The following is a 57,671-nucleotide window of genomic DNA, read 5'->3' on the forward strand; positions in this document are numbered from 1 at the left end:
GCGCTGTGCACGTCTCGACGGGCTGGACTGGAGATGGGGGGGAGGAGAACGCTGCGAGCGTGTGCCCTAATTTCAAGAGCCGAGGTCAGCGGGAAGGGGTGTGCCTCGGAGAACGACCATCTCGATGCCATTCCCGTTCATCTGCACGTCGACGGGGATGTTCGTCTCCAGGCTGTTGCCGTTTCCATTCTGAACGACATTCGTGCGGAGGGACAGGCCTTCCGGATCGAGGTCCTGTGTGTCCATCAGGAAACGGTTCGCGTCCCCATTCTGGATCAGGTTCACGGTTTGGTTCCCCACGAGGCGGATGCCGGCCGCGTTTCTCGAGCCGAGCTGCGTGATGCTCGTTCGGCTTTTACTACCGCTGTGCACGGCCACGGCCAAGTTGTCGCTCCCCGAGCCGGTGGGGCTGACGTCCTGGGCCTTATCAAATACCTCGCCAGCAGACGCGCCCTCAGAGAAGCCGTCGCTGAATGACGGATCGCCGCCGCCCTGCGTGATCACCGTCTTGTTGCGGTCGCCAACCTGCGCGGCTGAGGCCCGGTTGTTCGTGCCGACCTGCTCGATGGTCGCGGCGTTCTGGTTTCCGTCCTGAACGATGACCGCGCTGTTTCCTGCAACGTCGGGGAGACGAGGCACCGAGACCCCGAGGCCCATCGTCAAGTTCTCCACCTCCGTTCGACTCACGCCGCCTTCGTCCTGGACCACGAAGATTTGGGACTGCGTGGCGCTCTCGACCTGTTCGGTCGTGGATTCGACCTGCTCGACCTGTGCCGGTTGGGCCTGCACTCCGACCGGGCCGAGGGCCCCTGCGCCGAGCAGGCAGACCGCCAGGCCGAGGAGGACCAGGAGGCTCGCCGACCGGCGAGTCGCCGAAGAAACGGACGGCAGAACGAAGCGCATGGAGAGTAGCAACCGTGTGGAGTAGCTGATTCTCGTCTCGAAGAACAGGTGTGACTGGTCTAACTGCTGTGGGGGGCGGACTCGAACCGCCGGCCTCCAGGCCGAAGGGCCCGGCGTTCTGCCGGTTGAACTACCCCACAGAACAGCACTGAGGACATAGGATCCCCGAATGCTGCGGTTGAAACCCACTTCGGCTCAGTAAGGCTTACTCAGCCTGCTGCGTTACATTAGCAGTGTTTCCGCTACCATCGACATCGATCTGCGTGAAGTTATTTGAAGAGGACGCAGGGTCGCCGGGGAATCGCGCACCTTGTGTGACATCGACGGTGTTAGTTCCGCCGTCAATATCGACGAACGCTCGATTATTGAATGCCGTGAAGTTCCCCTGGAGCGCGTCCACAGTATTTCCACTGCCGTCAATTTCGACGTCCAAGATTTGGGGATTAAGATCGAAGCCTGAAGTTGCAGACTTCTGAAAAAACTCCACGGTGTTGTCGCTTCCGCTAATGTCGAAGTCAGCCTTGGACTGCTGTTGTTCAGCAACAAGCTCAATTCGGTTTCTATCACCGACGATATCTGCGTACAGCTTTCCTCCCTGTTGGCTAGTCACTCCGCCATCAGGATTCCCGAGGAAGTTATCATCTCCCTCCATCCTGACGTCCAGAAAAGACTCGAATATCTTTTCGTTTCCTCCCTGGGCTACTCCCACGTAGTTACGATCGCCAATCTGATCAATTTCTGCTTCAGCTCGGAAGTCGAAAGCTCCGAAGGAGCCACCTTGGGTTGGGAGCCGGACAGTATTATTGTCCCCATCCTGCAGAACATCGGCGATGTTACCATCATCTCCCGACTGATCTACCAAGCCAAGATTACCGGATCCAAGCTGCTCAAACTGAGCGAAGTTATCGTCGCTCTGTTGATCAATTTGAGCAAAGTTATTGGCGTCGTCTGGATCTACATCACCCGGTGCCTGATCTATAAACGGTCCCTCCTGTTGCCCAAACGCCACCCCCGCCGTAAAGACGAAGGCGAGGGCAAACGTCGCGGTAATTCTGAGAAGTTGTCTCATGGGTGTAGGCGTGATTGCGTTCAAGAGAACGAAGTCGCGTGGTGAAGCACCGGGCACGGCGATGTGCCCGGCGCGAAACCCTGCAGCGCCCATGAGATACCGGTGCAGTGTCTTCACTCGCGTGAAGGCGCTACAGGGCGCTCGGAGGCCGGAGTCCGCTCATCCCGGCAATTTTGCTTTGAGACACTGCACCAAATGACTTCAGTTCACAATCAACGAAAGCGCTCCCATCCCCACGTCATACTGAGCACGGGACGGGGGTGCATTTGGGGATTGTGCGGCCCCGTCTTTCGGAAATATAGCCTCGTGCTGATAAAGAACACCCAGCACGGGCGTGGCCTTTCCAACGGATGATGAAGGCGGCGCATGCCGACTGTGCGGCCGCTTCGGTGGTGGAGAGAGGAAAAAGAGGAAGGAGTCTGGGGACATATTCCCCCAGACTGGTGGTTGAGGGGCTCTCCCTGAAGAGATGCGTGGAGGAGCAAGTCGGGAGTCAGTATATTACGAGATGGGCATTTTTGGGAGTGGCCGACGGAAGCAGACTGCTCCATACGCCAAAAGTGGAGTCCCAACTGTCCTCGGGCCCAGCGTTCGGAACGACGAGGTCGAAGTGCGGCCTTTTGCTGCTAGCGCCCTGCCGCACGAGAAAACGGCTGCGGTTGGGGCGGTCTGCGTGACGACGGCCAACACCCCCATGCGCGGCAGATCGGGCTGCCGGAGGGCCGTGCGGCGATTGGCCGGTACTCACACGGGGGAGCCTACAAGAATTGGTTCCCGAGGGGATCGGGCCGCGTGCACGACAGCCCCAATATCTCTCAAGACGCGTTACGCCGCGGACCGTCGATCGCCGTGGACCGTCGATCTATGTAGGTCGGACTGCGGCCTGCGGCGCGACTCTTGGGAGATCGGTGGACGGCCGACCATCGACCGCGAAGCAGAGCGTTGCGCGGCGGCCTGCCGACCCACCCGTCAGAAGTAGTACGTAATGCCGGCGCTGCCGCCCCAAAGGCTGTCGTTGAAGCTGCCCACGTCCTCGTTGTCCAGGGCGTCGTCCGCCGTGTAGCGCACGTCGAAGGCGGCGCTCAGCCCTAAGTCCGCGCTCACCATATACTCTACGCCGAAACTGCCCCCGCCGAGGATCGAGGCAGTGTCGGTGAGGCGGTAGGGCTCGGGAAACTGCGTCACCACCCCGCCGGTCGCCCGCAGGAACGGCGTAAACCGGGCGCGCGGCGCAAAGTAGTACGTAAGGTCCAGCTCCGACGCGAGCACCAGTTCTCCAAAGTCACCGGCCGCACTGACGCGGCCGACGGTGTTGGTGAGCCCCAAGGCCCAGCGCGGCGACAGCGGCTGCCGGAGGGCCAGGGTGCCGGACGGGTTGAACGAGGAGCCCTGCACGTCCCCTTGCAGAATGTTGCCACCGCCGCCCACTTCCAGGCCGAAGCCGGAGCGGTTATCCGGTTGCAGCAGGCGGTCGAAGTAGTCGCGCCGGGTGGCCCGCTCTCTGCCCTCCTCGTAGCGCTCGATCACGTTCCGCGCCGCCGCCGTGTCCGCTGGAGAGAAGAGGCCGTCGCGCATGCCCTCAATGGTCAGTTGGCGCACCGCGGCGTCGATGGCCTCCGTCACGGCGAGGGTCTTCGGCTCGTTGTACGAGATGCCGGCCTCCGCCTCCAGAAACAGGTTTGGCGCGACGAAGCGGGTGGCGTTTCCCTGCAATTGCTGCGAGATGATGGTTTTGGTGGTGTGGACGGTCTTCAGCACCTCGCCCGTCTGGGTGGACACGGCGCGCAGGTAAACCGTGACTTGATTCCGGCGGTACTCCCCGGAGCCTCCAATGGAGAAGAGCCGGAAGCCCCCCCCACCGGAGATCACGTTCGAGTCGAACCCGATGATGCCGCCCTCCAGCAGGATGCCGGCGAAGAGGAGGGGGGAGAGCGACTGGGCCTGGTTGCCCTCGTACTGCTGGCGGATGGAGCGGATGATGTCCCGCTCCTGGGTGAGGTTCGAGAGCCCTTTCCGCTCGATGGGCCGGAACCAGTCGGAGTCCGCGAGGGCGTCCATCAGGATGGCGGTCCCCCCCTGCGTGACGGCCCGGGAAAAGGTGGAGCCGCGCTCTTTGCGCTTGTACTGGCCCGTCTGGTCGCGAAACTGGTACACGGCGGTTACGACCGGACTGGCCGGCTGGGGGAGCGTCGTCATCGAGTCGTGGACGGTACTCTCGATGCCCGGGTGGGCATCCCGCGTCTCAAACGCGGGATCCATGGAGGCGCACCCTCCCAGGAGGAGGACCGTGCCGGCAAGAAACGCAACGAGCGTGACAGGGAAAAGTCGGCGGTGCATCGGTGAGCGGGTAAAGAGGGGCAAGGCGTACAGCAACTGTGGAAGCGGGTATTGCGCCGCGTGCGGAAGGCGATAGGGCCACAAAGGCACCTTTAGGCACGCGTGTCTACGTGGGGCAAATAACGGACCAGGACTCCCATTCCCAAGATGCAGGAGAGAGCGTTGGCCTGCACGCGAGGGAACCCGCCCCAGCCAACGCGGCATGCGCGCCGGGAGACACCCTCCCAAAAAGAGATTGGAATCGTTCAGGCAGGAGGATGCCTCCGTTGGTCGAGCGATCCGCTTTAGGGGTCAGAACCGGGGCACTTCTACGGTCGTGCTCTCGCCGGACTGCTTATTGAACACACGGATGTTGATGCCGCTCGGCCCGGGCGTCACGTCCACGGTGAACCGCTCGAAGTCAAACGACCCCTCCTGCGTGAGATCGATGTCCCCAAATCGGTTCTGGATAACTTCCCGGGACAGCTGATTCAGCACCTGGCGCTGCAGGCGCTGCTCAAAGTTCTGGAGCGGGTCGTCGCGAAAGCGGTCGAAGCCGCCGCCCCCTTCAAACGGGTTCTGGTTGTTAGCCGTGTTGAGGAGGTACTGCGTGTTGCCCGGGGAGCCGCCGAAGACCGGGTTGATCGGTTGATAGACGAATTCCTGTGCCTGAGCCGCAGAGGGCCCACCGAGGCAGAGGCCGAGCAGAACGGAGGCGAAGAGCATTCCCAGGAGGCGCGGGTAGAACGTCATGGGAGGCGAGGGGTCAATGCGCGGTGGATGCTAGAAGGGAAGAAGAGCACTTCGTCCGGAGGGTGAACGTCCCCCGAGAGTCAGTATACCTCTCGGGGCTCATAGAATTCCTGGAGGTAGTACCGCGTTCGGGCCGCAGCCTGCCGGGCTGCCTTTCGGATCCGTTGGTATTCCGGGCGAAGCTGGGCCTGGAAGAGAGTGGTCCCCTCCACGGAGACCTGAACCTTGGACCCAAACTGAGGGAGGGGCTGCTCGTCGATGCGGATCGTGAAGCTGGATACGTCCTCCGGCTCGGTCCAGTGGTCGTTGAACGCGTCCTGAAAGTCCCGACCAATTACCGAGTGGGTCCGGTCGATAATGAGGCCGGCGACCGAAATTCCCTTCTTCACCCCAGTCGACGTTGCCCCGGCCGACTTTGTCCCGGCCGATTTCGCTCCGGCCGATGCTGCCCCAGTCGGCGTACCACCCGAGGGTGAAACAGGTCGGTTCCGTGCCGCTTCCCGCGTGGAAGAACTTGCCGACGAGGGAGCCGACTCGGATGTAGGATCGTCTTCGTCTGTCACAAGCTCGGCTTCCGCGGCAGGGGCCGGTTCGCTGGCCTCAGCTGCAGCAATGGGAGCACCCGCCTCCTCCTCCGCCCGCACGACGAGCGTGTCAAGTTGTTTTTCGTAAACTACGACCACCGGATCGGCGTCCGCAACGTAGACTGTGTCGTCGTGCACCGGAACCGTGTTGTTGTGCGCCGGTGGTGCGACGTTCGGTGACGCGTTTATGGAGGCAGCTCCTCCGATCCACGAGAGAAGCAGGAGGCCGAGCACAAGTGCTGACGGTCGTTTCACCGGCACAGCAGGCGTATTACTGACGAATGCTTTGCTGTAGGTACCATATCGGTTTTCGACTTTCGGGTCCAAAGCAATTCGGAGAACACCCTTCCAGTTCCCGATCTTTGTCTTCACGGCCACGATTGGTAAAATAATACCGAGTATGGTAATCTAAAAGATCAGCTATCTAAACCAGTTTCGGTTGAGACGGGAAGCTGCTGGAACATACGCGCTGGGCTTGGCCGGGCTGCCACTACGCCCGTAACCACTGCGCCCGCAGCCGCTGCGCCTACAAGTTACCCGGTCAGCCAAGTTGCCCGCTAAGCGCCCAGTTGTCCCGGGACGGTCCCGAAAAGACGCCAAAAAGACGACTCCAAGGAGGCGACCCCAAGGAGACGACACAGATGAACCGACACCGATGAGCATGCTCTACGACGGCGCATACTGTGCAAAACGGCACAGCTCACTTCCAGCAGTTCTCACGGAGGGGCGGAAGACACGGCGCTTTGCCAAATGCCATCCTTGGATGGCATCTCGCACATCCTAATCTGCGTGCTTTATCACTGTGGAAGTGAAAATCGACAATTACGGTATTGAGTAGAGCGCGGTGAGCTGAGCTAGAGCAGGCTCAGAGATTGTTCTTTCGCATAGAACCACACGTTGACGTGACAGCGCGGGTCGCCTATGGGCCTAAGGCTGTGCAGAATAGGACGTATCGTGCGGAATAGGATGTGTCGCGAGGAATCCGGTCCAGGAAGGCAGAGGACCTGCTGCCGCTTGGCGCAAGATCGGGGAGTACGGATAGGCATCCACTTCGAGAGGGCAAGCAGTTCGTGTCCTGGGGACTACTTGCCCAGCATCTCCACGAGGTCGAGGGGATGATAGGGCGTGAGGGTCGTCGATACAAAATCCGACTCGTTTCGAGTTGCAATTGCAGAAGCGCTGGCTGATGTCCCAGCAGCAGCAAGGTAACTGTCTTCAAAGTCATCGGTCCCAGGATTCTGAAGCGCCGTTCGTAGGGGTGAGCGTCCCATGGGAGCGAATCGCATCACGTCTGCCAGAAGGTCGAAGAGTGGGCGCGGATCGGTGTCTTCCCGCTCATGGGCCACGTACCAGCAGGTCGCGATTGATGTGGGTGCGACGAGACCATCGATGGTGTCGCGCTCGGCCGCAGCAATCAGCCGGACAGCCGTGCCGTGATAGGAACGGGACACAACGGCGGCATCGATGAGCACATTCGTGTCAAGTAGGACTGTCATGTCAACCCGGTCAGGTATCGGAGGCGAGGAGCATTCGGGCTACTTGTGTTTCTCGTGCATCGCGTCGACCCAGGCCTCCGTATCCTCATCAAGGTCAAGGTCCGTCTTCGCCGGACCGAGAGCGTCGACCATCTGTCGAGTGCGAGGCGGGAGATCGTCAGGAACGGCATTTTTACCGGATGCCGATTCCGCTCTGGAGTCGCCTCCGCTTGGATCGTGGAGCAAGAGTCGGAAGTAGTCTTCTACGATCTTGGAGACGGAGGTCCCCCGCTCTTCAGCTAACTGCTTGGCACGTTCCTTCAAACCGTCGTCGAGACGAAGAGTAAGCTTTGACTTCATTACTAGTTCTACCGGTATACGTCAACAAGTGCGCTTTTGTGACGTGCACCAGTTGCTTCGTTCTCTGTTCCTTCATCTGGGGCCCGTTCGGTGCTGCCGGGGTTCTGATTTCGGGGACAGCTCCAGCCGATCGTACGGGAATGAGTAACCGCTGGACCGAAGCGAACGTCCGCAGCTTGGTTTGGACCTGACCCGTGTTGGTGGACGTTTCTTCACTTTCGAACCAACAGGTATTTACCATGCCAAGAACCCGTCCACCATACCCACAGAAGTTTAGGGATCAAATCGTGGAACTGGCGCGAAACGGACGAACGCCATCGGATCTGGCTGAGGAGTTTGAACCAACCGCGACAACGACCTCGGGCTGGCTGAACCAAGCCGATCGAGACGAGGGCAAAAGCGCCGAGGGCCTTTCCAGCGACGAACGGGAAGAGCTTCGCGAGCTCCGCAAGAAGTTGCGTGAGCCAAAGCAGGAGCGGGATATCCTGGCAAAAGCGACGGCCTAATCCCAAGAGGGAAAAAGGCGATGTACCGCCAAAATCTTCCGGTTCATATACTTCTGCCAGGCCGAATTTCCAATCAGCGCGATGTGTCGTGTCCTCGGTGTCAGCCGGAGTGGATACTACGCATGGCGAAAACGCCTGCCCTCGAAGCGAGACCAAAAAGACGCGATGTTGACCAAACGAATCAGACAGATCCATGAGAACTCGCGAGGAACGTACGGGTCGCCTCGTGTCCACGCCGCTTTGCAGGCCGAAGGCGTCCGCGTCGCGAAAAAGCGCGTCGCTCGGCTCATGAAAGAGGCCGGCCTGCGAGGCGTAAGCCGTCGAAAACGGCCCTCTACGACCGTTTCTGGCGACACAGGGCGCCCCGTTCCCGACCTCGTGGATCGAGACTTTACCGCTTCTGGTCCCGACGAGCTCTGGGTGGCAAATATCACCTACGTGCCGACCCAGGAAGGCTATCTGTACCTGGCCGTCGTGATCGACGCCTACAGCAGGAAAGTTGTCGGCTGGGAGATGGCCGACCACCTGCGGAGTGAACTGGTGCTGGAGGCTCTGAACATGGCTGCCCGGCAACGAGAACCTGAGGAGACGGTCCATCACTCCGACCAGGGCTCACAGTATACATCAATCGCCTTCGGAGAGCGGCGGGAGGCCGAAGGGGTGCGTCCCTCAATGGGTTCGCGAGGCGACTGCTACGACAATGCGATGTGCGAGTCCTTCTTCGCAACACTCGAATGTGAGCTGATCGAGCGGGACACGCTCGCCAGCCAGTCGGAGGCTCGCCTCTCGGTCTTCGAGTTCATTGAGGGCTCCTGCACCCCCGAGCGCCTGCATTCCGGGATCGGTTACCAGTCGCCGAATCGCTACGAAGAGGAGTACCATTCACGAGACCATTCTCAAACCGAGGAACCTCATTCACTTGTCGCGGCGTGAAAGCCGCGCACTGTCCACTTTATCGGGGGAGCTCCACATCGTCTGGGACTGTCCCTTCGAGAGCCAGTAGCCTTGGCAATCCACAAAACGCCAGTGCCACTTCGCCACAGTCGACCACAGATCACCCGCTCGACGCGCTAAGGCATCAAGCTGATCTGTCCTGCCTAATTTGAGTTTGCGAGCTAGCTACCGGACAGTTTTGCTTTCAAACGAATGAGGCTGTTGCATCACCGGAATCGAACCGGAAGGTTGAAGGTGACCATGCCTTTGGCCAACCGACCCGTTCCGATGAGCAACAGCCTCTCTCTTCAAGATAGGATCGAGACCTTGATTGGCCAAACGCTTCTGCCGTTGCGGAAAACTCGGCACCGAAACTTGGCCCGTCTGCTGACTGGGCTCTACCAAGCGGAGCACGTCCACCTCTCGGCGATGGCCGACGAGTTGCCCGGACTGGCACAACAGACCAGCAAGACGCGTCGAATGCGGCGTTTTTTGAACAACGAGGAGGTCGAGCCGGATCGATGGTACCGCCCAGTGGCTCAAAGGCTTCTTCGTGAGGCCTCCGAGAGCGGCCGGTTGCGTATTTTGGTCGACCGATTGGAACTGAGCGGCAAGCGGCGCCTGTTGGTCGGGGCGCTGGCATATCGCCGTCGGGCGCTGCCCCTCTGGTGGCGCGTAGAGCGGCAGACCGGTGCCACCAGAGCAGAGCTGCAGGCCAAGCTTCTTGGAAGAGTTGGCCGAGCTTGTGCCGCCGGAGGCCGAAGCGGTTCTGATTGGGGATGGAGAGTTCCATTCGGTTGATCTGCTGGAGAAGGCCAAACAAGAAGGCTGGGCCTACTGCGTGCGTTTGCATGCGGACACCTACGTGCGAACCGACGGAGAGCGGCCGTGGAGGGAGTGCCGGACGCTCGATCCGGCGGAAGGAGAGCGCCGATACGTCGAAGACGTTCGAATTGCGAAGAGCCGTGACTTCGGCCCAGTCAATCTGGTCTGCCATTGGGCCGAAGGAGAAGAGGAGCCGTGGCGGCTCGTGACGAACCTCTCGCCTCGCTTCTCGGTCGTGCGTCTCTACCAGAGGCGCATGTGGATCGAAGAACTGTTCGGGGATTGGCAGGAGGAACGGTTCCACTTGCATCAAACTCGTCTTTACGCACCGGAAACGCTCTCGCGATTGGTTCTGGGACTGAGTCTGGTCTACGTCTGGCTGGTAGCGGTGGCCAGCTACGTCGCCGGGGCGAGGCTGGCGCCCGCTCGTGGACCGGACTGGTCGTCGAGACCGGAGTTATCTGGCAATTGGGCTTCGGTGGATCAGAAGGTGTCTTCGGAACCGAGAGCCGCCTCAAATGCGATTGTTACCCTACTTCTGAAAACTGTCCGGTGGCTAGGTTTGCGAGTCAGATACATACGCTGGATTGATCTCTTCGGACCCGCGAGAAGAGTCCGTGTATGTCCCGGCTAAAGCGCGGGACCTTTACTGCGCTGCGGAGCGAGTGCTTTTAGAGTGCTCTTCTGTGGAGTCGGAGGTAGGCGCGTTCAAATCCCTGCAGATCACCCTCTGGCTGCAAACAGTCAGAAGGCCGTTTCCCACCTTCGCTCACCCGAACCGCCCGCATAGATTTCTCCGTAGGTCGGCTCTCCATGGATCCTCGAAGGCCAAGTGCCTCACTTTTGTATTCACGTCCCTACAACCTGGCCCCATTCAGGGCCTTTCCTCTCCCTGTGCTTGAGTCAAGTGCAGGCTTTTATCTTCGGAGGACCCTACCCCCTACCTCCCACCGTGATCCCAACACCGCAGCACCGGGCATTTCGGGTCGTCTCGTAAATTACTTGTGTCGGATTCACTGCCTATCTTCGCCAGTGCCAGCATATTTAAGCTGTTTCGAGGCTACTACATAGGCTCCGTCAACACTCCCTTCGAGGATTCCCTTCTGGTTCAGGCATTGGCAGATCTAGGTGCCTTTCCATCCTGAGGAGTGTATCCTGAGTTAGCAGGCTCATTGGTCTCCGCTGGACGTAGGTTCTGCCTCCCAAGATGTCCCTTGTACCTCGCAGATTGGCGGGGCTATCACGGCCAGGACGCTGAAGCATGATTCCGGCCCTGCGCCTCCAGCACGAGAGGAGGCCATCTGTTGGGCTCTGCAATCCAGGCCCTCCAGTGTCCGTGCGCACCTCCCTTGGGGTCCCGGCATGAGCAGATAAAACGCTGCTGTGTGATGACAGTGGCGCATTCCACCCTCACGGGACATATCTTCTCCAAGGGCTTCCATCTCTGAAGTGGCTTCAGTGCGGGGTGAGTTTTCCCGATGGGACCGAAGCAGTTGCTTTGGAATAACCTTGTCCAGCCATCGCCAAGAGGAGCGGCCCCAAGGCTTGCCACTGGCCCCGTCTCCCCCTTCCTGGACCGGATTCCTCACGACACGTCCTATTCCGCGCCGCCCCAAGCCCGTAGGGCGACCCGCGCTGTCATGTCAACGTGTGGTTCTGTGCGAAAGAACAGTCTCTGAGTCTGCTCTAGCTCAGCTCACCGTGCTCTACTCAATACTGTAGGCTCTCCGGAGTGAACCAAAAGCTCCCCCTTCCGTCGGAGTGGAGGCCGCTGTTCCTTGGGCCTGAGAGTGATAGCTCCCCCGTCTCCTTCTTCAGGCTCAACGCTTATTTTGAGAGCAGTCCCCGAATCAATACCGAGGTGATCTCGGACCTCTTTCGGAATGACAATTCGACCTTGACTTCTCCCCCGGCTAAAGCCGGGAGATTCTTCATGGGCTTCTCTGCCCTTATCCCACGGGTCTGCCCGCCTGCCCACAAGAGCCTTTCGGCTCTGTGCAGGTCTTACCAGCGGTCGCCGGGTTACACCGTTGCGGTTCAGAGCCTGTCGGCTCGGTTCGCATGTGCGGACGATACCGCACTCCGGTGGGCGAAGCCATCTCGCCAGCTACCTGGGTTGCCCCAGGATACCTCTCGTTCAGAATATTTCGTGCTCCTACCACGTCTCGATGTGCCTCAAATGAGCACTGCGGGCAGTTGAAGTCTCTGCCATTTGGCTTATGCCTGTGCTCGCAACTCGGACACGTCTGTGAGGTGTAGGCTTCCGAGGCCCGCTCAACGGTCATTCCGCAAAGGTGGGCCTTGTAGGTGAGCATGTGCTCGAACTTCGAGTGTGCCCACTGGTGTAGGCGTTGGTTCATTCGGTCTCCGTACTTGATCCGCTCTCGGATTCCCGTGAGATCACCGACTACAACTGTTCCTGTCCGTCTCTCGTGGAGGACATTTACCAGCCGCGTCGTGACCTTGTGCAGTAAATCCTCGATCTGATTGCGGACCTTCTGTAGTTGCCGGTCCTTGGCTCTGGTGAGCCGCTTCCAACGCCTGCTTCCTTTCTCTTTGTGGTCGATTTTCGACCGCAGGTTGCTCAACATTCGGTTGTGTTGCCTGCGGAGAGAGCGAAGCCGTCCGCCGTGGACACTGATGTTCTCTCCGTCTTCGACATAGACAGTCGCAAGGTGTCGTTCTCCGAGGTCTACGCCTGCCTTCTTAGAGCCCTTCGGCTCTTGATCTTCAGAGCCCTTCGGCTCTTGATCTTCTTCGACCTCGTACTGACACCGAAGCTCGTACTGATCGCCGTCCCATCCAATCTCGACTCGTTTCGGTTCCTGGCCTGAAGGTCAGTTAATCAACACCGGGTCGTTGCCACGTCCATTAGACAGACGAAGCACGCCGTCATCTCGAAGCCGGATCGCAGAGGACTTCCACTGGACCTTGAAATGCCGCTTCTGCTTGTAGGGTGGGCGGAGGCCCTCATAATTGCCGTTTTGTCGCTTCTTGCGCCAACTCTGGAGACTGTCGTAGAAACTGTCTGCCACTGCTTGAGCCGACTGGCTATGCAGCCCGTCGAAGCCCTTGCAGTACATCTTCTGGGCTTGCCCTTTCGAGAGCCAGTAGCCTTGGCGGTCTACAAAGCGCCAGTGCCACTTCGCCACAGTCGACCACAGTTTTCCTGCCCGCCGAGCAAGACGGTCGAGTTGGTCTGTTTTGCCCAATTTGAGCTTTCGGGTCAGATACATGTGAAATACAAAAACCCTCGCAGCACTCGGCAGGTGGAACTGGGCTCATAGTAGGCCCGGCTGCCGATTGCTCACGAGGGCAATCAACACAATAGCACTATGATTTCGGAGTTCCACATCCGCAGTCAAAGACATAGGCTCAAACCGGAAGTGTTTCCGGCTCAGCTCGTTCGCCGGACGAGAAGAGTCCCCGAACCGACAGGTTCATATGTCCCCAGGAGCGACAGCTCCATAAAGCGCGGGACCTTTACTGCGCTGCGGAGCGAGTGCTTTTAGAGTGCTCTTCTCGCGCTCTACTCAATACTGTAACGCGTGAGGCGGGGCGGAGGGTAGATTCTACGCACCCATGTGGAGGCCGCGTGCCTGTGGCGCGTTGGAACGGCTCTTGTGGCGTTAGGGAGAATGCAAATCCAAACTCCCTTCACGATTCCGGCCGTCACGCCATGTTTTCCGTCGGTCAGACCATCGTCCTCGGGCTTGCCGGCTTCATCTACGTCGTCGGCGCCGCCTTTCTGCTCGGGGGACGCGCCGTGTTGAACAGCCGGGAACAACGCCCCTCCGGCGGAGACGGCGGCCAGGTCGTGCGCCCCGGAACCATCAACGGAGCGCCCCACTTCGTTCCGGCCCTGAACATTCCTGTCTCGGGTAATGGCACCGCCAGTCCCAATGCCCGCTCCGCAACGGGAGGCACGGCCTCGAAGGAGGCCTTGTCCCCAGGCGGACGCATGCACCCGGCCCGCGGCCGGGCCCACTCGGGCACGGCAAGCGGCGCCCCGACCTCGCTTCGCGCCCCCCTCTGCCTGAACTGACAGGCCCACATCGCATACAAGAACGTTGAGATCAAAGCAGGCCAAGGCCGAAGCAGGAGACAAGTCTTGCAGAACAAAAGCCAGGGCCCCCGGCCGACCGTCCCTGGAGCCCCGTTCCGTTTCCTGTAGGTGAAACGTTCGGATCGTCGCATCGGGACTGCAATGCTCCAAAAGATCAGCGCCGGTAGGCCGTTTGATGACGAATAGGCGCGAAGACGTGTGCACACTGTGGAGTGCGGTTCGTGTTACAATTGTAAATTGGCAAACTGTAGAATGCTCGGTGCGGGGGCGCCGGGGCGCTCTCCTGCCTTGCTCGGGGCGACCGGGCATTATCGCGACCGGGCCTTGCCCGAACGCCGGAAAACAGCGTGCAGACGCTCGTCTCTCCAGAACGAATCCTCCTACCTTCGTAGATGGCTCACCTTCAGCGGCGCGATCCAGACCAGAACGGCCAGGGGGATATCGTCCGCTCATGGGAGGGGGGCACCAACGGTGCGGCTGGACCGTCCTCAGAAAGACAGGGCATCAAGGGGCAGATTGAGGAGCTGCTCGATCTGCTGCGGCGCCGGAAGTGGTTCATCGTTCTGGTGTGTCTCACGGCGGTGGCGGGGGCCGCGCTGTACACGTACACACAGGTGCCCGTCTACCGGACGAGCAGCCTCGTGCTCGTGGAGAAGGGGCAGCAGTCCGGTACCGAGTCCGCGATTGGTGCGCAGGCGCAGGGAAGCGGTTTGCTGCCGAGCAGCTCTTCGCTTCGGAACGAGCTGATGTTTCTCCGCAACTCTCAGGCCCTGCGAGAACGGGTGGCCGAGCGCCTTCTGGAGCAGGGCGAGGCGCGTCGTGTCTTGTCGTCGCAGGGGGTCTCGCCGTTTGGCAGGCTCATGGATCGGGCGTGGGCGTGGTCTGGCCAGGGGACCGGGGGCGCGGAGGGGGGCGCCTCCGAAGACGACCCGTCGCCTGCGGACCCCACGCAGCTGTCGCCCGCCTCCGTCGCCCCGGCCCTCGCCGGGCGCGTCCGGTTCAGCCGGGCCGGGGCGGAGACAAACGTGATTCAGATTGTCGCCCAGGACGAAACCCCGCCGGTGGCGCAGCGCCTCGCCAACCTGTTCACGGAGGCGTACATCGAGCTGACCCAGAAGTCGAGCCGCGAGCGGGTCAAGGCGTCCCGCACGTTCTTGGAGCAGCGGTCCCAAGAGCTCGAACGGGAGCTCGAGACGATTGAGCAGCGGATCCAGCGGTTCCAGCGCAGCGAGGACGCCGTGAGTCTCGACCAACGGCAGGGCTCCCTGACGGAACGCATCGCGAGCACCGAGTCGTCGCTGGAGCAGGCCCGCATCGAGCTGCGGATGGAGCAGTCCTCGTTAGAATCCCTCCGGGAGGAGCTGGAGTCCATCCAGCCGGGCCAACTGTCCGATCAGCTGGCCTCGACGGTCGACCAGGAGATTTCGTCGCTGCAGTCGGAGATCGCCAAGCTCGAGCTGTCGAAGCAACAGCTGGAGCTTCAGTCCGGGGCGCCGACCCCCGCCGACAGTGCCCAGGCTGCCCAGATTGACCGGCGGATTCAGAAGCTTCGGGCCCGCATCCAACGGCTTTCGGACCGGTACGTGGAGGAGCTGATGGGAGGGGGCCTGAGTCCCAAGCAGGGAGCGCAGCGGATCAACGAGCTCAAGCGCCGGATCGCGGAGAAGAAGATTCAGATCACGGGCCTGAACTCCCGGATCGACGTGCTCTCCGAACGGCTTTCGGAGTACGAGCAGGAGCTGAACGCAATTCCCGGCAAATCGATGACCCTGGCCCAGCTCCGCCGCGACCAGAAGTATGCGGAGCAGATGTACGGATTCGTGACCAAGCAGCTCCAGCAGGTTCGGGTGCGGGAGAAGTCCGAGCTGGGCTACGCCACGCAAATTTCGGAGGCGGACATGCCGGGCATCCCGGTCCGGCCCCAGCCCCAGCGCAACCTGATTCTGGGGCTGATGCTCGGCCTGCTCGGGGGCGGCGGGCTGGCCCTGCTCCGGGACAAGATGGACAACCGGCTGTACAAGCCCGACCAAATTCGCGACCTGGGCTACCACGGCATCGGGGTGATTCCGAACCTGACGCCACTCATCGAGGATCAGATGGGCGGGCAGGCGACGGTCGAGCGGGACGGGCACCAGCTGGAGACGGGCCTGATTGCGGCACTGAAGCCGTACTCCGCGGCCACAGAGGCGTACCGCAAGGTCTGGACGAACCTGCAGCTCGGCCGGCCCGACGGGGAAAGCGGGACCGTTTTGGTGACCAGTCCGGGGAGCGGGGACGGCAAGTCCCTGACGGCGGCAAACCTGGCGGCTATTATCGCCCAGGCGGGCCACGCGACGCTTCTGGTGGACGGGGACCTGCGCCGTCCCCGGCTGCACGAGATCTTCGACGTCTCGCGGGCGCCCGGGCTTACAGAGACGCTCCAGAATGATCTTGAGGAGCACGCAATGAAGCGGCCGCTGGACGAGAATTTATGCGTGCTTCCGGCGGGGACGAAGGTCGAGAGCCCCACGAAGGTGCTCGGGTCGGCCCGCTTCCGCGAGTTTCTGGGGGAGGCCCAGCAGTACTTCGACCACGTTATCGTGGACTCCTCGCCCGTGCTGGCGACGGCGGACGGGCCGATGCTCTCGGACCTGTGCGACACGACCCTCTGCGTGGCCCGGGCCGGCGCGACGACCGAAGACGAATTGCACGACACCCTTGAGGTGCTTGGAGAGGTGGGGGCGGACGTGGCCGGCGTGGTCTTTAACGGCTTTGATATCTCGATGGCATACGGATACAAGTACCGCTACCGCCACTACGGCCAGTATGGCCCCTACGACCAGTACCGTTCGCTTCCGGAAGACACGTCTGCGTAGCGACGGCGAGCGTCCGGCATTTCACCCCTCGGGGCCGAACACGTGTCAATGTCTCCTCCCTTGATCTCTTCTCTGCGATGACCTCCATGCGTGCCCGCTGTGCAACTGGACTCGCCCTGTGCCTGATGCTGGCCGTAGGGCCGGCGTGGGCCCAGCAAGAGACGGGGGGTATGCAATCCGGGGGCACGGCATACTATACGTTTGCGCGCCCGGGCCAGAACACCATCGAGGTGCTCGTGCTTGGGGGACAGTCTGGAATTTACGAGGTGGGGGAGAATATCAACATGGGTCAACTCGTCGCCCTGGCTGGTGGTGGAAGAGGCGGTGGCCGGACAAACGTGACAGTGCGACACTTCCGCCTTAAAGACGGAAAGCGGAGGAAAATCCTCGATCAAGACCTTGACGAATTTACCGAGCGTGCGCAGTACCCGTCGTTACAGGATGGAGATGTAATCCGGCTCGAAACTAGTCAGGGATGGGGCTGGCGCGAGGTGCTTCAGATTACGACCGCTGTCACCTCTCTGACCTTCACCGTCCTGCGCATCTTCGATATTGGGCGGTAGACGAGAGGACGGGAACCCGGAAGGCGGCGGCCCGCTGGATGGCTTTTTGAGCGACACTCCGGGACGCGGTGAGAGGGCCGCCGCGTGCCGGCACCGGTTTTATGCGCCCCTGAGTCACAGGGCTCTTTGCAGAGCCGTGTGACTGACGTAGCGAAGCTGTGTCTTTGCGTTCCGTAAGAAGGCAGGATCCGTCCCTTTAGAATAGCCGTGCGCTATGTCCCGTGACCTCTCGGCCAGCACATCACTCGCATAACGCCTCATCGAAATGCACCTGACGAATTCCGACGCCAAGATTTACGTGGCCGGCCACCGCGGCATGGTGGGGGCGGCGATTTGGGACGAGCTGGAGGCGGCCGGCTACCAGAACCTGGTGGGCCGTTCGTCGGCGGAGCTCGATCTGCGGGACCCGCAGGCGACCCGGGCGTTTTTCGAGGCAGAAGAGCCGGACTTCGTGGTGCTGGCGGCGGCGCGGGTCGGGGGCATTCTCGCCAACGACCGCTACCCGGCCGACTTCATCGGGGACAACCTCGCGATCGAACAGTCGGTCATCCGCGCGGCCCACGAGACCAGCGTCGAGCGGCTGATCTTCCTCGGGTCGACGTGCATCTACCCGAAACGCGCCGACCAGCCGATGCCCGAGGAGTCCCTTTTGACGGGCCCGCTGGAGCCGACGAACCAGTGGTACGCGGTCGCCAAGATCGCGGGGCACAAGCTCTGTGAGGCCTTCTGCAGGCAGCACGGGGACGACATGCTCACCCTGATGCCGACGAACCTGTACGGCCCCGGCGACGACTTTGACCTGGAGACGAGCCACGTCCTGCCGGCGCTGCTCCGGAAGGCCCACGAGGCGAAAGGGGCCCGGTCGGATGGCTCCGACGCTCCGGTGACCCTATGGGGCTCCGGCGAGCCGAGGCGGGAGTTCCTCTACGTGGAGGACCTGGCGGATGCGGTTCGGTTTGTGCTGGAGACCCCCGAGGAAGAGATCCGTGAGGTCGCCGCGGACGGAATGCTGAACGTGGGGGTGGGGGAGGACCTCTCGATCAACGAGCTCATGGCGCTGATCCAGGGGGTGGTCGGCCACGAGGGGGCCGTCGAACACGACCGCTCGAAGCCGGACGGGACGCCGCGGAAGCTGGTGGACACCAGCCGGATGGACGCCCTCGGCTGGACCGCCGACACGAGCCTGCGGGCGGGCATCGAGAAGACCTATAACTGGTATCGCGAGCACGAAGAAGAGCTTATTGCGGCGTAGAAGTTCATTGCGGCATGGCGCTTGTGCCGGCTTAGCGAATCCCGCACTCCATCATCCGCACTCCACTACATTTTCCTACACGCGGCCGACACGTCGAATGCCCCCTGACAACGAGATCACGAGCAAGATTCCGGAGGACCGGCCCGGCGCCCGCGGGGAGGTGCCCGTGGCGCTGATTACCGGCATCACCGGGCAGGACGGCTCCTACCTCGCGGAGCTGCTTCTAAAGAAGGGCTACGAGGTGCACGGGCTCAAGCGGCGGTCGAGCCAGTTCAACACCGGCCGGATCGATCACCTCTACGAAGATCCGCATAAGGAGGACGTCCGCCTGTTTTTGCACTACGGCGACCTGACTGACTCCTCGAACCTGATCCGGGTCGTGCAGGAGACCCGGCCGGATGAGATTTACAACCTGGCGGCCCAGAGCCACGTCCAGGTTTCCTTCGACAGCCCGGAATACACCGCCGACGTCGACGCCTTGGGCGCCCTGCGCCTACTGGAGGCGATCCGGATTCTGGACCTCGAAGACAAGACCCGGTTCTACCAGGCCTCCACCTCGGAGCTCTACGGCAAGGTCCAGGAGGTGCCCCAAACCGAGGAGACGCCTTTCTACCCGCGGAGCCCGTACGCCGCAGCGAAGCTCTACGCCTACTGGATCACGATCAACTACCGGGAGGCCTACGGCATCCATGCCTCGAACGGAATCCTGTTTAACCACGAGAGCCCGCGGCGGGGGGAAACGTTTGTCACGCGGAAGATCACGCGGGCGGCGGCCCGGATTGAGGCGGGCCTGCAGGAGCAAACCTACCTCGGTAACCTCGACGCCGAGCGGGACTGGGGGCACGCCCGGGACTACGTGGAGGGGATGTGGCGGATGCTTCAACAGGAGGGGCCGGGCGACTACGTCCTGGCGACCGGGCGGACGACGACGGTGCGCGCCTTCTGCGAGATGGCGTTCGAGGCGGCGGGCATCGAGCTCGCGTGGGAGGGGACCGGTGAAGACGAGGTCGGCTACGACGCGGAGACCGGGCAGCCGGTCGTGGAGGTCGACCCGCGGTACTACCGCCCGACGGAGGTGCACCAGCTCTTGGGCGAGGCGGAGAAGGCGCGGGAAGAGCTCGGCTGGGCGCCCTCGACGAGCCTCGAAGCGATGGCCGAGGAGATGGTCGAATCCGACCTGGAGACGGCGCGCGAGGAGATTACCGTTCAAAATCATCAGCAAACGCGTTGACGTGCAGCGTTCCAACCTTTGCTGGTCATGCAGATCGTAAGACATCCATGCGCATTACTGTTCGGATTTCTGACGATCTCGGCGAAGACGTGAAGCGTCGTGCCGACAACGTGAGAAGATACGTTGAGGAGGCCCTGATGGAAAAAATTCAGCGGGAAGAGCGGCGCCGGGCCCGCCAAGAGATCTTGGACATGGCCGGGGGAGAGTCGGTCGACCCTGCCTTGCATGATCGAAATCAGCAGACGCGAGAGAACGAAGACCGGCACGGAGACGCCCAGTTTGCCAGGCAGTAGCTTTGTGACCGGAAAGGATCGCCAGTCTCCGGAACGCGCCGATTCCCACAAGGGACGGTCCTTCGGGTCCCGCAACCACGTTCGGAATCAGTATCTTCCGCTTCGGTCGCAACGCGGGCTAGTGTCGTCTGCAACGTCGAGGAACCGCCCGTTCTCGGCTTGTTCGGCAGACAGCGAGGAAAACACGAGCCGAAAAAGAAAACTTACGTGCACACCGAGTAGCGAACGACGACACGACGCCAAATGCACACATGACCCACCCCGAGACGGGCGAGGCCCCGTCCATCCTGTTCATCAACCAGCACTACTGGCCGGACTGTGCGGCGACGGCCCTGATGCTGACGGACCTGGCCGAGTATTTGGCCGAGCAGGGGGTCAATGTGCATGTCCTCTGCAGCCGGGGGCACTACCTCTCCGGCGCGATGGAGGTGCCGGCGGAGGAAACCCACAACGGCGTCCACATCCACCGTGTGCGGGCCACGGCCCTTGGGCGCGAGACGACGCTCGGTCGGCTGACGGACTACGCCAGCTTCTTCGCCAATACTCTGCGCCGAGTGCTGACGGGCCCCGCCTACGACTACATCATCCCGCTCACCACGCCGCCCCTCCTGCCGCTCGTCGGGGCGATTGCACGGCGGGTGCGCGGACAGGCCTACGGCATCTGGTCGATGGACCTGCACCCGGACGCCGAGGTGGCCGCGGGCATGTTCGCGGAGGACGGCCTCCCGGCCCGCATGCTGCACGCCCTCAACAACGCCGGGTACCGGCACGCCGACTTCGTAGTGGACCTGGGGACCTACATGAAGCGCCGGCTCCGAGACAAGGGCGTGGCGGGCGACCGGCTCCACACCATCCCGGTGTGGAACCGCAAAGACGACGTGACCCCGCTCCCCCACGCCGACAACCCCCTGCGCACTGAGTTGGGGCTGGACGACACGTTTGTGGTGATGTACTCCGGCAACGCTGGGGTGGCCCACCGCTTCGAGGAGGTGCTGGCGACGATGAAGCGGCTCGACGGGCACCCGGACATCGAGTTCGTGTTCGTCGGGGAGGGGCCGAAGAAGGACCGCATCCAGGCGTTTGCCGACCGGCATGCCCTCTCGAATTTCCGCTACCTGCCCTACTTCCCCCGCGAAGACCTCGAGCACTCGCTCCCGATGGCGGACGTGCACCTGATGACGCTCCGGGAGGAGATGGCGGGCATCGCCGTGCCGGGGAAGCTCTACGGCATCATGGCCGCCGGGCGGCCCGCCCTGATGGTGGGGCCGGAGGCCTCCGAGCCGGGCGAGACGATTCAGATTTCAGGCGCCGGCCGTGTCGTGGATCCGTCGCAGACCGACACCCCCGCGCAGGCGCTCCATGACACCCTGCTGTCGCTGTACCGGGACGACGCACTGCGCACCGAGCTGGGCCGAAATGGCCGCGAGGCGTTTCTGGAGCACTTTGAACGGGAGGTGTGCTGCCGAAAGTGGGCGTCTCTTTTCGATCGTCGTCTGAACGGGGGTTCGGAGGTGGGCGCCTCCCCTCAGAAAGAAGCCGTGGTTGGATCGTGAGAACGGGGGTGGACCGCGGACGGCAGACGGCGGACCGCCGTCTTCGCTCGTTCAGAACCGGACGCCACCGTTCGAAAATTCCCGATCGAATCCGGCGATGACGCCGCTTCAGATCACTCCCTCTTGAACCAGGCAGCCAACCCACCGCTGCCCGCCGACTGCCGTCTTAACGACCGCCTACCATCGTCCGAATACGGTCCCCACAAGGTATTCGTGCGGCAACGTCATGGACGCAGGCCCGTACGCAACGAGAGCGCTCTGTTGCACAAGATGAGAGGAGTCCGATGGCTGAAATTGCAGATCGTATTGAGGTGCAGCCGGAGGTGCACCACGGAAAGCCGGTGATTGCCGGGACCCGCGTCCCCGTGCACATGGTCCTCGGTCTCCTTGGAAAGGGCGTAGCGATTGAGGACATTCTGACTGACTACTACGACCATCTCACGCGGGAGGACGTATTGGCATGCATCCGGTATGCAAGCTCGGTGATTGAGGACGAAGAAGTATATGCCAGGAGGGCGTAGATGGAAAGTGATCGAACCGTGCCCGAGGGGCCGTTCCTTGCGGACGAGTGCACCTTTACGCAAACGGTCCGGCGAATGGAGGAGGCCGGGTGCAACGTGACGCGGATCCAAGACCTTGGGCTGTCCGGCGCGTCGGATGCCAAGGTCCTTCAGAAAGCGAAAGCGCTCGGGGCCGTTTTGGTGACGACGGACAGAGGGTTTGGCGACATTCGGACGTACCCGCCCTCCTCCCACCATGGGATCATTCTCCTCAAAGTGATCCCCGATCCAGAGCAGGTGCGAGCCGTCCATCGCACACTGGAGACACTTTTGACCTCGGAAACCAGCTTTGAAGGCTCGCTCTTCGTCGTCGATGCACAGAAGTACCGCAAGCGGACGACGCCGTAGCCTCGTCCGCGGAGCTCACGAGACTCTCAGCAATCACCGCTGACCGCCGTCCCGCTTCCGCTCCATCAAACCAACGCAGAGCCCCGCGCCGCCCCGTGATCGGCCGTCCGATGCCCGCTTGTCAGCGCCCCGACAGGTTCCGATCGAGTTTGCAGACAATCTCCGATCCGGCGAACAACTCACGAGTCTGGCGACAACCAGACCGCTGTCCGCTGCGCTGGGAGTGCCAACGACCGAGTGCTCTTGGGGTGACCGCTGACGGCCGTCAAACTCCCGCGGTCGGCTGTCCGCCGTCCATAATGCATCTCGAAGGAGTCTGTAAAATCGGGCGGACGATCAGATGGTCTACAAATTCGAAGATTTAGAAGTGTGGACCCGCGCCCTGGACTACAGTGACCAGGTGCACGACATCGCCGAACAGCGTCCGAAGCATGAGCGCTACAACCTCGCCGACCAGATGACCCGCGCCGCCAACAGTATCGCACTAAACGTGGCAGTCTAAAACTACTTCCTCGCTTCGCTCAGGGCGCGGAGGGCTCAACGGAGCTTAGTGACGCTGAGCAGGACCGCTTCCTTCGAATCGCCGTCCGTTCTCTGCTTGAGACGGTCGCCTGTCTTCATCTCGTGAAGCGGCGAGAATATCTCGACAACGTGGACCTGCTCCGCAACGCCTATGAGGAAAGCGAGTCTCTCTTCGCCAAACTGCAGGCGTTTCGCGCCTCCCTGGACACCGACTCCTCCGTTCGAGAGCCGTCAGTCGAATATGACGACGAGGCTCCATTTTAGCCTCCATCTGCTGAATCCGGCGACAAACGGACCGCGGTCGGCGGACGGCGGTCGGCCGTCCTCCTTTCTGAAATCTGTCTCCAGACATCGACGCTGCCGCTAAATGAACACATTCAGCGACCTCCTCAAGTACCTGCGCATCTACCGCCGCTACCTCGGTCGGCGGATGTACTTCATCTTTGTCCTGACGCTGGGATCGGCGTTGGCGTCGGCCTTCGGCATTACACTGCTCCTGCCCCTGCTTCGCGCTTCGCAGTCGGGCGGTGAGGGGATGGAAGACATGAGTACCGCCGAGCAGTACCTGCAGGCCATGCTGGAGGCGATGGGCATCGCCGACTCAATGGTCGGCATTCTGGCGTTTATCGCGGTCGTATTCGTCGCGAAAGGAGTCCTCCAGTTTGCAAAAGGGGGCTATCAGGGCTACCTACGGGCCCAGCTCCTGCGGGAACTCAAGACGCAGCTTTTCGACGCGTACAGCGGGATGGACTACCGCCATTACATCCGCAAGAACACGGGGCACTTCATCAATGTCATCAACGGGCAGGTCAATCGGTTCTTTGCGTCGTTCAAGAGCTTTGTCGACTTCCTGACGCAAGTCGTGACGACGGCGAGCTACTTTGGTTCTGCGTTTGTCGTCTCGTGGACATTCGCGAGTATGGCACTGGGGGTCGGGCTCGTGCTCCTTTTCTGCTTCAAGTACCTGAATGCGTACGTGCGGCGGCTCTCGCGCCGGCAGTCCGACGAGATGAGCGAGCTCAACAAGCTCCTCGTGCAGGCCCTGCAGGGCCTCAAGTACATCGTCTCCACGAACCAGATTGCCCATCTGCGCAGCGGGGTCGTCGACAGCGTAGATCGGCTCACCGGGTACATCTTTCGGCAGAACGTGGCGCAGGCGTTCACACGGGCGGTCCGAGAACCGGCCTCGGTTCTCCTCATCGTGGGCCTCATCATTCTACAAGTGGCCGTCTTTAACGACCCGATCGCGCCCATCTTCGTGGCGCTCCTGCTCTTTCACCGCGGCATGCAGGCAATGATGTCGGTGCAAGGGGCGTGGCAAAGCACCATGAACAAGATTGGAGCCGTGGAGATGGTGGACGGCGAGTTCGATACGGTCCTGTCGCACCAGGAAGACCGGGACGGCCGCGTCCTCCGCGCCCTGTCGGAGGGCATCGACTTCGAAGGCGTGCACTTTGCCTACAACGAAGACGACGGCGACGTGCTACACGACGTGAACGTTACCGTGCCCGCGAATGAGACGGTGGCGCTCGTCGGAGAGTCCGGGGCGGGGAAGTCGACGCTCGTCGACATGATGACGCTGATGCTCTCGCCCCAGGCCGGCACGATTCGCGTCGACGGCATCCCCGACGACGAGGTGGACCTCGCCGCGTGGCGCGACCAGATTGGCTACGTCTCCCAAGAGACGGTCGTATTCGACGACACGGTGGCCAACAACATCAGCCTCTGGCAGGGGGACATTGAGGAAGACCCGGCCCTGCGGGAACGCGTCATCCACGCCGCCGAACGGGCCCACGCGCATCACTTCATTCAGGACTTGCCGAACGGATACCAGACGCAGGTCGGGGACCGCGGTGTACGCCTCTCCGGCGGGCAGCAGCAGCGCCTCTTCGTGGCGCGGGAGCTCTTCAAGGAGCCGAACCTGCTGCTGCTCGACGAGGCGACGAGTGACCTGGACACGGCCTCGGAGCAGCACATCCAGAACAGCGTCGACGCCCTGCAGGGGGAGGTGACGGTCGTGATCATCGCGCACCGGCTCTCGACGGTGAAAAACGCGGACCGCGTCTATGTGCTCGACGACGGACGGGTCATTGAGTCCGGCACCTACCACGAGCTGCGGCACCGGGAGGAGGGGGCCTTCCGCGAGATGGTGGAGATGCAGAGCTTGTAGCAGTACATGTCTAAGGCTCCACGTTGAATGAGAATAGGGCTAAGACAATCGACGGTCGTACACATCTTGATTACTCACAGTTTTTCGGCACATCATGAGAAGGCATTGTTCTCGCTGGTGGACAGGGGACGTGCCTGCACCCCACCACAGAAGCCTTGTCGAAGCAGCTGATGCCAGACCGCAGCAAACCAATAATCTAATACCAGTTCTTGTTATTAAAAATGTACTGCAAGTAGAGTCAAAAAAGTTAATGAAACGCTAATAAATTAGCAGGTAAAACTGTTTATTGTCCAAATAAAAAATCCAATCTACTTTTGGGTCAATATCGAAGTTGTTCATTATAATTGTAGAAGTATAACTTAAGAGTTAAAATTGTAAGCCAAAAACACAAAAAATTAAATATAAATACGTTTGGAAAAGTGTTTTGTTCCAAGCACGTATACGTACGGACGATTAAAAACATGCCACACTTGTCAACTCAATGTTTCTATTAGAAAAATTCGATACTACGAAAGTATGCGTATCTTTCGGTACCTAAAACGGTACATCAAACCACGTTTACCAGGACGACTCTTATTTACACACGTTCCCAAGACTGGAGGAACGTCTGTCGATCTTTCGATCCGGAGCGCGTATCGTATTCCCAAGCCGGAACCCGATTACGAGGCCGTACGAGCGGCATGTATTGATTTGATGTCAGACGGAAGTTTAGAAGCGACGGGTGAGTCGGCAAAGGTTCTCTGTCACTACGCCCTTCAGAAAGAATGGTCTTACATAGCCGGGCACTTTCCAACCCGTTCCGAAACTTTGGCGCTTGCAAAAAAAGGGATACACGCTCGCGACGATCGTTCGCGACCCGGTAGAGCGTTTCATTAGCAACTATATCTACCACTACATCCGACTGTGGGAGCTTGGATTAGAAGAACCGCCCCCCGTTGAAGACGTGACCGATCAATTCCGGAGGCGCTTCTACGACGACATTCAGAACGACGTGCGTTTTCAGGGGTCTGCGTATCAGAGGTTCTTTGGTGGCGCCTCCGCGAAGGACGTAATCAAACGAATGAGTCGCTACGACATTGTCGGCGTAACGCACAGTCTAACCGATATGGAAGAGGATTTTCGGGCTCACGGGTTCAAAGTTCGTATTGGTCATGCGAACAAAACCAGCAAGCTTGACACATTTTCCAGTCGGAGGCAGGCCCTAAACAATCTATTTGAAGACCCCAAGTTACTGTCGAAAATACGAGAACGTACACAGTTGGATAAACGCGTCTTCAATCATTTTGATAACTGATAATATTCCTCAAAGTACAGCGCAATAGTTGTTCCGATTACGACGAATAAAAACTGACACTGTTAAATACTGGTGCCTCTTTAGATGTCCCCTCCTCTAATCTCTATTGTAACACCAAGTTATAACCAGGCTGAATACCTTGAGGAAACAATTCGATCGGTGCAGGAACAGGATTATCCACACGTCGAGCACATCGTTATTGATGGCGACAGTGACGATGACAGCGCCGATATCCTGCGTGCCTACGACGACAATCTCGCGTATTGGGTGAGCGAGCCAGACCGGGGACAAAGCCATGCCATCAACAAGGGACTTGAGCAGGCCACAGGGGATATCCTTGCTTACCTGAACAGTGATGACTTCTATCTTCCGGGCACTTTTGAAGCCGTCGCCGAGCTGTACCGTGAGTCCCCAGAGGCAGGGCTGCTACACGGGCGTTGCCGATACGTTAATGAGCAGGGAGAAAAAGTTGGCTCGCAGTACGGTCAGTTCGAGAGCGTTGCCGATCTGCTTGATCTGTGGGAAGTGTGGTGGAGCGAGCAACAAGTGGTTCAGCCCGAGGTGTTCTGGACGCGGGATGTCTATGAGAGGGTTGGGGGCTTCCGAGAGGATCTGAACTACGTTATGGATTACGACTACTGGCTGCGTACGCTGCTGGAAGGATTTGACTTAGTGCGCGTCGATCGAGAGTTTACCGCCTTTCGATTTCAGCCCAACCAGAAGTCTGAAGAGAGCGAGGCGGTTGCAAGTGAGCTTCTCAACTGTGTCAGACCATACCTCTGGGGAAAAGCCTCTTTGCCTCTGCCAACGCGAATATATTTACAGGGACAGTGGTTGCATCACGCATGCTTCCTGCCGGCAGTGGAGCGCTCCTTGGAAAAAGGACAGTCAAAGCATCAGCGATGGAAGATGCTTCTGCGTCTGACTGCCCAGCATCCCCAAATCGTCTTTTCCCGGGGGGTTCGCCATAGACTGTACAGCATTCTGACCTCCATCACATCTAAATCCTGATGTTGGCAAGGTAATAATCCGACCTTTTCAATGACGACGATTTTCTTGCATATCCATAAGACGGGCGGGACCTCTCTGAGTCATGCGTTGCGGTGGGGGACACAGTTTGCAAGACGCCATTGGACGGAGCCCGGTGATTCCTGGGCAAAATCGTACCAAGACCTCTCAGAGAAAGAGCGCGAACAAGTTGACTTGCTGCAGGGGCATTTTCTCTACGGAATACATGAGCATTGTCCAGGTCCAGCTACGTATATCGCGATGGTGCGTCACCCAGTAGAGCGTATCATATCGTCTTATTACTATACAATCGACACATTTCCTGACACCTACATACAAGAGATGACCTTGGAAGCTTTTGCCGCTGGCGAGAGCATCCATCGGGAGTGTAATGCTCAGGCTCGCCGTATCGCGGGCGTCAGCAAAGACGAGGCTGAATCAGTAAGCAGTGAGGGACTATTTGATCGAGCCATTCACAATATTGAGGATCATTTTGCCTGTGTCGGGTTGCTGAAGCGTTTCGACGAAAGCCTCATGCTCATGCGTCATCTTCTCGAATGGTCTTTTTATCCGCTATACCTGCGCGAAAAGGAGACGACCGATCGACCCCGCGGAAACGATATTCCATCATCGACGCGGGAAGCCATCCGCAGATCCAACGAGGTCGACATGCGCTTATATGATTTTGTTGTGAGTCGCTTCGATGAGCAGATAAAGTCTCAGCCTCGTATCGAGCGTGACGTGAGCCGATTCCGCAAACTCAATTGTCTCTATCAAAAGATCGCACCTTGGTTTGTGGAGCAGTATCGCCGCCTTCGTTGACGTAACCAAATGTTACCCTCTCGATGGGAATTGGGGCGCTACTACTCAAACTCCGACAGACTTTCGAGCACGGCGTACGCGCAGCATACTATCGCGACATTGTGCGCCATCGGATCACCTCGACTGAGCCGATTCGAGATCTTACAGACACTACCTGCGAGATCCACGTGCTCACGTCGTCCGACGACTGGCTCAACCTGCTCTGGGCGCTCAAGAGTTTCTACTGGGCCTCGGGGCGCCAATACGCGCTCTGCATCCACGATGACGGCTCTCTGGAAGATGACCATAGAGCCACGCTGCAGGAGCATTTCCCGGACGCAAGTCTCATTGAGCGCGAAGCGGCCGACGCCCGAGTAATCCCTTCCCTTGACGAATACCCGAAGGCAAAAGCCTTTCGGCAAGAGAATCACTTGGCGCCGAAGCTATTCGACTTCCGTGCGTATCTGGAAAGTGACCGAATGCTCCTGCTCGACAGTGACGTACTGTTCTTCGACGAGCCGACCGAGCTGCTCCGGCGCATTGAGGATCCAACGTACCAGAAAAACAGCGTCAACCGGGATATGGATACGGCGTATACGGTGGACCCGGTGGACGTCCATGCACAGTTTGGATTTGAACCAGTGCCGCAGTTTAATTCCGGGCTCGGTCTCATCCACCGCGATTCGCTCCGGCTCGACTGGATCGAAGTGTTTCTTGAATTGCCGGACATCCGAAGCCACTTTTGGCGGATCGAGCAGACGCTTTTCGCGCTCTGTAGCTCGCGGTACGGTGTGGAGCTGCTGCCGGAGTCGTATGATGTTCACCTCGGAAAAGGCATTCGGGGTCCTGTACGGCACTACGTGGGGGCTGTGCGACATTTGATGTATGACGAAGGAATTCGTCGGCTAGTTGGTAGTAATATGCTGCAACGGTAAAATGGCCTCTCGCACATCTTTTGTACATGATCTTTCGTCCATGATAGGCATCGAGAAGTAGCATGCGTCGTATTCTCATGATGCCGGACTACCGGTCTGATAATCCCTACCAGCAACTGCTGGCAGATGGGCTGCTGGAGCAGGGCAAACAAGTTAAATTCCCAAAAGGGTACCGGCGCGTGCTTCCCGTTACCCGTGCATCTCTGGACCATGCGCCCATTGACGTGCTTCATCTGCACTGGCCCGGCCCGTACCTCAAAGGACAAACTTGGGCTGTGAAGGTCGTCTACGCGGTGAAATTGCTCGTGGATTTGTTCTGCGTCAGGCAACAGGGCATCCGCATCGTGTGGACCGTGCACAATAAGGTTTCCCACGATACCGATGTCCCCGAACTAGAACTGTGGGTCCGACGAGGCGTGGCCCGACTGGCCGATCGGTTAATCGTGCACGACGAGGCGACGCGCCGTGAGGTCGCCAAGACGTACCGCATTCCGGCCGCGAAGATACACGTGATCCCCCACGGGCACTATCGCGACGTGTACGGTGATTCCGTCCCGAAAGCGGAGGCGCGAGAGGCGTTGGACGTGCCCCAGATGGGCCGGGTTTTTCTCAATTTCGGCATGCTCCGCCCGTACAAGGGGATCGAAACCTTGCTTGACGTGTGGCCGGTCTACCAGCGCGATCATCCAGCAGACACGCTGCTCATCGCCGGTAAACCGGCCGATCTGGAATACGAGGAGGCCCTTCGGTCACAGGTCCAAGCCTGCCCAAATGCGATTCTCGAAGCCCGATTTATCCCCGACGAAGACGTCCATCTTTACTTCAGTGCTGCCGATGTAATGGTCCTCCCGTTTCGGCAGATTACTACATCCGGCAGCATGCTGCTGGCAATGTCCTACGGCACCCCCATTATCGCGCCGCGCATGGCCAGCCTTGAGAAAACGCTTCAACCTGCCACCGATCTGTTATACGAAGAGGAAAACTTGTTGTCAACGCTCCGTAGGAGCCAGCATGTAAACATTGAAGCACTGGCACAGAAGACAAAGGAGGCCTGCGATCGGCTGTCGTGGGATCGGATAAGTGGTCAGACGTGGGGTGTCTACGCGGAGGCCGCTCAGAAAGAACTGGTTTCAGCTTAAGGAAGCGATAGCAAGAGACGACCCGAAGGGAATGTTTCTCTATCCAGTGATTGAACCCCTCGTCAGCGCCCTCATCGCCTGTTAAAACGCCGAACAGTGAGGCAGGGTGCCGTCAAAAGCGCGTTTGCACAGATGTAACCGCGTACGAAGATGATCATGTAGGATGACGGTCGCGACCGTCGGTAGCCGATGAGTCGCCACACAGTAAAATATTTGGCAAGAAAAACCTACCTCAAAGCACGTATCCTATTGTGATGACTTAGCGAGGTCTATGTTGAATTTTATCGTCCCTCTCAAAAGCCCCGAGGTCTCTAGAGACTGGGAGGTTACGTCTCGGCTCTGCAATCGAACACTCTACTCAATTTGCCGGCAGACATGTCCGAGGTTTAGGGTAGTGCTGGTGTGCAATGAACGACCGGTCAACTGTTACCAGCACGAAAATCTGGAGGTTATCGAAGGCAGTTTTCCAGTACCTGACGAGGAATTGGGAAACATGGATGATAAGTTCAGGAAGCTGCGACGTGGTGCCCTACGACTTAAAGGTATCATGAGGAATGAAGAGTATTTCATGGCTGTCGATGCCGATGACCTTGTGCATCGGGGCTTAGCCAAAAAAGTAAACTCTGATGCATGCGAAAATGGATGGTACTTTCCGTATGGCTATATTTACCCAAACAATAGTTATTTTGTTTTCGTAAAAAATGAGTTTTATAAGTATTGCGGGACATCTTCAGTGGTAAAGTGCTATATTGAAGATATGCCTAATTCAGAGAAAGACTCAGGCTCGTTTTATCCTGGTGGTCACAGCAATATTGTAAAAAGGTATAACGACGCGGAAAGACCGCTCAAATCAATTGATTTTATTGGTGCGTGCTATACTGTAGACTCTGGCGAAAACCATTCTGGGGTATCCTGGAGAGGGTGGCATGGAAAAAAAAGATTCATAGAAAAAATGTTAAATATGAGGCCTATAATTTGGAATCAAATATCCCACAAGTTCGGGATGGGCTATTCTGAATAATAACTGTGCTGTTGATAGGGTGTGCTATCAAAAAATTACTAAAATACTTTCTTGTAGAAGCTCGATCGCTGAATCGAGGGGTCAGTGAATTTGAGTGCGGATCAGGTAACGAGGCAAAACATCAGTCGGGTCGTGGTTGCATGGACTACAGTCTCCGGCATCTCAAGAATGTGTAATCCCAAATCAGCCGGCTAATCCTTGGAACCAGCCAACTATCCGTTTAACTACCAATGGATTCAGAAGCAGACTGAAGCCTGGATCTTCCTCTTCCGCCTCTATAATCGAAGGAAGCGAATGGAAGCACCGTCCAACGAGTGACCCCAGAAGGCCCCTCACATGTTACCAGTAAAAGCCGCCCTCAAGCGAGTCACCCTTTCTACCAGACGTTTGGCGTTCGGCTTGCTGGGCACTTTGTTTATTTTCGTACTAACTGACACCTCCTGACTGAGAGATAAAATGACTGTAAAACAGCTACTAAAGAATATTCAAGGTGAAAAAGTATGGTACTGTCCAAATCCTGGCAATGCTGGTGATGCTTTGATTGCTGAAGGAACCTTTCAGATGCTTGAGAGATTAAACATCAAATATAACACAATACATAAAGATCAAAATGTCAACTTGAAAGGAGAAGTAGTTATTTATGGTGGTGGTGGATCATTCACTACGCGCTATGGTCACGTTAAGCAATTTATCGAAAAGCACAGAGGGCAAGCGAAAAGAATTATCGTTCTTCCTCAAAGCATACAGGGAAATAAAAACTTCATTTATAGCCTTGGAGGTAACGTCGATATATTTGCTCGTGAAAGGTATAGCTACGAGCATGCTAAAAAATCAAGCAAAAATGCAAATGTATACATCGACCAAGATATGGCACTTAACATAGATGTGCAAAAAGTGATCAGTAAAGCAAAATGTGGAATACTTTGTATGTCATTGGAGTCATTTGTAAAAAAAATGGTAGGATACAAAAAGGGATTTTATGTACCCTTCAAGAAAAATATGAGTTTTTGCTACAACTACATTTCAAATTCCATAATAGACAACGATGATGTGCTTAACTTCTACCGAAAAGATTCCGAGTCAATAATGGAAAAAGTGCCGGAAAATAACATAGATGTGTCTGATCTATTTACAACCGGAGTATTTAATAAACATACGGCTCTAGCCTCAAGTTATTTCTTTTTAAAATTTGTAAACAGGTATAGTGTTATAAATACTGATAGGCTGCACGGCGCTATAGGGTCTATGTTGTTGAAAAAAGAGGTAAACTTTTATCCAAATGATTACCATAAGAGTGTTGGTGTATATGAGTATTCTATTGAAGGTGAGTATGATAAAATAAGTTGGCACGGATAATTTACGAAGCTTAACTTTCAGGAATGACTGAGGTGAGTGTTAGTATCCTAATTCCCTGCTACAACGCCGAGCAGTGGATTGGCGAGGCTATCGAGAGCGCGCTGGCACAGACATACCCCCACACGGAGGTGATCGTGTGGGATGATGGGTCCACCGACGGGAGTGCTGATGTCATCGCCTCGTACGAGCCGAACATCACGTGGGGAAGCGGGCCCAACCGAGGCGGAGCAGCGGCGCGCAATGAACTGCTAGAGCGCGCCTCTGGATCGTGGATCCAGTATCTGGATGCCGATGATTATCTGGAGTCTGACAAGCTCACCCAGCAGGTAGAGGATCTACAGGTTTCTCCGCAAGATGTGGATGTGTTGTACGGGCCGGTCACGATGCAGTACGAGCAAGAAGAAGGAGTGCGAAAGGACGTGCTGCCGATTGAGTATCCAGACGATCCCTGGGCGTCGCTTGTGACGTGGGACCTTCCGCAAACGGGGGGGCCGCTCTGGCGAAAAGGGGCCATCATGGATGTTGGCGGATGGAAAGAGGATCAACCCGTATGTCAAGAGCACGAACTGTATCTGCGGCTGTTGATGGCTGACAAGAACTTTGTGTACGCCGATTCCGGAGGGGCCGTATACCGTCAGTGGAGCGAGGAGACGGTGTGTCGACGGGACCAACCCAAAACGTATCGGCACCGACTGGCCATCATGCGGCGGGCGGAGGAGTTTCTCATTGACCAGGACATGATGACCCCAGTGCGCCGCCGGGCGCTGAACCAGGCGTATTTGGAATGCAGCCGCATGGTCTGGCTTTTCGACCGGGACTGGGCCCGGTCAATAATTGCACATGTGGAAGCGATGAATGAAGGACAGTTTCAGCCCAGTGATCAGGTACCACGCTCGTATCGGTGGCTTTATCGGCTCTTTGGATTTAATACAGCTGAACGTGTGGCGGCCTGGAAACGAAAGTTGGTGTCGTAATGAGCAACGAGCAGCCTTTCTTTTCGGTTATGATTCCCGTATACAACCGGGCGGAGATGATCTCCGATACGCTGGAGTCCGTCTTCGATCAGGAATACGACGACTACGAGGTCATCGTCGTGGATGACGGCTCAACGGACGGTACCGTTGAGGTCGTGAAATCATACGGTGACCGGGTGACGCTCCTCCAGCAGGAAAACAGAGGCCCCGGGGCAGCTCGCAATACCGGTTTGGAGGAAGTGAAGGGCACGTATATAGCTTTTCTCGACAGCGATGATCGGTGGTTCCCCTGGACGCTGGCGGTGTACGACCAGGTAATTCATGCCCACGATCATCCTGCTTTCCTTGCGGGGAAACCATTTCTGTTTTCGGAGCCCGACGAATTAGGTTCAGTCTCGAGAGAAAGCGTTGGCACAGAGTCCTTTTCGGACTACTTTGCCAGTGGGGATGAGTGGCGATGGTGGGGCGTTTCCTCCTTCGTAGTTCGTGGTGATGAGCTGCGGAAAGTGGGAGGGTTCGCAAATCGGCCGATCAATGCTGAGGATGCCGATCTAGCCCTGCGATTGGGAGAGGCTCCGGGCTTTGTTGATGTGAGGACGCCGGCGACGTTTGCGTATCGCCAGCATCAGAACAATCTGATGTCTTCAGTGGCAAAGAATGCGAAGGGGGGACGACACCTCGTTGAGCAGGAGATGCGGGGAAATTATCCCGGCGGAGAACGCCGTGCCCTGGAGCGGTATCGAATACTTACACGACACATACGGCCCATAAGCCTCGCATGTCTTTGTGCCGGGAGGACAGACGAAGCTTGGGGCTTGTATCGGAATACGGCAGGCTGGAATTGGAAGCTGAACCGGTGGCGTTACCTGTTCGGGTTTCCGATGTACGCACTACGTGAACGTGTCCTATAACGGAGCCTCAAGAATATACGTGACACGATGGGCTGAGAAGGCACATACGGTCGTAAACGGGGTCTGTCGCAAGGCGCGAGCCTGGTGGCTGCGGCAGCGGGGTGTCGCCATGGGGCCGTCCTGTTGGATACAAGATGTGATGATCCCCCGCAACCCTGGAGGCATCCAGTTAGGTGCAGGGGTTATGCTCGATCGACAGGTCGTTCTTTTGGCCGTTGAGGGGAATCGAGAACGACCCTCAATTGTGATTCAGGACGACGCGTACGTCAATCGATTCACATTTATTGACGCGTCAGATCGCGTGGAGATTGGTCCGAAGACGATGATTGGGCCGAACTGTTATATTACCGACCACGATCATGGAACGGCGACCGGGGATCAGGTTGGGGATCAGCCCCTTGTGAATGAACAGGTTCATGTTGGGAAAGACGTATGGATCGGGGCGGGTGCCATCGTGCTGAAAGGGGTTGAGGTTGGCGATCACGCGATCGTGGCCGCGGGGGCTGTCGTTACGGAATCAGTTCCCTCGTATGGAGTAGTGGCTGGAGTTCCCGCAGAGATTATACGAATCCGAGAGTAGGATTTAGATGCCCGACCACACGGTCCCCGTCTCCGCCATCATTCCAACCTGGCGGCGTCTTGCTCCGCTTCGCAAGACGCTCGACGTGCTTCGTTCCTGTGAGCCGTCTCCGGCGGAGATCCTCGTGCACGTGGATGCTGGTGATGACGACACTGCTCCCTGGCTGCGAGAGAATGCGACGGAAGTGCAGGTGCTCGAGAGTGATGAGCGAAGAGGCCCCGGTGGGGGCCGCAACCGCCTCATGGCGGCCTCAAGCCAGCCCTACGTGGCGAGCCTCGACGACGACTCGTATCCGCTGGACGCCGACTACTTCGCCCGTGTCGTGGAGGCGTTTGACCGGCATCCTGAAGCGGGAATGATTGCCGCCGTGATCACACTCCGTGAGGAAGACCCTGAGCCCATTCGAAATGAGGCCGAAGAGGTGGCTCTCTTTACAGGATGCGGGTGTATCTATCGGAGAAAAGCCTGGAGGGAGGTGAACGGATACATTCCCCGAGCCGTGGCGTACGGACTAGAAGAGGTGGATCTGGCGTTGCAGATGTTGGATGAGGGATGGAAAATTTTTCGGGACCACCGTCTGCGAGTCCGTCATGACACCAACCTTACGCACCACGACAATCCAGAGCAGACTGCAAGCACGATCGTAAATACGGCGGTGCTTCCGTACATTCGGTATCCAAAACGTTATTGGTTTTGGGGAGCGGCGCAGTACCTGAACAAAATTCGCTGGTTCATTGCTGCGGGACGAACAGAAGGAATCGGGCGGGGGATCCGGAATACCATCTCGAAGCTTTGGGAGTATCGCGGGCTGCGAAGCCCAGTAGACCCCGATACGCTTCAGAAATTTCGAGAACTGCGGGGGTAGCCCCCGATAGAGTTGAATGAAATGGCTGAACATGCATCCTGGCTCGTTGCCCAGATTGGAGCCCGCGAGCACTACGCCATTGCACGCGGTCTGCATCGGCACGGGCACCTTCAAGGACTGATCACGGACGCCTGGGTGGAGCCCACTTCCCTCCTCCGGTCCCTTCCCGGGCGCCCGTTTCAGAAGTTGACCGAGCGGTATCATTCCGACCTCCGAGGGGCAGACGTACATCACTTCACCCGTTCACTGCTCGGCTTCGAGGCATGGGTTCGCCTGCGGGGAACGACGGGTTGGGACCGCGTCATGCGTCGAAACCAATGGTTTCAGCGTCGGGCGGTGCCTGCTGTCCGGCGCCTCGCTGCCGAGGCGGATGATTCCCCGGTCATCTATGCCTACAGCTACGCCGCCCGTGCCCTTTTTGAAGAGGGGCAGGATCGAAATGCTCAAGCCGTGCTGGGACAGATTAACGCGGGTCCGTATGAGGAGGACCTCGTGGCCGCGCAGCAGGAGCAGCATCCTGGCTTCGACGAGCAGTTCGTGCGGGCCCCGGCCCGCTACTGGGAACACTGGCGAGAGGAGTGCGAAATGGCCGACACCATTGTCGTTAATTCGGACTGGTCCCGCACGGCCCTCGACGAGGCCGGGATCGAGACGGACAAGGTCTCCGTCGTGCCGCTCATCTACGAGGCGGACCCGATTTCCGTCGACGAAGACGCTTATCCGAAGCAGTTTTCTGCGGAGCGCCCCCTGCGCGTTCTCTATCTCGGGACCCTCACGCTGCGGAAGGGCATTGCTCCCCTGTTGGAGGCGGCGTCCCTGGTGGAGGACCGTCCCGTCGAGTGGTGGATCGTCGGCGACGGGCCCGTCACGATTCCGGAGCCCTATCGATCGCACGAGCAGATTCGATGGGTGGGGCAGGTGCCACGGAGTGAGGTGGATGCGTACTACCGGGACGCCGATGTCTTCATTCTGCCCACGATTTCGGATGGGTTCGCCTTGACCCAGCTGGAGGCGCAGGCCCAGGGGCTTCCGGTGATTGCCTCACAGCGGTGCGGAGATGTCGTCCGGCACGGGCAAAACGGGTTACGCCTGGGCGCCGTGACGCCCGAAGAGATTGCGGACGCGGTGGTCCAGTGCCTCAATCACCCGGATCGGCTGCGAGACATGGCCGTACAGGCCACGAGCCGGGTGGCCGATTTTCGGGAGGAAGCCGTACTCCCGCAGCTCCTAAGTGTAGTTCAGGAGGGGTGACGTGTCGGCAAAGAGGAATGCCAGCCCCTCACGGGTCCACGTCCTCCTGAGGCCGACGGCCGTCGGCAGAAGGATCTCTTTGAATGACGCAGAAGCGAGCCTGAGAGGCATGCCGATTCTTTCCCTTTCCGCCTGATTCGAAGAAACTTTTGTCGTATAGAAAGGTCGAGAACTGGATTTTGAGATCACGGGGGTCCGCCAAAACTGAAGACTGACCACCTACCAACACGGAACGGGCAAATGCTATGAATAGAGCAGGTGGCAGCAGAACTCGGGCCCGGGCGCAGCGTCTCCAATCGGCGCCGAATACGCCGGACTGGGGCGCCACGGTCCTGTTCCTGGCAACGCTCTTTGTGACGGCCTTCTTCCTGGATGGCCGCTCCTCCTACGCGGTGGCGCATCGTGCCGCCATCGGGGTTGGGATCGGACTCGGTGGGCTGACGCTCCTCGAGATGCGCCACTCCTGGAGACATCTCTTTCGGGCCGACCTGATGGCGATGGCGGCCCTGTACTTCCTGACACTGTTCGAGTTTTGGTTTTCGCAGTCGGCGTTCGCAAATCAGATTACGGCCCCGCTCGTGCAGCAGGGGGCGGAGCTCGTGCTGTGGGGGTTCGGGGGACTGGCCCTGGGACGTCATTTCGTGCCCGGCCCCAGCCAGAAGGTCACGCGACTCATGCGGCAGCCCACCCCGCCCTCTTTGATCGTCGGGGTATTCTGGGTCTGCATGGGGATCGGATACCTGTACATGCTTCTGGCCGTGAACTTCAATCTTGTGGCCATGGTGGAGTATATGCTGGAGCCTCGGTTTGGTCGGCCCTGGGGACGAGGGCGGCTCGGAGGATGGTGGGCCCTGGTTCATGAACTCAGTTTGTTCAAGTATCTGGTTCCTCCACTCGCAGGAGTCGTTTTTGCCCGCCGTCAACGGTACTCTACCGGACAGACGCTTTCAGTCACCGGAGGGGCGCTCTTTGTTTTGTTCGACGGGTTTGCGAGTGGCACCCGGCACGTCTTCGGCATCTACCTTCTCACCTTCCTCGTCGGATACAGCTTTGCGCTGCCACATGGGAAATGGAAAAAGGCCGCGGTCGTGTCCGGAGCGGGGGCTCTCCTGATGTACTGGGCGACGAGCGTCATGCTGGCGTTCCGGGGCATCGGGCTCGGGGCGTACGTGGCCCTCGGCGGCAGCAGTCGGTATCTTGAGGGAAAATCGGGGCTCTTCATTGACTACAATCTGCGAAACATTTCCCAGTTGACGGAGGCCTTTCCGGAACCCTACGGTTACCTCGGGTGGGAAGTCCCGTACTGGGCGTTGGTTAAGCCCATTCCCCGCGCGTTGTGGCCGGGCAAGCCGACGGGACTGAGTACGGGAATTGAGGAGGCCCTGGGCGCTGAAGGGTTGACGCTGTCGACGACCTTCGTTGGGGAGGCCTACATGGCCGGGGGAACGGTCGGCGTCGTTCTGATCGCCACGGTCCTCGGGATGCTCTGCAGCTGGTGGACGCAGCACCTGACACGCCGAAACTCGGACTTGGGCATTCTCGTCTACGCGTCGGGCTTCTTTGCAATCGCCGTTGGAATGCGCAGCATGTTTTGGGTCACCACGGGCATGCTGCCCGCCGTGGCCGCCGTCGTGGGGGGAACGATTTTGCTCCGGCAGTACACCTCGTCTCGGCCCCAGCGTGCGGCCCGGGCCGTCCATTGAATCGGGGAGGCAGCGGCTCGGATGCAGTGCGAGAAGGCAATTGTGCCCGTTCTCTCCCCGCCACATCTCTGTGACAAGAATTCCAATGAGGCAGGCGCAGCGGAGGGCAATTGCATGAGCGCAAACCGTCGCTCCAAACTCGATTTGGAGCCCATACTTCCGGAAGGGGAAGCCTGCCCATTCGGTCGGATAGGTCCCACACGAGCGAAGCGACTGATGCAATAAATCAAGTTTGGGACGACAAACCAGAGGGCTTTTTTGTGTCTCCACTGCCAGAAAATGGATGTCTGAGCATCCGTCTGAATCTGCTAGCTATTGATGCGGTTGCCCTGAGGCGCAGCGTCGCCGTCAGAATGACCCGTGAGTGCGAACGTTTTTCTGGGTAAGAATCCCTCTCTCTGTGAACGTTGATCGATCGCCGTCCACGTCGCCTCGGAACCTGCAGGCGAACGAGACGCCTCGATACAAAATGGGCGTCTTGTCCGTCGTGCCCTCCCCGTATCAGCGGGATTTGTTTGCGGCCCTGGCGGCGCGCCCGGAGGTCGACCTTGAAGTGTACTATCAGGAGGATGCCGTTCCCGAGTCTCCCTGGCCGGCGTATGAGTTGGCCCCCTACGAATCTGTGCTTTCGGGGTTTTGGCTAGGCTCGGGGCCGCGTCGCCTGTACATCAACTGGAACCTCCCCAACTTTCGGGCCTTCGACGTGGTCATTCTGAACACGAGCTACCTGTCGCTTGCCACGCAGTGGCTGATGCGTGCAGGACTGGGCGAGACGCCGTGGGTCGTGTGGGCCGAGCGACTGCGGGCACAAGATTCGAAGATCAAGCGAGCGGCCCAGCGCCTGTTGACCGCACCCTTCGGGGGGGCCAGTGCGATTGCGGCCATCGGCACGCTCGCCCGTCGCCAGTACCAGCAGCGGTTTCCGGATCAGCGGGTCGTGAACATTCCGTACCATTGCGACCTGAGTGCGTATCGGCGCGTCGCCGGGCAGTCGTCCTCCGGCGAGGGGGTCACCTTTCTGTTCTGTGGACAGATGATCCATCGGAAAGGGGTGGATCTTCTTCTGCGGGCCTTCGAGTCCCTCGTAGCAGACGGATTGGACGTTCGTCTCGTGCTAGTGGGGCGGGAGGCCGAGCTCCCAGAGATGATGGGGGACGTGGGGACGGCCGCGCGAGGACGCATCGCTTTCGAGGGGTTTCAGGATCCGGAGGACCTTCCTCGCTACTTTGGGCAGGCCGACGTGTTCGTGCTGCCGAGTCGGCATGACGGGTGGGGCGTGGTCGTCAATGAAGCGCTCGGGGCCGGCCTGCCGCTGATTTGCTCCAAGGCCGTGGGCGCAGCCCACGATTTGGTTCGCCCTGGAGAGAACGGAGTGGTAGTCTCGCCCGGAGAAGAAGAACCCCTCCGGAAGGCGATGATGCGCATTGCACGAGACGATGCGCTCCGGCAGTCCTGGCGGCGCACATCGCGCGAGGATGCAGCGCACTGGACCCCCTCAGAGGGGGCGAAGAAGTGGACAGAGCTCGTAGAGTCGGTAGTCTGAAGGTTACAGTGGCACTTCCGGTCGGGGGCAGATAAGGGGGCCGGGCGGAAGAGTAGGGGGGCGTAAGTCTCATTTTTTATGCCAATAGCATGTCCCTGAACGTCGCATTCTTCGAGCCTCCTCCTCAACAAGCGGAGGGCGGGCTCGAGCGGGCGATCGAGATGCTCGACGACTATTTCGAGCCGCGGGACGTCCAGGTTCGGCGACGTGCGACGGCATCCGAGGTGTGGAGCCGTCCCCCGGACCTGGTCCACTTTCACGGCCTCTGGCAGCCCGACCACGCGTGGGCGTCGTGGCTGTGCCGCCGCCTCGACGTGCCGTACGTCGTGTCCCCGCACGGCATGCTGGAGCCATGGGCCTGGGCCCAAAAGAAATGGAAGAAGCACCCGTACTACGCCGCAGTCGGGCGGTTTCACCTGCAGGGGGCCGATGGTGTGCTCGCGACGAGCAAACAGGAAGCGTCGAATCTCCAGGCATTCGTTTCAGAAGACCAACTTCGGTCCATTCCTCTGGCGATCACCGACGATGTTGGACCGGCGTACTCCGAGGCCCGGGAGGCCTTGGAATGGCCCGATGATGAACGGGTGCTGCTGTATCTGTCACGAGTACATCCCAAGAAAGGACTGCACATGCTGCTGGAGGCACTCGTCGATCTACCGTCTTCGGCCAAGGAGAAAAAACGTCTCGTGATCGTAGGGCCAGGCCCTGACGACTACGCGGAGCAGCTCAAGTCATACGCACAGCAGCATCGAGATCGGCTGCCCCAAGTAGATTGGGAAGGCCCTGTGTGGGGAAACGAAAAGTGGACGTATCTCCAAGGGGCGGATCTAATGTGTTTACCCACGCACTCTGAGAACTTCGGACTCGTTGTCCTTGAGGCACTACAAGTCGGGACCCCCGTGCTGACTACAGACACCACACCTTGGGACTTTCTTCAGGAGTGGGCAGCGGGACTTATCGTTGCTCCAGACGTGGAGGAGATTGGAGAGGCCCTGAGATCTTTTAATGAGAGATTTATGTGGACTGACTCAAAGCGTCATCAGTTGGCCCGCAGAGCAAGAAAACGTTTCTCAATGTCTAAGGTGGGCTCAAAATACGCTGAGGTTTATGGGGATGTCTCCAAGTTCAGTAGATAGGCCAATGAAGAAGTTAAAATTGAAATTTAAAAACAAATACGAAGTTAAGGTAGAGTTATGAGTGAGCACGCTATTCGGCTATTCGACTATGCTCCACATCTTGCTGGGACGGTCAAACTCTACTTGTACTGAGTCACTTGAAGACGTGAGGCTAAAGTCACTTGTCCAGGCATGGTTGGAAGAGTCAGCTGGAAGAACAATCTCACCTTTGCCACCAAACAGCCACACACGCTGTCCATCAGATGCCCTCGCTTCAAGCTCCACATTATACGGGCCGTTGAGCCCTTCTTCTACTGCGTACTGTTCCGAGTATGCCCGAATAGTTTCGTCGCTATACAGCGTTCTTGGGCTAGGAGGGCCATTTCCAGTGTACGTATTTTCTTCCAAGAGGGGGTAGACGTCAGCGCCGTTTCCACCGAAGGAAATACCTTTGCTTCCATCGAACTCATTGTTTGTGATAACGAGTCCCTGCATGTCGGTAGACCCCGCTGCCCTGTAAGGTGATGCCGAGTTCAAAAATGTGTTCTCCGTAATCACACCCTCGTAGTATCCGTTTTGCCATTTCATCGGGTGCGTCCCCTCCGTATCGTGCTCGTTTCCCGACACGTCCAGATTGGCCCTTTCTCCCCCTGACCCGAAATTCGCAAGCCACAGCTTCCCTCCCTGAAACGTGTTGTCCGTGATGTTCAAATCGTACGGACCACTTTCCAAGAGAAAGTGAGGGTTTGTCGACCCCGAGTGGTCGAAAGAGTTGTTCGTCCACGTCCATGTTTGCCCGTCAGCAAGATTTTGGGAATCGTCAAGGGCCAATGCTATACAGCCGTCCCCCGTATTACACCCTTCATATGTGTTATTCCGGTGTACGGAGGTTGCATTTGGAATCCCTTCGGCCAGAAGCTCCCCCCAAAACCGAACTCTCGGCCCAAACTTCGAGTCTTCTACAAGCTGATCTTTCGCCGTGGCAATGTTGTACGCACTCCCGTTGCTCTCGTGGCTCCATACGCGCCGAACAGTGACGGTGCCCAGTCCGAAACCGCCATTGTAAATGACTTCTCCTCGATAGCCATACACATGAACGTCCTCGATTTTTAGGTCTGTAAGATTGCCACTAGGGTTAGCCGATAGGTGAAATCCTTTATGAGTCAAGTCCCAACCATTATATGTGTCTACAGAGTCTTCATCGAGGTTCCAACTGTAGTCTCCAGTGTGTTCGGCTTGACCGTGAAGCTCGAATCCCTTCAGCGTGATGGCACGAGCAGAGTCGGCACTTCCCTGAGCCAACCCTGGGAAAATCGCCATGCCACTTCCGCGCATCACATCTGTGTGGTCAGACCCACTAGGGTCGGGGCCGAGGTACATATACGATTCTTCGCTTCCAGGCGTCCCAATGTAGGAACATCCACCCATGTCTCCCCACCCGCAGGCCCCCGCTCCCATGATCGTGATGCTATCCCTCCGAATTTCGATGTGGTGGCGGGTGTCACGGTCTGGAAAGTCATCACTCCACTTTTGATCGGCAGCAATGTAGATGCTGTCCGAAGGGAGGCACACAGTTCCACCAGCAGGAGCGTCTGCAATCGCAGCGTTTACGGCCTCAAGATTAGAAACCCGGTTTAGGCTGTCGGCGGATGCCCCAGGATTAAGCGTTCCATATTCCCCGACTGCCACTGATTTCGGTGCGTTCAAGCAAGCCGTCGGGTACTCCAAGTTGCTCGAAAGCGGAGGATCGGGGTACGAAAGCGTTTGCGAGGTTGAAACATGCACCTTGAACCCCTCCCCGGGCGCTAGTTGCTCGAGTTGGTTGATGCCTTCGTCGGGGACAAACGCGTCTCCCGTCTCATCCTTGACCATTGAAAGCGCGCCTTCGATGGAGGCCAGCGCCTCCATCGGTTCCTGGGACGTGTTGGGCAGATACGAGACGGTATTCCAGCCCTTCTCAAGGGGAATGTCGGCCTCGTTGCTAACCGGAAGACGCCCTTCGATGACGAGGGTTTGGGGAGATGTGACGTACACCTCGTAGCCTGCCCGCACCTCCCAGTCGCCGATCGTGTTCGTGCCATCGCTGGGTTTGTAAACCGTGCCCGACGGGCCTCTGACGACCTTGACCGCGTCGGCGATCGGGGCGAACACGGCCTCCATGCTCGGGGCGTCCGGCACCAGCCGGCTGGAGATCAGGTTCCATCCCTCCTCGAGGGCGATGTGCTGCGTGTCCGCCGGCGCGAGGGGCGTCTGCTCCGCCGATCGTAGAGGCGAGGCCTTGGGGGAGGCGGCCTCCATGCCCACTGCCCCTGCACAAACCAGAACGAGCGCGAGGAGCCCCGGTACACTGTACCAGCGGCCGAAAGACGAGTCTGTGGTCATGGCGTCCAAAATAAGTACGTGCAAATGATGTCTGTGCCTCTGGTCTGCTGATGCCCAATCCAGCATCTCACCTCTACAGTGTAGCGCGAAACCTTACTCCATCATATTCGACAAAATACGTTCCATCGCGTACGGATGCAGCGGTCCGTCCCACCCAGAAAAATCCTGCGGGCCTGCCACTCCTCGCAGCCCGCTCGTGGACAGGGGCTTGCGGAAATCATGAGCAGCGGCGTAGGGACGAGAGTCGGAACCGAAAACCGAGAAAATGTACCCCCGTACGTACGTTCTTCCCGGTCTGGGCGGCCCGTCGCCGCCTTCACCGCATCTCGCTGACGGGAATAATCTTCGCATGGGCTTGACGCTCCCTTGGGGGAATCGTTACGCTGATGTTCACTACTATGTCTCAGTAGAGAGCGTGCCCGGCCCACTTCCGCACCGTTTCGCATCTCCCCGTGACATCGTCGTCCTCCCCATTTCGGCTGCTCGTGGCCTGTGTTCGCCCAGGGACGGGGGCCGAACGTGCAGAGGCGGTTGCGGCCCGGCTCTCTGAGGCCACAGACTGGGACCGGCTCCTACAGCTCGCCGTGCACCACCGGGTCCGTGGGCCGCTGTATCGGGGGCTTATGTCCCTTCCTCCGGATCGGGTGCCGGCCGACGTGCAGGACAGCCTCGGGTCCATGGCCCGGGCGGCCGCGCTTCAGAACAAGTTCCTGATCGGGGAGATGGGCCGCGTCCAGTCGCTCCTCGCCGACACGGGGGTGCAGAGCCTTGCGTTTAAGGGCCCCGTGCTTGCTTACACGGTATATCGGGATGGCCGGTACCGGCATACCCGCGACATTGACCTTGTGGTTCGCCCGGCGGATTTCGAGCACGCGAAGTCGCTTCTTCTCCAGGACGAGTACAGGCCGTTTCGGGACCGAACGGCATCGCTTCTGGACCGCCTCGGGGTCTATCTGAATCAGCAGACGGCCCTCATCCGCGGCAATACCTTCGCCATTGACCTGCACGCCAGCCTGACCCCGATTGTGCACGCCAGCGGGGCCCAGTTTGAAGGTCTCTGGGGCCGGTCCGTACGGCAGGCCGTGGAGGGTGCCTGCATTCGGCTGCTCCACCCCAGGGATCGGCTGTTGATGCTGTGCCAGCAGGCGATCAAGAACCGCTGGAACCGCCTGAAGTACACCTGCGACGTTGCCGAGTGCCTTTGGGCCACGGACGAGCTGGAAGGTGATCTGAACTGGCGGGCACTGTGGGACGAGGCCCAGCAGACGGCCCAGGCGCGGCTGCTGCTCGCGAACCTGTTCATCGCCCACGAGCTTTTCCAGACGCCCCTGCCAGACTTTGTGCACGCCGAGATCGAGCGCGACCGGCACGCCAACCGCATTGGCCGATGGGGGGTGCGCAAACTGCGGTCCGGGCTGTCCTCCGTGGGGGTGAGCGTGTCCGAGCGGATGTGGCTGTACTGGACCGTTCAAGACACCGTGTCCCACAGCATCCACTACGCCGGGTACTCCCTCGTGCGCAACCTCTGGGAGCAGGCCCAGCACGTGCGGTCGGCGCTTCGCGGCCCGTGAGAGCCTCTTTGGCTTTTGACCCGATCCGCGGCGTTTTTGAAATACACCGCAGGACGCTCCAATATCTCCGTCAGGGCCCGGGGCCGGCGGTCAACCTATGGAATTGGGGCCTCCGGTCTTGAAGAAAATGCCGCCCGGATGACTGCGAAGGCAGGGCGCCGCCCTCTTGATCCATGGAATCGCTCCTACGCCCCCCGTCCATTCGCCCAGCCACCCCGCGCTGATGACGCATACGCAATGAGTCCTCGTTTGTCCGAACTTCTACAGATGCCCTGGCGGATCACGAACGAGGTGCGCCGCCGGCTGGCCTACCCCTACATCCGGTGCGCCTTTGCGTACCATGGGGTGGCGTGGGGGCGCGGGTGGCGCGTCCTGGGCATGCCCATTATTCAGCGGCACCGGTCGAGCACAATCGTACTCGGGGATGGAATCTATCTTCGGTCGTGGCCGCGGTCGAATCCCCTAGTGCCCCACCACCCGGTAGTGCTCGCGACTCGGATGGCAGGCGCGCGGATTGAGGTGGGCGAGAATTGCGGCTTCTCGGGGACGACGTTCGTGGCGGCCGAACAGATCACGGTTGGCAACCGCGTGCAGATCGGCTCGAACGCCTCGGTCGTAGACACGGACTTCCACCCGCTGCGGCCGGAGGTGCGGCGCGAGAACTTCAACGCCGGGGCCCGTGCGCCCATCGTAATCGAGGACGACGTGTTTGTCGGGATGGACAGCCTGATCTTGAAGGGCGTGACAGTGGGGGAAGGGAGCGTGGTGGGCGCGGGGAGCGTCGTGAGCCGCGACGTGCCGCCGGGGGCGGTGGTGGCAGGCAACCCGGCCACGGTCGTCACCGAGCTGGATTAAGAATTAGAGAGGGAGAGGGCCGCGCTCCCCAACGGTGTTCGGTGCTTTGGAGCACGACTGACAATCCAAAAGAACAAGAATGCCGGGGTGGGCGACGCTTCTTTTGATCAGTGGGCATTTTGCAAAGAGCCTCTCGGTCTGCTGCTCTACTGGCGCGGGGATACCTGTTGGCGCGAGAATGCATAGCGCGTGCATCGCGAGGTCCTCAGGTGCAGGCGGCCAACCGCTGCGAGCGGACACGAGCCGGAACCGGGGGGCGATGGGCGTTATGACACACGTGGAGGGGGGGGCGTCCAGACGGGAGGCCCGCCGCCCGATTTGCGCCGCCCATACGTGCCTGCGACTCCTCTGTACAGCTTTTCAAAGCCCAACATCCATTCCGATTCTCAACGTCACTGCCATCCATGGTTGAACACAAAGACATGACGAACGCCTCTACTGTCGTCGCGTCCGACGGCGTCACCTCCACGGAAATCGAAGGGGAGCATGTTCTTCTGGACCTTGACGAGGGAATCTACTACGGACTCAACTCGGTCGGAGGGGCGATCTGGAAAGAACTGCAGGAGCCGACGTCCGTCGAGGCGATTGTCCGTGCGATCACGGACGCCTACGATGTAGGGCGCGAAGAATGCCGGGAGGACGTTCTTGCGCTTCTCGATGACCTGCAGGACAACGGGCTCGTGGACGTCCGCGAGGCGTAGTGCGGGAGTCGTTCCGGGCAGAGCACCCTTCCTCACAGCTTTGATGCGCCGATGAGCGGGATTGCGGGCATTTACCATCTCGACGGGCGGCCCGTCGACGAGGAGATCGACCGGATGGTGGGGGCCATGGAGCACCGCGGGCCGGACGGGATTCACACGTGGCGAGAGGGTCCGGTGGGGCTCGGGCACTGCCTACTCCAAACGACGCCTGAAGACCGGTACGAGTCGCTACCGCTGGTGGACCGGACTGGAAGCTACGTCGTCACCGCGGATGCGCGAATCGACAATCGTCGTGCGCTCATCGGCACGCTCACCCCACCTGCACCGGACGGACGCCCGGTCACGGACACCGAGATCATCCTCGAGGCATACAAACGGTGGGGACGGGACTGTCCCAAGAAACTGCTGGGGGCCTTTTCATTCTGCGTGTGGGACGCTCGTGAACAATATCTTTTCTGTGCTCGAGACCACTTTGGGGTGAAGCCGCTGTATTACTGTCAGCTACACGAGCAACTCTTTGCGGTCGCCTCCGAGGTAAAATCACTCCTTCAGATTGAAGCCGTCCCGCAAACCTTGAACGAGATGCGCATCGCGGATCAACTCGGGTACTTTGGGGGGGACAAGGAAAGCACGTACTTCAAGAGCATACGACGGATTCCGCCCGCGCATGCGAAGACGGTCGGCAAGGCGCAAAGCGATTCTATCGAGTACTGGTCGTTGGATCCCGGCCGGACATTGAACTTGGACTCCCGAGAGGACTACGCGGAGGCATTCCGCGAGCTGTTCACGACCGCCGTGTCGGACCGCATGCGGAGCCAGGCCCCCATTGGATGCATGTTGAGCGGTGGGCTGGACTCCTCGTCCGTCGCGTGCGCGGCACATCAGGTCCGCGATAAGCAAGCGGATGATCGCATACGCACCATTTCGTGTGTGTTCGACGAGACGCCCGAAAGCGACGAGCGGGAATACATCTCCGCTGTTCTTGAGGCGCATGACTTCGCGCACACTTCCTTCCGCGGAGACTCAATCAATCCCATATACCCATTTTTGGACACTCTCTCCGGCGCGCTGGATATTCCGTTGCGGGGAGGGGGCAATCTATACGTGCAGCACAAGGCATATGACATCTTGCAGTCCGATGGGGCCCGCGTGGTCCTGAGTGGGTTCGATGGGGACAGCACGGTCTCACACGGCTTCGGGCGGCTCCGTGAGCTGGCCGAAGCCGGACGCTGGTTTTCGTTTGCCCGCGTGGTGCGGGCGTACGCTCAGAACATGGGGAGGAGCGCTTACGAGATTGCCCGGCCATACCTGATTCACTTCATTGCGGGACCAGTTGTCTCACGCATCCCCGGGTACCAGCGCCTCCGCCACGCGACGAGGGGGATTCTGGGTGATGGGGAAGAAGACGATACATTCATCGACCAAGACGACCTACTAGATTCCGACTTCGCAGACCGTTCGGGCTGGACGGAGCGGAAGCGCAGCATTCTGAAGGAGGCGCGAAAAAATACCACCGGCCAGCGCGATCTCCAGCATCGGCGCCTCACGGGCGGTGGCATCGTTGCGGCCCTGGAGGAAACAGAGCGCACGGCCGCCCTCGTGGGCATCGAGGCACGATTCCCATTCTGGGACCGCCGGCTCGTCGAGTTTTGCCTCGCGGCCCCTCCGGAGCTGAAGCTGGGGAAAGGCTGGACGCGTCGGATTCACCGACTTGGGACGGACGGTATTCTGCCGGAGAAGATTCGGTGGCGCCGAGACAAAGGAAATCTGGGACATGCGTTTCGACGGCAACTTGTCGACGCCAACGCAGGCCGACTCAGTGAGCTCTTGTCGCGCCCACTGCGCATTCGCGACTACGTGAATGTGGACACGGTTCGGAAGTGCTGCGACTCGGCCCTCGACTCAGGTCAAACCACAAGCGTAGAAGCTCATCACCTGTGGAACGTGCTCACGCTTGAACTTTGGCTTCGCCGTTTCGAAGAAGGCTAATCCAAAAGTTTATTACTGCACTTAACAAAAGTATTGACTTTTGCGGTGCTGAGCCGCTATGCTAACTTATGGGTATAGCCAAGCCATACCCATGAACCGAACTGTTCTTTCAACTAACTACCCAAGGCTGACATGAGCACCCAAAAGCTTCCGTACAGCTCCCCGGAGATCGCAGAACTCGGCAATGTTGAGACGCTCACGGGGAAATTTGCCACCAATAACGTGACCGATGTCCCTCAGGGTGACACCCAGCAGCCCAACGAAGGGGTAAGTGCGTAGGCAAAAGGTCCAATTCTTCGGTGTACACGAATCGGTGTACATGAAAAGAGCCCAGCGCCGGTGTCTTAGCATCGGTGCTGGGTTTTCTTCTGGAGAGGCTTTTCCCGCTAGTAGAGCCCCACTCTCCTCGTTGCGGAGGGTTCTTACACTACGCACTGAGAGCGTATTAGGGGCCGCTCAGTGATCTTGTGCTCCGTGTCGCGTTCCGGCTGCGCACTTACCTGTCGGGGCGTGACCCCTCGCGACCGAGTACTGAGGAATGCACACCTCGACTTTCCAGGCGGGGTCTTCTTGGGGCGTGTATCTTCGGAATGTCCTTGTACATGTTGTCCCTTGAAACCGATTTTTTAGAATGTTTTATTACACTGCACATGGATTAAAAATACGGTCTTGCCTAAAAATGCCTGGACTAAAGGCCATACAGAAAACGAAAAACACTGACGTGGTGGTTGAGGTTGGGGCGGTAACAGATCCAAAAGAGAAAGAAGACGGAAGACGAACTGTAGTAAACAGGGGAAGCAAAATATTAATCCACTGGAGAGAGTGGGCTACGATTTCCATTCGGAACGGCAAGAGGATCGTGGTCGATCCGGTGGAGGGGGCCGATGATCGCATCATTGAACTGCTGGTTGCGGGCTCGGGGCTAGGGGTGCTTCTTCACCAGCGACAGCGGGTGACGTTGCATGCGAGTGCAGTTGCCATCGGGGACGGAGCAGTGGCATTTGCGGGCGAGAAAGGGATGGGAAAGTCGACGACGGCCACTGCTTTTATGAAAGAGGGATATCCCGTGCTCACCGACGATGTGCTTGCCATCGACACCTCAACGGCATCCCCACAGGTGACTCCTGGAGGCCGACACTTTAAGCTCTGGCCCGACGCGGCGGCGGCCACGCTGGATTCCGACGCTGAGAACCTGTCGGCGCTGTACCCGGGCTATCCCAAGAAGGGCTACGCCGTACCAGACGGCCCCACAGCCTCTTTTCCGCTCAAATGCATCTATCTGCTCGGGTACGAGGACAAAAACGAAGAAGGTCTGCCTAGGGTAGACGTGCCGTCCCCCACGAATGCATACATGCAGGTGACACTGAATTCTTATGCGCTCCGCTTTCTCAAAAAGACGGGCATTGACAAGTGGTATTTCGATTCCGTCGCGGAGATTGTGGGGTCGGTACCAGTACGTATTCTAGTAAGAGAGTATAGTACGAAAAAAATAAAAGATACAATAGAGTTTGTGGAGAAGGACGTGAGGGAAGAGCAGTTTCAGGGGTGCGTGTAGCGCATGAGCGGGCGCCAGAGAAGGCCTGCCACGAGGGTATAGAAACGTGGGTGTAGCAAGCACCTCTGTAGATCATTCTTCTGTGCATGTGAGCGGCCACGCATATGAATGAGGATAGCCCCAAAAGCATTAGGGAGGTGGTCCAGAGCATAGGTCACCTGCTGGCGTACGTCCCGCAGGTCATGAGGCTCATGTGGGACGCGGCCTCTCAGTGGGTGCTTGTCTGGGGGATTCTGCTGGGGCTGCAGGGGCTCCTCCCGGGGGCGAGCGTGTACTTGACGAAGTGGGTTCTGGATGCCGCGTCGCAGGCAATTGGACAAGGCCTGGCCTGGGAAAATGTGCGGTTGATTGCGATTCCTGGCGGCCTCATGGCGCTTGTGCTCCTTTTGCAGCAGGTGACGAAGGCCGTGAATGGCTGGGTTCAGACGGCCCAGTCGGAGCACGTTGAAGACCACATCCAAAAACTCATCCACGACCAGGCTGGCCGTCTCGATCTTGCCTTCTATGAGTCGTCCGATTACTACGACACCCTCAATCAGGCAAGTAGCAAGGCAAGCAGCAAGTCCCTTGAGGTGCTCCAGCAATTGGGCGGATTCCTGCAAAATGGGATCACGCTGGTGACGATTGCGGCGATCCTCGTCCCGTACGGCCTGTGGATTCCGCTGGTGCTTATCTTCAGCACGCTTCCGGCCCTCTACGTGGTGGTGAAGCACAACCGCAAGTACCACAACTGGTGGGAGCGGCGTACGATAGACCAGCGCCGGGCCCGGTACTACGACATGATGCTGACATACGACTTTGCGGCCCAGGAAATTCGTGCGTTTGACCTCGGCGATCATTTTGCCGAGGCGTACAGCGACGTGCGGAAGTGGCTTCGGGGCGAGCGGATTGAGCTGGAAAAAAACAAGGGCCTCGCAACCGTTGGGGCCGGGCTGATGGCCCTGGCCGCGATGGGCACCGTGATGGGCGTCATGGCGTGGCGGGCCATGCGGGGGCTGGCGACCATCGGCGACCTGGGGCTGTTCTACCGATCCTTTCGGGAGGGGCAGGGCCTGATGCGAAACCTGCTCCAGAACGCCGGCAAGCTCTACACGAACGCCATGTTTTTGGAGCACCTGTTCGACTTTCTCGCGTTTGAGCCGACGATCCAGGACCCAGAGGAGCCACGGGACGAAGACCCGGTTCCCCAGGAGACGATCACGTTCGAGGAGGTCTCGTTTCGCTACCCGGAGACCGAAGAATATGTGCTGGAAAACTTCAGCCTCACGCTGCCGGCCCGGAAGGTCACGGCCATCGTTGGGGAAAACGGCGCGGGCAAAACGACGCTGTCGAAGCTCCTGGGGCGCCTCTACGACCCGCAGGAGGGCCGGGTGTTGATCGACGGGGTTGACGTCCGCGAATATCGCACCCAAGACCTGCGCGATCAAATTACGACGCTGTTCCAGAATCCGATGCGGTACCAGGCGACGGTTGCCCAGAACATCATCATGGGGGATGTGCACCGTGAGCAGGGGCGGGAGGCCCTTGAACGGGCGGCCCAGAAGGCACTGATCCACGACACCATTCAGGACCTCCCAAAGGGCTACGACACGCAACTCGGGCACTGGTTTGAGGGCGGTACGGACCTGAGCGGGGGGCAGTGGCAGCGGATTGCGCTGGCCCGAGCCTACTACCGCGACGCGCCGATCGTCATCCTCGACGAGCCGACGAGCGCAATGGACTCGTGGGCGGAAAACAGGTGGCTGCAAAGCTTCGGGCGCCTCGTGGATGAGGGACGCACTGCGTTTATCATCACTCACCGCTTCACGACGGCGATGCATGCGGACATCATTCACGTGATGGACGACGGCGAGATCATCGAGTCGGGCACGCACGAGGAACTGGTCGAACAGGAGGGCCACTACGCTTCGTCCTGGAAGGCACAGATAGAGCATGGATGGCGGGATCCCTCCCAGGTCGACACAAATGAAACGACATCGCTCCCACGGGACGGATTAGAAGAGCCGCCTGCTAAATCGGTTGAGGAAGACATTGCGAGGGGGACAGATCCGTTCTGAGCACGTTCTTCGTCCCACTCTGCTGGGAATTTGGACCGCCAACCGGCGCGAGGGCACGGAGTTTGCGCAGCTTGATCCTCACACACAGCACAAAAAATGCTTACTGGTACTCCTAAAGTCTCTGAATACGTTTTAGAAAGACACCTGCAGGAAGAGGGCAAAAAAAGATACAGAGAGCGTTTCGGTAGGGGGAATATAAAATCCCTCTGTATCGATGACTTTCTGAAGACGGAAGTGGCCCAGGATGTCTACGAGTTCCTCTCCGATGGGGTTGCGTTCGAGCGAATTTACGGTCTGTACGGTGTCGATGAGCCTGTCGACCGCGACGCGTGGGAGCGGGCCGACGATGCGGACCGGATGTATACCTTCTCTCGGGAAGACGGTATGCGGGACGGGACTTCTGGCTTTCGCCCCATCAAGTACCGACGAGTGAGAGATCTAATTGGCGGTGAGGCCTTCATTGAGTACTTGGAGGAGCTTACGGGCACTGCGCTCACGGACCTCCAATCTCTCGCAGCGAGCGCATATGGGGTGGGCGACTACCTGAGACCACACACCGATCAAGGAGGAGAACGCAAGATTGCGTATATCATCTACCTGAACCCAGAGTGGCGTGAAGAATGGGGAGGCGCACTCCACCTAGTGGATGCGGAGTCAAACAAAACGGAGTATGGCTTTCGCCATAACCGGTTGGTGCTCTTCGATGTCCACGACCACAAACACCACTACATTGAAGAGATCAGTGAAGAGGCTGGAGAGCAGCTCCGTTATACCCTTGGGGGATGGGTGAATGGATCTGAATAAGAGTCACTTGGGGGGCCATAGACTGTGACTTTGCCCGCTGCGCCTCGGACTGATTTCTGTTTCGACCGGCTTTCGAGAAAGGGCCGACTCAGGAAAGTGCCGACTCAGGAAAGTGCCAACTCGGGACGGGTTCTTCGTGAATGCATTGTCCTTCGATCCGCATGCGCCCGCCACACCGTCTGCTCCAAACCATGTGGCAGCACCCCTGGCGAAACTGGGGGCTGCTACTGTACACGGTAATGCTTACCGTGTGCGTCCGGGCTTGCCTCTCCTTGTACTCCTTGAACCGGGTCATCTGGGCACTCCGGCGGGTGGCGGCCGAGCTTCCACAGCGCCTCCCCGCAACGCGGCGGTACCGCCTGCGTGCTGCCTGGGCCGCCCGTGCCGTCGGGCGGCGCTTCCTCCCCGAACGGCCTTGTCTCACGCAGGCCCTCGTCCTGCAGTACCTCTTGCTCCGCCGTGGCGACGACGAGGCTGAGTTGCACATTGGGGTCGCGAAGAACGAGGGTGGCCTCCAGGCCCATGCCTGGGTGGAGCGCAACGGACAGGTGCTCATCGGCGGGGCCGACTCCCCCCAGGAGTATGAGCGCTTCGGCGACCTCGCCCGCAAGGTGCGTTCGACCACGCCTGCCGACCGCCCTGACTCAACTCCGGTATCCGGCTCGTCTTGCCCATGAGCGGCCTCTGCGGGTGCATCCACTGGACCAATCGGCCCAGGCACGCCCAAGCAGCGGCCCAGATGGCCGATGCCGCCGCGTACCGTGGGCCCGACGGCATCGAGGCCTGGTCGGGAGCGCGGGCCAGCCTGACCCATCTCGCGCTCAACGTCACGGCGGCCGACGAACGCGAATCCCAGCCCATCGTTGAGAATGGCCTCATCCTCGTGGCGGACGCCCGGATCGACGACCGCTCGACCCTGCAGTCCAACGTGCGACGTCAGCTTCGCACGGCCTCCCCTACGGACGCCGACCTAATTCTCGCCGCCTACCACCGGTGGGGCACCGACTGCCCTGCGCACCTGATCGGCGACTTTGCGTTCGCCCTCTGGGACCCTGAAGAGCGCCGCCTGTTCGCGGCACGCGACCCGATGGGGATGCGGCCGCTCCACTATCGCATTGAAAACGACCGCCTGCTTTTCGGGAGCGACGTGAAGCAGCTTCTCGCGGCGCCGGAGGTTCCGGCTCGCATCTCAGAGCCAATGGTGGCCGCGTATCTCCAAAATCGGCTCGAGCCGCTCGACTGGACCTTCTATGAAGACATCTTTCAGCTAAAGCCGGCCCATGCCCTGCTCGCACGGCCCGGCGGCTCGCCCGAAACGTGGCGGTACTGGGACGTGGACCCGGACAAGCGCATCCGGTACGACGATGAGCGCGATTACGTCGAGCACTTCCGCGAGGTGTTTGCAAAGGCCGTACGCGCTCGGCTCCGAAGTGCCCAGCCGGTGGGCCTGTTTCTGAGCGGCGGGGTGGACTCGGGTAGCATCGCGTCCATGGCGGGCCACCTCAAGGAGACGGAGGGCATCGGCTGCCCAACGTTACAGACGTACTCATGGGCCTTTAAGACCCTCACGCAGTGCGATGAGCGTGAGGTGAGCACTCAGATCACCGACCGCTACAACCTTCCGTCCACGCCCATCGATGCAGAGTCGGTCCGCCTGATCGGTCCGCCTCACGGAGTGCCGGATCGGGACTCCCCGTTTATGTCGCACTACCAGGCCCTCCTTGCCGAAGGACTGCGGCGTGCCCGAGAGCACGGGGTGCGCTGCATGCTGAGTGGGCAAAATGGGGACCTGATGGTTGGCTCTTGGATTTTCGACAACATCACGCTCCTTCGCAAGGGTAGACTAAAAACCCTCCGGGAGGAACTGCAGGCACAGCACGAGACCCTCGGGCTGTCGTTCAAAGATTTGATTTGGCGCACCCTGTACCGCCCGATCCGGGCACACATCTGGCCGGAGGATATGCTTCCCCGCCTCCGCGAACCGCTATGGCGGTTGTGGCGCACGGTGCGCCCGGCTCAATCTTCCGCACCGCCGCCCCCTTGGATGAGTGAAAACCTGCGAGACGCAGTGGGCCTTTCGCCTGATCGTAAAGAAATACCATCAGGGCTGCGCCAGTTTGCCCGGCGACGGCGGTACGAGACGATCCACTCTCCCCTTCAGCGACGCATCGGCGCCTGGTCCGAGCGGCTGTTCGCCCATCACCACATGACCTACGCGGATCCATGGGCGGATCGGCGGCTTATTGAGTACGTAATGGCCGTCCCTCAGCATCAGATTTTTCAGCGCGGGCAGAACAAGAGTATCGCCCGTCGGGCTATGCGCGGCATCACGCCGGATGCGGCCCGAAACAATTTACAAAAGGTAAGTCTCAAACCCCTATACGAGCATGCGCTAAAGGATGAGTCTCCTGAACAGGTTCACAAGTACATTCTTCAAAACAATCAGTACCTAAACTCAGAGCCGCTCACAGCCTACTACAAGGGTCGCTTGAGGGACCAGAAAGAAGAAAGCTTTCGGTTTTGGCTCGCCCTTTGCCTAAACATGTGGGTGCAGCAGTACAACCTATAAACTATCACAGATCGAAAGGTTATGACAGACCAAAAAGCCAATTCAGACTACCAGTCTCCCTCTGTCGAGCGGTGGGGAACCGTTTTGGACCTGACTTCTGCGGGAGATGTGGGAGGGTCTGGGGACACATTTCAAGATAATTCAGCGTCCATTAACTGTCCGCCAGCATCCGACAACGGAAACGGGAACGGCAACGGATGTGGAGGATGACGAAAGATCATGCGTCGTCGATAGGTGCACACATTTTGTTAAGCGGTCCGATTAACTCGGGAAGCCGCTGTCCGGCACGCGACGTGTTGAGGCACCTTGCAGATCAAGCAGTTTTGGAATTCGATGCGTTGGGCACAGTCCTCGTGGTGCGCCCTACCCCCGACCCTACCCTCGCGGCACTAGGAAATCTGGATGGGGAGCAGGCTGCCGTTCTTGAGCGCCTGAGCAGGCGCATCCGGGCCTTGCTCAAACGGGCTCGACATGTGAGCTACGATCAGGTTGAGCGCGACTGTGAGATCCTTGCCGAACGCCTCTCTGACCGTCTCCAGAACGGAACGCTCGAAGATGCTGATTTTGTTGGGATTCCCCGTGGAGGCCTGGTTGCTCTCGGAATGCTGAGCTATGCGCTCGACCTTCCTCACGCCCGGCTCGAACCTCCCACTTCTGGGGAAGGACCGCTCGTGGTTGTCGACGACTGCGCGCTCACAGGCTCTCGGTTTCGTCGGTTTCTCCGGCAGCATCCCGACCGAGAGGTTATCTTTGCCCCCCTGTACGCCCACCCGGAGCTCTGCGCAACGATCGAGCGGGAAGAACCGCGGGTAACGGCCTGTGTGAATGCTCGAGACTTGCACGACTACGCCCCCGAAGAGCTGGGCGAAGATCATTCGGAATGGCAGGCCCAGTGGCACCAACGCCACTCCGACGAGCGTTACTGGATTGGGCGCACTGAGCATCTCTGCCTTCCCTGGGGCGAAGCGGATACCGCTACGTGGAACCCGAAGCGCAAACAGGTGGAGCAAGGACTAAGCGTCGTGCCTCCTGAGCATCGCTTAAAAACCCGGTCTGGAGTAGACTCTTCTCATCGAGAGTCCTCCGCTTCCGTTCAGGTTCAACCGGACCCCGCTGGGCCCATCCGGCCAAGTCCACCTGTTCTTTTCGGCCAAGTCGGCAACCACACAATCGTTGCCAATCCAGAGGCCGACGTCTGCATCGAACTCGGCGGCACGGCTGCTGCCATGTGGCACGCGCTCGTTGAGCACGGCACCATCGGCGATACGATGGGCGCTCTCCACCAGGCATACTCCGTCGGCGAAACGACCCTGCGCGCCGACCTCGTCGACTTTGCCAAACAGCTCGCGGTGCACGACTTGCTGCACGTCCCCGATGGCTCTTTCCCCTAACGCCCCCTCCACTCTCTCCCGGGTTGGCGTCTACGGGGTTACGGTGGCAACGGATCTAGATCTTATTCCGAGCCTTCCGCCCCGGTCCGATACCCCCGACCTTCATGTGGTGGCGGTGAGTGAACCCATCGAGTTTGCGGACCAGGACCTCTTCTACTCGAGCC

The 57,671-nt window shown here is 59.1% G+C and carries 50 protein-coding genes, 1 tRNA gene and 2 pseudogenes (1 of these 53 only partly in view); 41 read left to right on the forward strand and 12 right to left on the reverse strand.

What is annotated here, in order from left to right; genetic code table 11:
• Nucleotides 1-72 precede the first annotated feature (72 nt).
• The 8 genes from OJA40_RS09050 to OJA40_RS09085 form a co-directional block, all read right to left on the reverse strand.
• On the reverse strand, nucleotides 73-903 hold the full coding sequence (locus OJA40_RS09050; protein WP_263810398.1) for a hypothetical protein: 831 nt from the start codon (nucleotides 901-903) through the stop codon (nucleotides 73-75).
• Nucleotides 904-969: 66 nt separating this feature from the next.
• Nucleotides 970-1,043 (reverse strand) — tRNA-OTHER (locus OJA40_RS09055).
• 65 nt (nucleotides 1,044-1,108) lie between these two features.
• Nucleotides 1,109-1,972, reverse strand: a complete 864-nt coding sequence (locus tag OJA40_RS09060) for a hypothetical protein (RefSeq protein ID WP_263810399.1) — start codon at nucleotides 1,970-1,972, stop codon at nucleotides 1,109-1,111.
• 969 nt (nucleotides 1,973-2,941) lie between these two features.
• On the reverse strand, nucleotides 2,942-4,231 hold the full coding sequence (locus OJA40_RS09065; protein WP_263810401.1) for a CsgG/HfaB family protein: 1,290 nt from the start codon (nucleotides 4,229-4,231) through the stop codon (nucleotides 2,942-2,944).
• Nucleotides 4,232-4,600: 369 nt separating this feature from the next.
• A complete protein-coding gene (locus OJA40_RS09070) occupies nucleotides 4,601-5,041 on the reverse strand; it encodes a curli assembly protein CsgF (protein ID WP_263810402.1) in 441 nt (146 codons plus the stop codon).
• An 80-nt stretch (nucleotides 5,042-5,121) separates the two neighbouring features.
• Nucleotides 5,122-5,997, reverse strand: coding sequence for a curli production assembly/transport protein CsgE (locus tag OJA40_RS09075; RefSeq protein ID WP_263810403.1), 876 nt, complete (start codon nucleotides 5,995-5,997; stop codon nucleotides 5,122-5,124).
• Nucleotides 5,998-6,707: 710 nt separating this feature from the next.
• The gene (locus OJA40_RS09080) at nucleotides 6,708-7,121 is read right to left on the reverse strand and encodes a type II toxin-antitoxin system VapC family toxin (RefSeq protein ID WP_118829894.1); all 414 of its coding nucleotides are present in this window, start codon (nucleotides 7,119-7,121) and stop codon (nucleotides 6,708-6,710) included.
• Nucleotides 7,122-7,160: 39 nt separating this feature from the next.
• Nucleotides 7,161-7,460, reverse strand: a complete 300-nt coding sequence (locus OJA40_RS09085) for a DUF6364 family protein (protein ID WP_013060720.1) — start codon at nucleotides 7,458-7,460, stop codon at nucleotides 7,161-7,163.
• A 239-nt stretch (nucleotides 7,461-7,699) separates the two neighbouring features.
• On the opposite strand from OJA40_RS09085, the pseudogene OJA40_RS09090 reads away from it, so the two are divergent.
• Nucleotides 7,700-8,899, forward strand: a pseudogene (locus OJA40_RS09090) (IS3 family transposase).
• Between the two features lie 724 nt (nucleotides 8,900-9,623).
• Complete coding sequence (locus OJA40_RS09095) at nucleotides 9,624-10,358, forward strand: transposase (RefSeq protein ID WP_259165800.1); 735 nt, start codon at nucleotides 9,624-9,626, stop codon at nucleotides 10,356-10,358.
• A gap of 1,062 nt (nucleotides 10,359-11,420) precedes the next feature.
• On the opposite strand, the gene OJA40_RS15600 is transcribed toward OJA40_RS09095, so the two are convergent.
• Genes OJA40_RS15600 through OJA40_RS09105 form a run of 3 tightly spaced genes read right to left on the reverse strand, consistent with a single transcriptional unit; the run spans nucleotide 11,421 to nucleotide 12,960 of the window.
• Nucleotides 11,421-11,702, reverse strand: a complete 282-nt coding sequence (locus tag OJA40_RS15600; RefSeq protein WP_423816490.1) for an AbrB/MazE/SpoVT family DNA-binding domain-containing protein — start codon at nucleotides 11,700-11,702, stop codon at nucleotides 11,421-11,423.
• Nucleotides 11,674-12,531 (reverse strand): RNA-guided endonuclease InsQ/TnpB family protein, encoded by an 858-nt coding sequence (locus OJA40_RS15490; RefSeq protein WP_259180999.1) that lies wholly within the window; start codon nucleotides 12,529-12,531, stop codon nucleotides 11,674-11,676. The genes OJA40_RS15600 and OJA40_RS15490 overlap by 29 nt, the downstream gene beginning before the upstream one ends.
• Before the next feature lie 30 nt (nucleotides 12,532-12,561).
• Nucleotides 12,562-12,960, reverse strand: coding sequence for a hypothetical protein (locus tag OJA40_RS09105; protein ID WP_259180465.1), 399 nt, complete (start codon nucleotides 12,958-12,960; stop codon nucleotides 12,562-12,564).
• Nucleotides 12,961-13,403: 443 nt separating this feature from the next.
• On the opposite strand from OJA40_RS09105, the gene OJA40_RS09110 reads away from it, so the two are divergent.
• From OJA40_RS09110 to OJA40_RS09240, 27 genes and pseudogenes are all read left to right on the forward strand, one after another.
• Nucleotides 13,404-13,769, forward strand: coding sequence for a hypothetical protein (locus OJA40_RS09110; RefSeq protein ID WP_263810409.1), 366 nt, complete (start codon nucleotides 13,404-13,406; stop codon nucleotides 13,767-13,769).
• Nucleotides 13,770-14,182: 413 nt separating this feature from the next.
• Nucleotides 14,183-16,645: a polysaccharide biosynthesis tyrosine autokinase gene (locus OJA40_RS09115; protein ID WP_259165794.1), complete on the forward strand. Its 2,463-nt coding sequence runs from the start codon at nucleotides 14,183-14,185 to the stop codon at nucleotides 16,643-16,645.
• 86 nt (nucleotides 16,646-16,731) lie between these two features.
• A complete protein-coding gene (locus OJA40_RS09120; RefSeq protein WP_259080826.1) occupies nucleotides 16,732-17,208 on the forward strand; it encodes a hypothetical protein in 477 nt (158 codons plus the stop codon).
• Between the two features lie 265 nt (nucleotides 17,209-17,473).
• Nucleotides 17,474-18,460, forward strand: coding sequence for a GDP-L-fucose synthase family protein (locus OJA40_RS09125; protein ID WP_259060011.1), 987 nt, complete (start codon nucleotides 17,474-17,476; stop codon nucleotides 18,458-18,460).
• 97 nt (nucleotides 18,461-18,557) lie between these two features.
• Entirely contained in the window at nucleotides 18,558-19,691 is a 1,134-nt protein-coding gene (gene gmd, locus OJA40_RS09130) for a GDP-mannose 4,6-dehydratase (RefSeq protein ID WP_259165792.1), read from the forward strand.
• A gap of 47 nt (nucleotides 19,692-19,738) precedes the next feature.
• Complete coding sequence (locus tag OJA40_RS09135) at nucleotides 19,739-19,984, forward strand: hypothetical protein (RefSeq protein ID WP_259060012.1); 246 nt, start codon at nucleotides 19,739-19,741, stop codon at nucleotides 19,982-19,984.
• 251 nt (nucleotides 19,985-20,235) lie between these two features.
• The gene (locus tag OJA40_RS09140; protein ID WP_259165789.1) at nucleotides 20,236-21,537 is read left to right on the forward strand and encodes a glycosyltransferase family 4 protein; all 1,302 of its coding nucleotides are present in this window, start codon (nucleotides 20,236-20,238) and stop codon (nucleotides 21,535-21,537) included.
• 284 nt (nucleotides 21,538-21,821) lie between these two features.
• The gene (locus tag OJA40_RS09145) at nucleotides 21,822-22,058 is read left to right on the forward strand and encodes a DUF433 domain-containing protein (protein ID WP_259165787.1); all 237 of its coding nucleotides are present in this window, start codon (nucleotides 21,822-21,824) and stop codon (nucleotides 22,056-22,058) included.
• The gene (locus OJA40_RS09150; protein WP_259165785.1) at nucleotides 22,059-22,445 is read left to right on the forward strand and encodes a DUF5615 family PIN-like protein; all 387 of its coding nucleotides are present in this window, start codon (nucleotides 22,059-22,061) and stop codon (nucleotides 22,443-22,445) included. It begins immediately after the preceding gene.
• Between the two features lie 340 nt (nucleotides 22,446-22,785).
• Complete coding sequence (locus tag OJA40_RS09155) at nucleotides 22,786-22,947, forward strand: four helix bundle protein (RefSeq protein WP_259165781.1); 162 nt, start codon at nucleotides 22,786-22,788, stop codon at nucleotides 22,945-22,947.
• 38 nt (nucleotides 22,948-22,985) lie between these two features.
• Nucleotides 22,986-23,231 (forward strand): annotated as a pseudogene (locus OJA40_RS09160) (four helix bundle protein); the annotation flags it as partial.
• Between the two features lie 103 nt (nucleotides 23,232-23,334).
• On the forward strand, nucleotides 23,335-25,137 hold the full coding sequence (locus OJA40_RS09165; protein ID WP_259165780.1) for an ABC transporter ATP-binding protein: 1,803 nt from the start codon (nucleotides 23,335-23,337) through the stop codon (nucleotides 25,135-25,137).
• 104 nt (nucleotides 25,138-25,241) lie between these two features.
• Nucleotides 25,242-25,337, forward strand: a complete 96-nt coding sequence (locus tag OJA40_RS09170; RefSeq protein WP_259165886.1) for a sugar phosphate nucleotidyltransferase — start codon at nucleotides 25,242-25,244, stop codon at nucleotides 25,335-25,337.
• 1,178 nt (nucleotides 25,338-26,515) lie between these two features.
• The gene (locus tag OJA40_RS09175; RefSeq protein ID WP_263810410.1) at nucleotides 26,516-27,442 is read left to right on the forward strand and encodes a glycosyltransferase family 2 protein; all 927 of its coding nucleotides are present in this window, start codon (nucleotides 26,516-26,518) and stop codon (nucleotides 27,440-27,442) included.
• 30 nt (nucleotides 27,443-27,472) lie between these two features.
• The gene (locus OJA40_RS09180) at nucleotides 27,473-28,261 is read left to right on the forward strand and encodes a sulfotransferase family 2 domain-containing protein (RefSeq protein WP_263810411.1); all 789 of its coding nucleotides are present in this window, start codon (nucleotides 27,473-27,475) and stop codon (nucleotides 28,259-28,261) included.
• Between the two features lie 167 nt (nucleotides 28,262-28,428).
• Nucleotides 28,429-29,175, forward strand: a complete 747-nt coding sequence (locus OJA40_RS09185; protein WP_263810412.1) for a hypothetical protein — start codon at nucleotides 28,429-28,431, stop codon at nucleotides 29,173-29,175.
• A 62-nt stretch (nucleotides 29,176-29,237) separates the two neighbouring features.
• Nucleotides 29,238-30,314 carry a glycosyltransferase gene (locus OJA40_RS09190; RefSeq protein ID WP_263810413.1) on the forward strand — a complete coding sequence of 359 codons (1,077 nt, stop codon included), beginning with the start codon at nucleotides 29,238-29,240 and terminating at the stop codon, nucleotides 30,312-30,314.
• A gap of 493 nt (nucleotides 30,315-30,807) precedes the next feature.
• Entirely contained in the window at nucleotides 30,808-31,335 is a 528-nt protein-coding gene (locus OJA40_RS09195; protein WP_263810414.1) for a hypothetical protein, read from the forward strand.
• Nucleotides 31,336-31,791: 456 nt separating this feature from the next.
• Entirely contained in the window at nucleotides 31,792-32,691 is a 900-nt protein-coding gene (locus tag OJA40_RS09200) for a polysaccharide pyruvyl transferase family protein (RefSeq protein ID WP_263810416.1), read from the forward strand.
• Between the two features lie 23 nt (nucleotides 32,692-32,714).
• Nucleotides 32,715-33,665, forward strand: coding sequence for a glycosyltransferase (locus OJA40_RS09205; RefSeq protein WP_263810417.1), 951 nt, complete (start codon nucleotides 32,715-32,717; stop codon nucleotides 33,663-33,665).
• Nucleotides 33,665-34,576, forward strand: a complete 912-nt coding sequence (locus OJA40_RS09210) for a glycosyltransferase family 2 protein (RefSeq protein ID WP_263810419.1) — start codon at nucleotides 33,665-33,667, stop codon at nucleotides 34,574-34,576. Before OJA40_RS09205 ends, OJA40_RS09210 begins: the two co-directional genes overlap by 1 nt.
• Nucleotides 34,577-34,820: 244 nt before the next feature.
• Nucleotides 34,821-35,156, forward strand: coding sequence for an acyltransferase (locus tag OJA40_RS15300; RefSeq protein ID WP_272506860.1), 336 nt, complete (start codon nucleotides 34,821-34,823; stop codon nucleotides 35,154-35,156).
• 7 nt (nucleotides 35,157-35,163) lie between these two features.
• Nucleotides 35,164-36,021: a glycosyltransferase family 2 protein gene (locus OJA40_RS09220; protein ID WP_263810420.1), complete on the forward strand. Its 858-nt coding sequence runs from the start codon at nucleotides 35,164-35,166 to the stop codon at nucleotides 36,019-36,021.
• 21 nt (nucleotides 36,022-36,042) lie between these two features.
• Nucleotides 36,043-37,272, forward strand: a complete 1,230-nt coding sequence (locus OJA40_RS09225) for a glycosyltransferase family 4 protein (RefSeq protein WP_263810422.1) — start codon at nucleotides 36,043-36,045, stop codon at nucleotides 37,270-37,272.
• Between the two features lie 245 nt (nucleotides 37,273-37,517).
• A complete protein-coding gene (locus OJA40_RS09230; protein ID WP_263810423.1) occupies nucleotides 37,518-38,975 on the forward strand; it encodes an O-antigen polymerase in 1,458 nt (485 codons plus the stop codon).
• Nucleotides 38,976-39,444: 469 nt separating this feature from the next.
• Nucleotides 39,445-40,518 (forward strand): glycosyltransferase family 4 protein, encoded by a 1,074-nt coding sequence (locus OJA40_RS09235; protein WP_263810424.1) that lies wholly within the window; start codon nucleotides 39,445-39,447, stop codon nucleotides 40,516-40,518.
• A gap of 89 nt (nucleotides 40,519-40,607) precedes the next feature.
• Complete coding sequence (locus OJA40_RS09240; protein ID WP_263810425.1) at nucleotides 40,608-41,654, forward strand: glycosyltransferase; 1,047 nt, start codon at nucleotides 40,608-40,610, stop codon at nucleotides 41,652-41,654.
• 78 nt (nucleotides 41,655-41,732) lie between these two features.
• Here the strand turns inward: OJA40_RS09240 and OJA40_RS09245 are convergent, their stop codons facing one another.
• Nucleotides 41,733-44,015, reverse strand: coding sequence for a hypothetical protein (locus OJA40_RS09245; RefSeq protein ID WP_263810426.1), 2,283 nt, complete (start codon nucleotides 44,013-44,015; stop codon nucleotides 41,733-41,735).
• 485 nt (nucleotides 44,016-44,500) lie between these two features.
• Here OJA40_RS09245 and OJA40_RS09250 point away from each other — a divergent pair, with 485 nt between their 5' ends.
• The 12 genes from OJA40_RS09250 to OJA40_RS09305 all read left to right on the forward strand — a co-directional run.
• A complete protein-coding gene (locus OJA40_RS09250; RefSeq protein ID WP_263811019.1) occupies nucleotides 44,501-45,586 on the forward strand; it encodes a nucleotidyltransferase domain-containing protein in 1,086 nt (361 codons plus the stop codon).
• 249 nt (nucleotides 45,587-45,835) lie between these two features.
• Nucleotides 45,836-46,441: an acyltransferase gene (locus OJA40_RS15305; RefSeq protein ID WP_272504090.1), complete on the forward strand. Its 606-nt coding sequence runs from the start codon at nucleotides 45,836-45,838 to the stop codon at nucleotides 46,439-46,441.
• 404 nt (nucleotides 46,442-46,845) lie between these two features.
• The gene (locus OJA40_RS09260; RefSeq protein WP_259110679.1) at nucleotides 46,846-47,142 is read left to right on the forward strand and encodes a PqqD family protein; all 297 of its coding nucleotides are present in this window, start codon (nucleotides 46,846-46,848) and stop codon (nucleotides 47,140-47,142) included.
• 51 nt (nucleotides 47,143-47,193) lie between these two features.
• Nucleotides 47,194-49,131, forward strand: a complete 1,938-nt coding sequence (locus tag OJA40_RS09265; RefSeq protein WP_259110678.1) for an asparagine synthase-related protein — start codon at nucleotides 47,194-47,196, stop codon at nucleotides 49,129-49,131.
• Between the two features lie 132 nt (nucleotides 49,132-49,263).
• Entirely contained in the window at nucleotides 49,264-49,410 is a 147-nt protein-coding gene (locus OJA40_RS09270; RefSeq protein ID WP_259110677.1) for a hypothetical protein, read from the forward strand.
• Nucleotides 49,411-49,810: 400 nt separating this feature from the next.
• Entirely contained in the window at nucleotides 49,811-50,686 is an 876-nt protein-coding gene (locus OJA40_RS09275) for a hypothetical protein (RefSeq protein WP_259110676.1), read from the forward strand.
• Between the two features lie 104 nt (nucleotides 50,687-50,790).
• A complete protein-coding gene (locus tag OJA40_RS09280; RefSeq protein ID WP_259110674.1) occupies nucleotides 50,791-52,743 on the forward strand; it encodes an ABC transporter ATP-binding protein in 1,953 nt (650 codons plus the stop codon).
• Between the two features lie 96 nt (nucleotides 52,744-52,839).
• Nucleotides 52,840-53,547 carry a 2OG-Fe(II) oxygenase family protein gene (locus OJA40_RS09285; RefSeq protein WP_259110672.1) on the forward strand — a complete coding sequence of 236 codons (708 nt, stop codon included), beginning with the start codon at nucleotides 52,840-52,842 and terminating at the stop codon, nucleotides 53,545-53,547.
• Between the two features lie 191 nt (nucleotides 53,548-53,738).
• Nucleotides 53,739-54,224 carry a lasso peptide biosynthesis B2 protein gene (locus tag OJA40_RS09290; protein WP_263811020.1) on the forward strand — a complete coding sequence of 162 codons (486 nt, stop codon included), beginning with the start codon at nucleotides 53,739-53,741 and terminating at the stop codon, nucleotides 54,222-54,224.
• Nucleotides 54,221-56,116 carry an asparagine synthase-related protein gene (locus OJA40_RS09295; RefSeq protein WP_263810430.1) on the forward strand — a complete coding sequence of 632 codons (1,896 nt, stop codon included), beginning with the start codon at nucleotides 54,221-54,223 and terminating at the stop codon, nucleotides 56,114-56,116. Before OJA40_RS09290 ends, OJA40_RS09295 begins: the two co-directional genes overlap by 4 nt.
• Before the next feature lie 473 nt (nucleotides 56,117-56,589).
• A complete protein-coding gene (locus OJA40_RS09300; protein ID WP_259110666.1) occupies nucleotides 56,590-57,507 on the forward strand; it encodes a PqqD family peptide modification chaperone in 918 nt (305 codons plus the stop codon).
• Nucleotides 57,491-57,671, forward strand: the 5' portion of a protein-coding gene (locus tag OJA40_RS09305; RefSeq protein ID WP_259110665.1) for a hypothetical protein. Its footprint extends 785 nt past the window's final position; 181 of the gene's 966 nt are visible here — the first part of the coding sequence; it begins with the start codon at nucleotides 57,491-57,493; the stop codon falls past the right edge of the window. Before OJA40_RS09300 ends, OJA40_RS09305 begins: the two co-directional genes overlap by 17 nt.

This window comes from Salinibacter pepae, assembly GCF_947077775.1.
Lineage (GTDB): Bacteria > Bacteroidota > Rhodothermia > Rhodothermales > Salinibacteraceae > Salinibacter > Salinibacter pepae.

Bases quoted from the DNA above. Each gene is read 5' to 3' on its own strand.
- OJA40_RS09050 (WP_263810398.1), bottom strand. From the start codon at position 903: ATGCGCTTCGTTCTGCCGTCCGTTTCTTCGGCGACTCGCCGGTCGGCG.
- OJA40_RS09060 (WP_263810399.1), bottom strand. From the start codon at position 1,972: ATGAGACAACTTCTCAGAATTACCGCGACGTTTGCCCTCGCCTTCGTC.
- OJA40_RS09065 (WP_263810401.1), bottom strand. From the start codon at position 4,231: ATGGATCCCGCGTTTGAGACGCGGGATGCCCACCCGGGCATCGAGAGT.
- OJA40_RS09070 (WP_263810402.1), bottom strand. From the start codon at position 5,041: ATGACGTTCTACCCGCGCCTCCTGGGAATGCTCTTCGCCTCCGTTCTG.
- OJA40_RS09080 (WP_118829894.1), bottom strand. From the start codon at position 7,121: ATGACAGTCCTACTTGACACGAATGTGCTCATCGATGCCGCCGTTGTG.
- OJA40_RS09085 (WP_013060720.1), bottom strand. From the start codon at position 7,460: ATGAAGTCAAAGCTTACTCTTCGTCTCGACGACGGTTTGAAGGAACGT.
- OJA40_RS09105 (WP_259180465.1), bottom strand. From the start codon at position 12,960: ATGTATCTGACCCGAAAGCTCAAATTGGGCAAAACAGACCAACTCGAC.
- OJA40_RS09110 (WP_263810409.1), top strand. From the start codon at position 13,404: ATGTTTTCCGTCGGTCAGACCATCGTCCTCGGGCTTGCCGGCTTCATC.
- OJA40_RS09115 (WP_259165794.1), top strand. From the start codon at position 14,183: ATGGCTCACCTTCAGCGGCGCGATCCAGACCAGAACGGCCAGGGGGAT.
- OJA40_RS09120 (WP_259080826.1), top strand. From the start codon at position 16,732: ATGCGTGCCCGCTGTGCAACTGGACTCGCCCTGTGCCTGATGCTGGCC.
- OJA40_RS09125 (WP_259060011.1), top strand. From the start codon at position 17,474: ATGCACCTGACGAATTCCGACGCCAAGATTTACGTGGCCGGCCACCGC.
- gmd (WP_259165792.1), top strand. From the start codon at position 18,558: ATGCCCCCTGACAACGAGATCACGAGCAAGATTCCGGAGGACCGGCCC.
- OJA40_RS09135 (WP_259060012.1), top strand. From the start codon at position 19,739: ATGCGCATTACTGTTCGGATTTCTGACGATCTCGGCGAAGACGTGAAG.
- OJA40_RS09140 (WP_259165789.1), top strand. From the start codon at position 20,236: ATGACCCACCCCGAGACGGGCGAGGCCCCGTCCATCCTGTTCATCAAC.
- OJA40_RS09145 (WP_259165787.1), top strand. From the start codon at position 21,822: ATGGCTGAAATTGCAGATCGTATTGAGGTGCAGCCGGAGGTGCACCAC.
- OJA40_RS09150 (WP_259165785.1), top strand. From the start codon at position 22,059: ATGGAAAGTGATCGAACCGTGCCCGAGGGGCCGTTCCTTGCGGACGAG.
- OJA40_RS09155 (WP_259165781.1), top strand. From the start codon at position 22,786: ATGGTCTACAAATTCGAAGATTTAGAAGTGTGGACCCGCGCCCTGGAC.
- OJA40_RS09165 (WP_259165780.1), top strand. From the start codon at position 23,335: ATGAACACATTCAGCGACCTCCTCAAGTACCTGCGCATCTACCGCCGC.
- OJA40_RS09175 (WP_263810410.1), top strand. From the start codon at position 26,516: ATGTCCCCTCCTCTAATCTCTATTGTAACACCAAGTTATAACCAGGCT.
- OJA40_RS09180 (WP_263810411.1), top strand. From the start codon at position 27,473: ATGACGACGATTTTCTTGCATATCCATAAGACGGGCGGGACCTCTCTG.
- OJA40_RS09190 (WP_263810413.1), top strand. From the start codon at position 29,238: ATGCGTCGTATTCTCATGATGCCGGACTACCGGTCTGATAATCCCTAC.
- OJA40_RS09195 (WP_263810414.1), top strand. From the start codon at position 30,808: ATGGATGATAAGTTCAGGAAGCTGCGACGTGGTGCCCTACGACTTAAA.
- OJA40_RS09200 (WP_263810416.1), top strand. From the start codon at position 31,792: ATGACTGTAAAACAGCTACTAAAGAATATTCAAGGTGAAAAAGTATGG.
- OJA40_RS09205 (WP_263810417.1), top strand. From the start codon at position 32,715: ATGACTGAGGTGAGTGTTAGTATCCTAATTCCCTGCTACAACGCCGAG.
- OJA40_RS09210 (WP_263810419.1), top strand. From the start codon at position 33,665: ATGAGCAACGAGCAGCCTTTCTTTTCGGTTATGATTCCCGTATACAAC.
- OJA40_RS09220 (WP_263810420.1), top strand. From the start codon at position 35,164: ATGCCCGACCACACGGTCCCCGTCTCCGCCATCATTCCAACCTGGCGG.
- OJA40_RS09225 (WP_263810422.1), top strand. From the start codon at position 36,043: ATGGCTGAACATGCATCCTGGCTCGTTGCCCAGATTGGAGCCCGCGAG.
- OJA40_RS09230 (WP_263810423.1), top strand. From the start codon at position 37,518: ATGAATAGAGCAGGTGGCAGCAGAACTCGGGCCCGGGCGCAGCGTCTC.
- OJA40_RS09235 (WP_263810424.1), top strand. From the start codon at position 39,445: ATGGGCGTCTTGTCCGTCGTGCCCTCCCCGTATCAGCGGGATTTGTTT.
- OJA40_RS09240 (WP_263810425.1), top strand. From the start codon at position 40,608: ATGTCCCTGAACGTCGCATTCTTCGAGCCTCCTCCTCAACAAGCGGAG.
- OJA40_RS09245 (WP_263810426.1), bottom strand. From the start codon at position 44,015: ATGACCACAGACTCGTCTTTCGGCCGCTGGTACAGTGTACCGGGGCTC.
- OJA40_RS09260 (WP_259110679.1), top strand. From the start codon at position 46,846: ATGGTTGAACACAAAGACATGACGAACGCCTCTACTGTCGTCGCGTCC.
- OJA40_RS09265 (WP_259110678.1), top strand. From the start codon at position 47,194: ATGAGCGGGATTGCGGGCATTTACCATCTCGACGGGCGGCCCGTCGAC.
- OJA40_RS09270 (WP_259110677.1), top strand. From the start codon at position 49,264: ATGAGCACCCAAAAGCTTCCGTACAGCTCCCCGGAGATCGCAGAACTC.
- OJA40_RS09275 (WP_259110676.1), top strand. From the start codon at position 49,811: ATGCCTGGACTAAAGGCCATACAGAAAACGAAAAACACTGACGTGGTG.
- OJA40_RS09280 (WP_259110674.1), top strand. From the start codon at position 50,791: ATGAATGAGGATAGCCCCAAAAGCATTAGGGAGGTGGTCCAGAGCATA.
- OJA40_RS09285 (WP_259110672.1), top strand. From the start codon at position 52,840: ATGCTTACTGGTACTCCTAAAGTCTCTGAATACGTTTTAGAAAGACAC.
- OJA40_RS09290 (WP_263811020.1), top strand. From the start codon at position 53,739: ATGTGGCAGCACCCCTGGCGAAACTGGGGGCTGCTACTGTACACGGTA.
- OJA40_RS09295 (WP_263810430.1), top strand. From the start codon at position 54,221: ATGAGCGGCCTCTGCGGGTGCATCCACTGGACCAATCGGCCCAGGCAC.